This is a genomic window from Methylacidiphilum infernorum V4 (assembly GCF_000019665.1).
GTDB lineage: Bacteria > Verrucomicrobiota > Verrucomicrobiia > Methylacidiphilales > Methylacidiphilaceae > Methylacidiphilum > Methylacidiphilum infernorum.
In genome coordinates, this window is sequence record NC_010794.1 from 2,126,724 (window position 1) to 2,183,795 (window position 57,072).

The 57,072-nt window shown below is 49.1% G+C and carries 54 protein-coding genes (2 of these 54 running past the window's edge); 35 read left to right on the plus strand and 19 right to left on the minus strand.

All coding sequences use genetic code 11. The features are described from left to right. Positions 1-71, plus strand: partial view of a DNA-binding protein gene (locus MINF_RS10060; protein WP_012464619.1) — the 3' portion only. 1,480 nt of this gene lie to the left of the window's left edge; the window shows 71 of its 1,551 coding nt (coding positions 1,481-1,551); its start codon lies off the left edge, out of view; it ends in the stop codon at positions 69-71. A gap of 474 nt (positions 72-545) precedes the next feature. Here the strand turns inward: MINF_RS10060 and MINF_RS11240 are convergent, their stop codons facing one another. Beyond that, positions 546-851 (minus strand): hypothetical protein, encoded by a 306-nt coding sequence (locus MINF_RS11240; RefSeq protein WP_148205244.1) that lies wholly within the window; start codon positions 849-851, stop codon positions 546-548. Positions 852-1,805: 954 nt separating this feature from the next. Between MINF_RS11240 and MINF_RS10070 the strand changes: the two genes are divergently transcribed. Further along, complete coding sequence (locus MINF_RS10070; RefSeq protein ID WP_012464622.1) at positions 1,806-2,417, plus strand: hypothetical protein; 612 nt, start codon at positions 1,806-1,808, stop codon at positions 2,415-2,417. 711 nt (positions 2,418-3,128) lie between these two features. On the opposite strand, the gene MINF_RS10075 is transcribed toward MINF_RS10070, so the two are convergent. Further along, a complete protein-coding gene (locus tag MINF_RS10075) occupies positions 3,129-3,329 on the minus strand; it encodes a hypothetical protein (protein ID WP_012464623.1) in 201 nt (66 codons plus the stop codon). Positions 3,330-4,460: 1,131 nt separating this feature from the next. Next, complete coding sequence (locus tag MINF_RS10080) at positions 4,461-5,207, minus strand: AbiU2 domain-containing protein (RefSeq protein WP_012464626.1); 747 nt, start codon at positions 5,205-5,207, stop codon at positions 4,461-4,463. 330 nt (positions 5,208-5,537) lie between these two features. Here MINF_RS10080 and MINF_RS10085 point away from each other — a divergent pair, with 330 nt between their 5' ends. Together MINF_RS10085 and MINF_RS10090 are read left to right on the plus strand one after the other, a co-directional pair. Then, entirely contained in the window at positions 5,538-7,067 is a 1,530-nt protein-coding gene (locus MINF_RS10085) for a YifB family Mg chelatase-like AAA ATPase (protein WP_048810365.1), read from the plus strand. A gap of 183 nt (positions 7,068-7,250) precedes the next feature. Beyond that, entirely contained in the window at positions 7,251-8,126 is an 876-nt protein-coding gene (locus MINF_RS10090; protein ID WP_187146942.1) for an FkbM family methyltransferase, read from the plus strand. Here MINF_RS10090 and MINF_RS10095 read toward each other — a convergent pair. Continuing rightward, a complete protein-coding gene (locus MINF_RS10095) occupies positions 8,123-8,704 on the minus strand; it encodes a gamma-glutamylcyclotransferase family protein (protein ID WP_048810366.1) in 582 nt (193 codons plus the stop codon). The two genes, MINF_RS10090 and MINF_RS10095, sit on opposite strands and share 4 nt — an antisense overlap. Positions 8,705-8,848: 144 nt before the next feature. Here MINF_RS10095 and MINF_RS10100 point away from each other — a divergent pair, with 144 nt between their 5' ends. The 3 genes from MINF_RS10100 to MINF_RS10110 are packed head-to-tail and all read left to right on the plus strand — an operon-like array spanning position 8,849 to position 11,375. Then, positions 8,849-9,505, plus strand: a complete 657-nt coding sequence (locus MINF_RS10100) for an SOS response-associated peptidase (RefSeq protein ID WP_048810367.1) — start codon at positions 8,849-8,851, stop codon at positions 9,503-9,505. A 53-nt stretch (positions 9,506-9,558) separates the two neighbouring features. Continuing rightward, on the plus strand, positions 9,559-10,119 hold the full coding sequence (locus MINF_RS10105; protein ID WP_148205246.1) for a LexA family protein: 561 nt from the start codon (positions 9,559-9,561) through the stop codon (positions 10,117-10,119). Beyond that, positions 10,116-11,375, plus strand: coding sequence for a Y-family DNA polymerase (locus tag MINF_RS10110; RefSeq protein WP_238523490.1), 1,260 nt, complete (start codon positions 10,116-10,118; stop codon positions 11,373-11,375). The genes MINF_RS10105 and MINF_RS10110 overlap by 4 nt, the downstream gene beginning before the upstream one ends. Before the next feature lie 94 nt (positions 11,376-11,469). Here the strand turns inward: MINF_RS10110 and MINF_RS10115 are convergent, their stop codons facing one another. After that, positions 11,470-11,892: an NADH-quinone oxidoreductase subunit A gene (locus MINF_RS10115; RefSeq protein ID WP_012464634.1), complete on the minus strand. Its 423-nt coding sequence runs from the start codon at positions 11,890-11,892 to the stop codon at positions 11,470-11,472. An 83-nt stretch (positions 11,893-11,975) separates the two neighbouring features. Between MINF_RS10115 and thpR the strand changes: the two genes are divergently transcribed. From thpR to MINF_RS10155, 8 genes are all read left to right on the plus strand, one after another. Beyond that, the gene (thpR, locus tag MINF_RS10120) at positions 11,976-12,566 is read left to right on the plus strand and encodes an RNA 2',3'-cyclic phosphodiesterase (protein ID WP_012464635.1); all 591 of its coding nucleotides are present in this window, start codon (positions 11,976-11,978) and stop codon (positions 12,564-12,566) included. 52 nt (positions 12,567-12,618) lie between these two features. Continuing rightward, a complete protein-coding gene (gene purB, locus MINF_RS10125; RefSeq protein ID WP_012464636.1) occupies positions 12,619-13,944 on the plus strand; it encodes an adenylosuccinate lyase in 1,326 nt (441 codons plus the stop codon). Positions 13,945-13,955: 11 nt separating this feature from the next. Beyond that, positions 13,956-14,210 (plus strand): phosphoribosylformylglycinamidine synthase subunit PurS, encoded by a 255-nt coding sequence (purS, locus tag MINF_RS10130; RefSeq protein ID WP_012464637.1) that lies wholly within the window; start codon positions 13,956-13,958, stop codon positions 14,208-14,210. Next, on the plus strand, positions 14,207-14,911 hold the full coding sequence (gene purQ, locus MINF_RS10135) for a phosphoribosylformylglycinamidine synthase subunit PurQ (protein WP_048810368.1): 705 nt from the start codon (positions 14,207-14,209) through the stop codon (positions 14,909-14,911). The genes purS and purQ overlap by 4 nt, the downstream gene beginning before the upstream one ends. Then, positions 14,908-15,573, plus strand: coding sequence for a methyltransferase domain-containing protein (locus tag MINF_RS10140; RefSeq protein ID WP_012464639.1), 666 nt, complete (start codon positions 14,908-14,910; stop codon positions 15,571-15,573). The genes purQ and MINF_RS10140 overlap by 4 nt, the downstream gene beginning before the upstream one ends. 30 nt (positions 15,574-15,603) lie before the next feature. Further along, positions 15,604-17,100: an ArnT family glycosyltransferase gene (locus tag MINF_RS10145; protein ID WP_012464640.1), complete on the plus strand. Its 1,497-nt coding sequence runs from the start codon at positions 15,604-15,606 to the stop codon at positions 17,098-17,100. A 97-nt stretch (positions 17,101-17,197) separates the two neighbouring features. Beyond that, complete coding sequence (locus MINF_RS10150; RefSeq protein WP_012464642.1) at positions 17,198-17,956, plus strand: inositol monophosphatase family protein; 759 nt, start codon at positions 17,198-17,200, stop codon at positions 17,954-17,956. A gap of 8 nt (positions 17,957-17,964) precedes the next feature. After that, on the plus strand, positions 17,965-18,600 hold the full coding sequence (locus MINF_RS10155; protein WP_148205247.1) for a DUF4412 domain-containing protein: 636 nt from the start codon (positions 17,965-17,967) through the stop codon (positions 18,598-18,600). 141 nt (positions 18,601-18,741) lie between these two features. Here the strand turns inward: MINF_RS10155 and MINF_RS11545 are convergent, their stop codons facing one another. Beyond that, a complete protein-coding gene (locus MINF_RS11545; RefSeq protein ID WP_012464646.1) occupies positions 18,742-18,894 on the minus strand; it encodes a hypothetical protein in 153 nt (50 codons plus the stop codon). Positions 18,895-19,680: 786 nt separating this feature from the next. Between MINF_RS11545 and MINF_RS10160 the strand changes: the two genes are divergently transcribed. The 11 genes from MINF_RS10160 (at position 19,681) to MINF_RS10210 (ending at position 34,456) form a co-directional block, all read left to right on the plus strand. Continuing rightward, the gene (locus MINF_RS10160) at positions 19,681-22,269 is read left to right on the plus strand and encodes a TonB-dependent receptor (RefSeq protein WP_012464649.1); all 2,589 of its coding nucleotides are present in this window, start codon (positions 19,681-19,683) and stop codon (positions 22,267-22,269) included. Positions 22,270-22,895: 626 nt separating this feature from the next. Further along, complete coding sequence (xdhB, locus tag MINF_RS10165) at positions 22,896-25,283, plus strand: xanthine dehydrogenase molybdopterin binding subunit (protein WP_012464651.1); 2,388 nt, start codon at positions 22,896-22,898, stop codon at positions 25,281-25,283. A gap of 17 nt (positions 25,284-25,300) precedes the next feature. After that, positions 25,301-26,197 (plus strand): xanthine dehydrogenase accessory protein XdhC, encoded by an 897-nt coding sequence (xdhC, locus tag MINF_RS10170; RefSeq protein ID WP_012464652.1) that lies wholly within the window; start codon positions 25,301-25,303, stop codon positions 26,195-26,197. Further along, positions 26,166-26,645 (plus strand): nucleoside deaminase, encoded by a 480-nt coding sequence (locus MINF_RS10175; RefSeq protein WP_012464653.1) that lies wholly within the window; start codon positions 26,166-26,168, stop codon positions 26,643-26,645. Before xdhC ends, MINF_RS10175 begins: the two co-directional genes overlap by 32 nt. Positions 26,646-26,654: 9 nt before the next feature. Next, positions 26,655-27,995: a urate hydroxylase PuuD gene (locus MINF_RS10180; protein ID WP_048810370.1), complete on the plus strand. Its 1,341-nt coding sequence runs from the start codon at positions 26,655-26,657 to the stop codon at positions 27,993-27,995. Further along, positions 27,992-29,236: a M20 family metallo-hydrolase gene (locus tag MINF_RS10185; protein ID WP_012464655.1), complete on the plus strand. Its 1,245-nt coding sequence runs from the start codon at positions 27,992-27,994 to the stop codon at positions 29,234-29,236. The genes MINF_RS10180 and MINF_RS10185 overlap by 4 nt, the downstream gene beginning before the upstream one ends. 9 nt (positions 29,237-29,245) lie before the next feature. Continuing rightward, entirely contained in the window at positions 29,246-30,613 is a 1,368-nt protein-coding gene (gene allB / locus MINF_RS10190; protein WP_012464656.1) for an allantoinase AllB, read from the plus strand. A 62-nt stretch (positions 30,614-30,675) separates the two neighbouring features. Then, positions 30,676-31,158, plus strand: coding sequence for an ExbD/TolR family protein (locus MINF_RS11070; protein WP_048810371.1), 483 nt, complete (start codon positions 30,676-30,678; stop codon positions 31,156-31,158). A gap of 77 nt (positions 31,159-31,235) precedes the next feature. Further along, positions 31,236-31,925, plus strand: coding sequence for an energy transducer TonB (locus MINF_RS10200; protein WP_148205248.1), 690 nt, complete (start codon positions 31,236-31,238; stop codon positions 31,923-31,925). A 46-nt stretch (positions 31,926-31,971) separates the two neighbouring features. After that, positions 31,972-32,856 (plus strand): MotA/TolQ/ExbB proton channel family protein, encoded by an 885-nt coding sequence (locus MINF_RS10205; RefSeq protein ID WP_079200452.1) that lies wholly within the window; start codon positions 31,972-31,974, stop codon positions 32,854-32,856. A 49-nt stretch (positions 32,857-32,905) separates the two neighbouring features. Further along, complete coding sequence (locus MINF_RS10210) at positions 32,906-34,456, plus strand: MFS transporter (RefSeq protein WP_012464660.1); 1,551 nt, start codon at positions 32,906-32,908, stop codon at positions 34,454-34,456. An 803-nt stretch (positions 34,457-35,259) separates the two neighbouring features. On the opposite strand, the gene MINF_RS10215 is transcribed toward MINF_RS10210, so the two are convergent. Continuing rightward, positions 35,260-35,568 carry a hypothetical protein gene (locus MINF_RS10215; RefSeq protein WP_048810372.1) on the minus strand — a complete coding sequence of 103 codons (309 nt, stop codon included), beginning with the start codon at positions 35,566-35,568 and terminating at the stop codon, positions 35,260-35,262. Positions 35,569-36,957: 1,389 nt separating this feature from the next. Further along, positions 36,958-37,203: a hypothetical protein gene (locus MINF_RS11245; protein WP_148205249.1), complete on the minus strand. Its 246-nt coding sequence runs from the start codon at positions 37,201-37,203 to the stop codon at positions 36,958-36,960. Here MINF_RS11245 and MINF_RS10225 point away from each other — a divergent pair. Then, positions 37,188-38,156 carry an aromatic ring-hydroxylating oxygenase subunit alpha gene (locus tag MINF_RS10225; RefSeq protein WP_048810374.1) on the plus strand — a complete coding sequence of 323 codons (969 nt, stop codon included), beginning with the start codon at positions 37,188-37,190 and terminating at the stop codon, positions 38,154-38,156. The two genes, MINF_RS11245 and MINF_RS10225, sit on opposite strands and share 16 nt — an antisense overlap. Here the strand turns inward: MINF_RS10225 and MINF_RS10230 are convergent. Further along, complete coding sequence (locus MINF_RS10230; protein ID WP_148205250.1) at positions 38,108-39,985, minus strand: adenine deaminase; 1,878 nt, start codon at positions 39,983-39,985, stop codon at positions 38,108-38,110. The two genes, MINF_RS10225 and MINF_RS10230, sit on opposite strands and share 49 nt — an antisense overlap. Before the next feature lie 5 nt (positions 39,986-39,990). On the opposite strand from MINF_RS10230, the gene MINF_RS10235 reads away from it, so the two are divergent. From MINF_RS10235 to MINF_RS10245, 3 genes are read left to right on the plus strand one after another with little or no spacing between them, the layout of a single operon-like run. Then, a complete protein-coding gene (locus MINF_RS10235) occupies positions 39,991-42,684 on the plus strand; it encodes a TonB-dependent receptor (RefSeq protein ID WP_238523491.1) in 2,694 nt (897 codons plus the stop codon). Positions 42,685-42,689: 5 nt separating this feature from the next. Further along, positions 42,690-43,037 carry a hydroxyisourate hydrolase gene (gene uraH, locus MINF_RS10240; protein ID WP_012464670.1) on the plus strand — a complete coding sequence of 116 codons (348 nt, stop codon included), beginning with the start codon at positions 42,690-42,692 and terminating at the stop codon, positions 43,035-43,037. Beyond that, the gene (locus tag MINF_RS10245) at positions 43,034-44,515 is read left to right on the plus strand and encodes a purine-cytosine permease family protein (protein WP_012464671.1); all 1,482 of its coding nucleotides are present in this window, start codon (positions 43,034-43,036) and stop codon (positions 44,513-44,515) included. The genes uraH and MINF_RS10245 overlap by 4 nt, the downstream gene beginning before the upstream one ends. Here the strand turns inward: MINF_RS10245 and MINF_RS10250 are convergent. Beyond that, positions 44,403-45,659: a M20 family metallo-hydrolase gene (locus tag MINF_RS10250; protein WP_012464672.1), complete on the minus strand. Its 1,257-nt coding sequence runs from the start codon at positions 45,657-45,659 to the stop codon at positions 44,403-44,405. The genes MINF_RS10245 and MINF_RS10250 overlap by 113 nt on opposite strands. A gap of 6 nt (positions 45,660-45,665) precedes the next feature. After that, complete coding sequence (gene allE / locus MINF_RS10255; RefSeq protein WP_048810375.1) at positions 45,666-46,454, minus strand: (S)-ureidoglycine aminohydrolase; 789 nt, start codon at positions 46,452-46,454, stop codon at positions 45,666-45,668. A gap of 127 nt (positions 46,455-46,581) precedes the next feature. Between allE and MINF_RS10260 the strand changes: the two genes are divergently transcribed. After that, positions 46,582-48,018 (plus strand): xanthine dehydrogenase small subunit, encoded by a 1,437-nt coding sequence (locus tag MINF_RS10260; protein ID WP_012464674.1) that lies wholly within the window; start codon positions 46,582-46,584, stop codon positions 48,016-48,018. Between the two features lie 915 nt (positions 48,019-48,933). Here MINF_RS10260 and MINF_RS10265 read toward each other — a convergent pair. Beyond that, entirely contained in the window at positions 48,934-49,116 is a 183-nt protein-coding gene (locus MINF_RS10265; protein ID WP_012464678.1) for a hypothetical protein, read from the minus strand. Between the two features lie 62 nt (positions 49,117-49,178). Here MINF_RS10265 and MINF_RS11550 point away from each other — a divergent pair, with 62 nt between their 5' ends. Beyond that, positions 49,179-49,490, plus strand: a complete 312-nt coding sequence (locus MINF_RS11550; protein ID WP_187146943.1) for a hypothetical protein — start codon at positions 49,179-49,181, stop codon at positions 49,488-49,490. A gap of 921 nt (positions 49,491-50,411) precedes the next feature. On the opposite strand, the gene MINF_RS10280 is transcribed toward MINF_RS11550, so the two are convergent. Next, the gene (locus MINF_RS10280) at positions 50,412-50,954 is read right to left on the minus strand and encodes an NUDIX domain-containing protein (RefSeq protein ID WP_012464680.1); all 543 of its coding nucleotides are present in this window, start codon (positions 50,952-50,954) and stop codon (positions 50,412-50,414) included. Between the two features lie 24 nt (positions 50,955-50,978). Then, entirely contained in the window at positions 50,979-51,380 is a 402-nt protein-coding gene (locus MINF_RS10285; RefSeq protein ID WP_012464681.1) for a DNA polymerase ligase N-terminal domain-containing protein, read from the minus strand. 58 nt (positions 51,381-51,438) lie between these two features. Here MINF_RS10285 and MINF_RS11255 point away from each other — a divergent pair, with 58 nt between their 5' ends. Beyond that, a complete protein-coding gene (locus tag MINF_RS11255; RefSeq protein ID WP_148205252.1) occupies positions 51,439-51,621 on the plus strand; it encodes a hypothetical protein in 183 nt (60 codons plus the stop codon). A 202-nt stretch (positions 51,622-51,823) separates the two neighbouring features. Here the strand turns inward: MINF_RS11255 and MINF_RS10290 are convergent, their stop codons facing one another. From MINF_RS10290 to MINF_RS10310, 4 genes are all read right to left on the minus strand, one after another. Then, on the minus strand, positions 51,824-52,243 hold the full coding sequence (locus MINF_RS10290) for an ExbD/TolR family protein (RefSeq protein WP_012464683.1): 420 nt from the start codon (positions 52,241-52,243) through the stop codon (positions 51,824-51,826). A gap of 23 nt (positions 52,244-52,266) precedes the next feature. After that, positions 52,267-52,962: a MotA/TolQ/ExbB proton channel family protein gene (locus tag MINF_RS10295; protein WP_012464684.1), complete on the minus strand. Its 696-nt coding sequence runs from the start codon at positions 52,960-52,962 to the stop codon at positions 52,267-52,269. Positions 52,963-53,172: 210 nt separating this feature from the next. Then, the gene (locus tag MINF_RS10300; RefSeq protein WP_148205253.1) at positions 53,173-53,478 is read right to left on the minus strand and encodes a DUF883 family protein; all 306 of its coding nucleotides are present in this window, start codon (positions 53,476-53,478) and stop codon (positions 53,173-53,175) included. Between the two features lie 327 nt (positions 53,479-53,805). Then, the gene (locus MINF_RS10310) at positions 53,806-54,459 is read right to left on the minus strand and encodes a hypothetical protein (protein ID WP_048810379.1); all 654 of its coding nucleotides are present in this window, start codon (positions 54,457-54,459) and stop codon (positions 53,806-53,808) included. A 171-nt stretch (positions 54,460-54,630) separates the two neighbouring features. On the opposite strand from MINF_RS10310, the gene MINF_RS10315 reads away from it, so the two are divergent. Then, positions 54,631-56,247 carry a glycogen synthase gene (locus MINF_RS10315; RefSeq protein WP_048810560.1) on the plus strand — a complete coding sequence of 539 codons (1,617 nt, stop codon included), beginning with the start codon at positions 54,631-54,633 and terminating at the stop codon, positions 56,245-56,247. 1 nt (position 56,248) lies between these two features. Here MINF_RS10315 and MINF_RS10320 read toward each other — a convergent pair whose 3' ends face one another. Continuing rightward, entirely contained in the window at positions 56,249-56,746 is a 498-nt protein-coding gene (locus MINF_RS10320) for a c-type cytochrome (RefSeq protein ID WP_012464690.1), read from the minus strand. A 111-nt stretch (positions 56,747-56,857) separates the two neighbouring features. Between MINF_RS10320 and MINF_RS10325 the strand changes: the two genes are divergently transcribed. Further along, positions 56,858-57,072: the 5' end (the start) of a cyclase family protein gene (locus MINF_RS10325; protein ID WP_079200455.1), read on the plus strand. It continues 502 nt past the right edge of the window; 215 of the gene's 717 nt are visible here — the first part of the coding sequence; its start codon is at positions 56,858-56,860; the stop codon falls past the right edge of the window.

Genomic DNA, 57,072 nt, shown 5'->3' on the forward strand with positions numbered 1-57,072 from the left:
TCTATTCATGGAGCCGAGGCGAGGGGTGGAAGGAACTGCGGGTACAGGTATGGAACGATTTTTTCTCTTAAACTGTGCTGGCCTTGGAAAGAAAGAGGCATAAGGTTGGTTTGCCATCCCTCTTGACCTAGAATCACCACCGGGAACCAACCATTCCACGCTGGCACACTCTGCTCCATCTTTCTAGAATTACGCACGCGAAAGCGAATGAAATTAATTAAAGCAAGTGAATGCTGAAAAGTATCAAATTACGTAAGTAAGTATTCAAGTATGTACAACCGTAGAGTGGCCTGCCCGGAAAAGCATAAAAAGTCAAAATCTGAAAACTATGCTGCTGTCCATCAATCTTCGTTTTCAACTGGAACCTTCCCTTTAATTATCTCCCGGCTCTTGTCTTGGGATATCGCTTCTTTCGTTCCATCAACGATGTCCATGCCTTTCAACGATGAGAAAACGTCAATTTTCCACCAGCTCCTCCTTTTGAAGTTCGGCCATAAGTTGCTTGCTCTGTGTTAAGGCAAAAGTGTTTAACTTTCTTACTTCTGTTACCTAATCGGTAAGTAACAGTATTGAGCAAGGATCAAGCAACGATTCCAAAAAGTGTTTGTGAAGAACTTGAGATTAGCCCGGAGGATGATCTGGAATTCGTGGTAGAGGGCGATTTGTTGAAGAGGAGTCCGTGTCGGAGTTTCGGATTGGCCGAATTTCTGTGCTCCCTCCGGGGAAGCCGTGTACCCTTTTGGGTGAAGGAGGAGGGAGCCAAAAGCTTGGTTGAAAGAAAATCTAGAATTTTCTTTTGAAGACCACCGTAATACTCCGGGTGGGCACAAGCATATTGGTAAATCTTGCATAAGGGCACTAGAGAAGTTATGTAAGCATGTTGAATCCCAAGTCGAGTCGGCCAAGGCCAGTTGGCAATAGCTGGCCGTTCCTCCTTGCACTCAGCTGAGGCAACCCCTGTCTTACAAGGGGTGATGGTCAGACATGGAAAGTGGGGAGGATTACCTTGTCGTCGTGCTCAGCCTATGGGAGTGGGACATCTGGGACGAGACTTGGGCCTTTCGAGTCCTCTAGTAGCTGGCCTTCTTGAATGCCGACTTAGACGATGCTCACCTGCCCCCCCCAGGGCACAAATCAAAATGAGAAGGGTAGAGGGCTTTGGCAGGAATTTCGCCACCCTGTCAGTTCACTGGAAGGAGCCATAGGCTAGGACTTGCCCTCGATGGATGAATACTTCGCATAATGGCTGCCTCTGTTCTACCATGGGGATCCCTTAGAACTTAGAAACAGGGAAGGTAACATCGATCCATGCCTTAGAACGCATCTTGAAAATAGTCTCTGGATCGCTCATTACACCCAATCTTTTCATTTTGAAAGGAGAGATGTAGGAGCATGATGTTTTTCCGCAAAAGCATAAGTACAAGGGCAAGGTTTCAACCTCCTCGATGGAGGTAGGGGCGGACCCTTTTTGAGCTTGTGCCCGCTGGTGAGATATAGTTCCCTAATGAGGCAGGAATCCCTTCCCTTTGGCAAGATAGGAGACCACTCGAAGAAGTAGAAACATTGAAAAATACAACGCTTCCAATTCTTCTAGGGAGTGATTACTCAGCAAGGATAATGCCTTTTTTTTGTGTTGCTGGCTTGCTGCACGATCCACTTCTCTCTTGGCGTTCTTTTTTTGAGAACATTACAGTGAATATAAGTACCCATATAACAGGTCAAGATCGGGATATATAAATGGTTATACCGAAAAAAATAATGTATTCCTTGCTAGTTAACTAGATTAATGATAGGTTCAAGCAGTCATGAAAAAGGGAGAAGAAGCGATTTCATTCCTCAAGAGAAAGATAGCAGAAGCGAACAAGGGGATCCAGTTGTGGATTTTTGACCGTCGGGATCAAGGTAGGGAAATAGTAATTCCAAAACCCATTGCCGAAGAACTGGTGACGGCAGGAAGGCAACAAAAATTTGAATTTTTACAGGTCTTGATTCGTATGTGCAACGACGACAGTAATGTTATTAGGAACTCGAACGTGTTCATTCTCTTGGATGGAGGCATTAGCGATGTGAAAAAATACCCAGAACCCCAAATTGGTCAACTTGTTCTACTGGATTTCCAGCTGCCAATATTCTCGGAAAAAGCTCCTATGCGGATTCTAAGATATGTAACACGCAGCGACATTATAAATTTTATAAAAGATTGGGATATTATGCTCGTACACTTCGTAAACACCGTTGAACTTGTACCATTAAAACTGGGTACGCAGATCCCCATCGTGGGAGAACAAAGCGATTGGAATATTACATTACCACTGGGCTATCCTGCCTTAGTAAGGGAATTTACTGGTCTTTTTAGTGGCTATCATTCCCATCGTGATGCACAAGTTGTTCTCAAAGAAGCTTACCTGCCATTGTAGTCATGAAATGATCCTGGAATATATAGATTTCTTTATCCCTCTTATTCCAAGCAATTGGCATCAGCAGTGATTGGTCATATCTTGTAATGATGAGGTTATGACCTTGGCTCTTTTTTTTCGGAAAACTGCGATATCATTATTTCTTCTTATAGTGAGGATGAATGGTTCTATTATAGTCCTTAAATAGAAGACTTATGGCGATAGTTTTAAAAGTATCAGTTAATTTCCATTCTTTGCAACGCATTTGACACTTTCAACAAAATAGTCAAGAAGATTTTTTTCTGGAGATATTTCTTACTCTTAGTCACATAAGCATTGAAACCCAAAGCTCATGGACTTCTTAAATCTATTTTGTAGCTAAGAGCAGCTTTATCAAAACTTCTTTTTCTTGCTTACTTCAACTCTATTTCGTTGAACTTTCTTTTCTTTTCTCAGTTTGCTTAATTCTGCATTCCAATGGATAAAATGTATATGAAATAATCAAGCTCAATCAAGTTCGAGCTTAGTAATCCTGGATTTAAAAGAAAGATGGTTTTGAATAAAGAAAAATTCTATACTGTTTTCTAGAACCAGATCCCCAATAGATAAACTTATCTGAAGAAAACTTTAAAAGCTTAATGAAAGGGACTCAACCTAATCCTTAGCAGGTGAGATAAATAAGCAACATTGGTAAAAAATATGGCTCAATTATCCTTTTCAAGATATTCAAAGCTATAACTGCCTCATGTTGCCCGATCGGTATTCTGCAATAGCTTTTCGGATAGTAGTGGCCACATCATGGGGATGATTCCAGATCCAAATGATCTCCTCGTCGGTTAAGTAGTTAATTCCCGCTTTTTGTAAGAGCTCTTTGATTTCTTCAAGGCTCAAATTTATTAAATTATTTTGTATGTTTTTAATAAAGGGTTTCATGTTTCTAAAAATACGATATATTTTCTGTTGTGCAAAAAAAAATGGTTTTTAAACCTATTCTGCTGATCCTCCGAAAAAGTCCTTTCCCACATTTATAATTCCCCCTTTTTTCCTTTATCATAATCATAGATGCTTCATGATCCTTGTTAAACCCGGTTATAAAATTAGACGAATGTCACTCATCTACAAAGTGATTCTGGTGCCACACTTACCGCGGAACCATAATATAGTACAAAATGATTAGAGTTTGCAAAAACTCACTCGGCAGAAGTTAATACATGAAAAAGAAATTATGTAGAACAGGTTTAGGCAAGAAAAGAAATGACGCTCCCAATCCGCTGAAGGGATTCGGAGTGTTACTTATACTTCCCCTGTTTTACTCTCCCAAAGGCTCCACCTTCCAATCCACTGATCACCCATCGTCCTTTAAGGTTTCGCCTTCAGCTATTTTATCCTCTTCGAACTTTTCAGACTGCTTTCGCTCCTCAAAGCCCTTCGCTCTATTCACCTACCCATCTTTTTCAGTTATAATTAGGCGGCTCCAGCTACTTTGCGGTTATACGCCTCCCCTCTTTAATGTTTACGCATTCGTCCACCCCTCAAGAATGTCCCTATCAAGAACATAATCGAAAAAGAAACGGAGAAAGTATCCCCATAAAAAGAATGCCCTGAGGCCTGTTCTATAAAGCGATCTTCACATGCGGCCTCAGTACCCTGCATATTTTACACATGATTGACCGCCAAGGAGACATTTTCTTAGTTATACAAACAAAATCAGCCAAGGTAAAGGAGGATCGGCTTAGCTGTTAACATATTTTTGAAAAAATTTGTGCAAGCTCAATTATTTTGTCCATTGTTTCAAGACAACAGATCTTGCAAATACGATTATAAGGTATTATAATATGTAGTCGTTTTGCGATCTATTTTTCATTTCTTCAAGTTTACTGTTTCGTCGTTTCTCATCATCCCTCAGACTATTTTGGTGGGTGTCTTGACATCTCTGTTTCCGATGTAAAATTCTTAAAATGCCTAAAATAAAACTATTATTGATTGGAATTACCATTATATATATGTCGCCTTTTGCCGCCTAATATGGATAAAAAATCTGGCTTTATACAGTTTCAAAAAAAATTACACAAATAGTTCTTCTATAACGCCAGCCGGCCACTGATCTCGTTCATCTGTCATCTGCTTCCAGAGTTTCCATGCTTTTTCCTTTGCTTGCTTTCCCGCATCGGTATTGGGGAAAAACATATCGAAGCGGTGGAAGAGATCATACTGCGGTACCGGAACTAAAACACTGCGCATCGGTTCATTCATGCGCAACATTTCATTCACAATGTACGTAATTCCTTGTGCAACCCTGACAATTTGGCGCTGTGCCTGTTTAACAGTCTCTTGATCTAATTTAAATTCGTCATAATTCTTAGGTTTTTTAGTTGGATCATTAGTTGGATCTGCCAAATGAGCGATGAACTTATTGGTCCATTCCCTTGTTTTTTTAATTTCCTCGGTGTCTAACCATTCATCCAACCTCTTGATAACCCGTTCAGGCTCACAGCCACTAGGAGAAATTTTCGTCAGCAGGTTCTTCTTTTTACGTAGTTCATCAATCAGCCTGGGCAAGGAAATCACGTCTTTGCTCCTGTCAGTTAGTCGGCGAACGATCAAAGGCAGAAAGCTGCAATAACCAATCTCAATTAAATTGGAGATAACAGGACAGTAGAGTGCGCTTTCTCGATCTGCCTTGGCCACGGCTAGGATTACTTGGAACTCCATGTCATATTCCAACATCCGATCGATTTGAGACCACAAATTCTTCATCCATTCACGCCATTCTTTTATATCTTCTATATAATTTGCATGTTCGGTATTCATAATGGCATATTACCTAGTTATAGTAAAAAATTCACGATTTATATTATGAATTTATAAACAAAATTTCTAACGGTGATATTACCGGTGAAGAAGGTTGTAACTTTACACAGTCATTTTTAAATATTAAAAACCCAACGTAGAACTCCCATCTCTCTTTTCACCAAGCCTTCTTTATAGCAAAAAGGGCTAGTCAAAGCATTGCCTGTTTCATTCAAAAAAATAAACCCTGGATTTCTTAATTTCTTCATTTAAAAAATTTTCTTTTCCCAGTTTTCCTCCCCTTCCATTGAGATCGCCCTACATGAAGTAGAAAAAACTTTTTTGCCTGCCATGTTCACAAGGATCTTTTCAGCCGCCTTATGGGGCATCGAGTCGATCCCCGTGGAGGTCGAAACCGATGTTTCCCCGGGGCTTCCTTCCACCCGGGTGGTGGGCCTGCCCGATGCCGCGGTAAAAGAAAGCCTTCACAGGGTGTCCAGTTCCCTGAAAAACTGCGGCTTTAGCCTTCCCCTGGGCAAGCTGACCATCAACCTGGCCCCGGCCGACTTAAAAAAAGAAGGACCCATTTTCGACCTTCCCATCGCCCTTGGCATTCTCCAAGCCTCCGGGCAGGTGGGCAGCAGCGAAGAATCAGCCGATTGCTGGGCTATCGGGGAGTTGGCCTTGAGTGGAAAAATACGGGGCATAAAGGGGATTTTACCCTTCGTTGCCAAGGCCAAGGAAAAGAAAGCAAGGAAAGTCATCCTTCCCAAGGAAAATGCCTTGGAAGCCCAGATTATCCCCGGGGTGGCTATCTGTCCCGTCGAGGATCTCAAGGAAGCGGTCCAAGCCTGGACTTCAGCTCCACAAAAGCCATTAGCCGCAAGCCCCAGCTTCGAACCCGCAAAAAACGCCTTGGAAAAAGATTTTTCTGAGGTCAAGGGCCAAGAAAGCGTTAAACGTGCCATAGAAATCGCCGTCAGCGGCTTTCACAATCTCCTTCTCATCGGGCCTCCCGGTGGAGGCAAATCGATGCTCGCTCAACGGATACCGACCATTTTTCCTCCCCTTTCCCTAGAAGAAGCGATCGAAGTAACCAACATCCACAGTGCTGCAGGAAAAATCAAGCCCGGCGAAGGATTGATCACCGCAAGGCCTTTCCGCTGCCCCCACCACAGTTCAACTGAAGCGGGAATCATCGGTGGAGGCAACCCTCCCCGGCCGGGAGAAGCAAGCCTAGCCCACCACGGAGTGCTTTTCCTCGATGAACTGCCCGAATTCAGAAGGAATGCCCTAGAAGCCCTCCGACAACCCCTCGAAGAGGGTAAAATCACCCTTTGCCGGGCCAAGTTTTCCGTGCAATTTCCCGCCCGGTTCATGCTCGTCGCCGCCATGAATCCTTCCCCTTCGGGCCGCGCCCAAGATTACCAAGCCGGCCGGTGTTCCTTTGCCCAAACCCAAAAATACCTTAACAAGGTCTCCGGTCCTTTGCTCGACCGGATCGACCTGCACATCGAAGTTCCCAAGCCCGATCCCAAGCTCCTCATGGAAAAGAAACAAGCCGAAAGTTCTGCCTCCATCGCCCAGAGAATCACGGAAGCCCGGGCCATCCAACACCGTAGGTTTAAAGACATCTCCTTGCTTTTAACCAACGGCAAGATGGGACCCAAGGAAATTGAACGGTTCTGCGAACTTTCTTCCTCAGCTTCCCTCCTTCTTTCCCAAGCCCTCGAGGAGCTGGGGTTCTCGGCCCGGGCTTACGGGAAAATTCTCAAGGTGGCCAGGACGATCAGCGACTTGGCCGGAAAAGAAAAAATAGAAGAGGAGGCTATCCTTGAAGCGATCAGCTATAGAACCCTAGACCGCCAGTACTGGACTTGAAAAAACCTTTCCTTTCTTAAGCAGGATAAGGACTCTTTTGCTGGGTGAATACCCAAAAATGCTATTCCTCTATTTTATATTTTGGGTCATTTTTTGATGGAGTGCGGCGCAATACCGGTTAAAATCAAGAAAGCTTTTAAAAAGAAAACAAGCCTGGGTGGGGAGCTTAAAGTTAAAACCGCTATGAGTTCTTGGGAAAAGGTTCTCTTCTCTACCCAAGAATGGAGAAGTTTTTGGCGTTCCAAGCTTTGCCAGGTTATTCTTTGGTTTTATTACAAGAAGGTTTTAAGGGGAGAGTGGGTTCTTTACCTGGATAACGGGACAAGATTCATTTACCATGCCGATAGCGGCTTTTTGCCCCTTAGCTTTTCTTTTTCGGGGATCACCGATTTCAGGGAGATGCGGTTTTTAAGCCGTTACCTCAGAAAAGGGGATGTTGTGTTTGACTGTGGAGCCCACCAGGGACTTTACAGCGTTTACCTAGCCAAGCTGGTGGGGGAAGAAGGCCGGGTGATCGCGATCGAACCTTCTCAAAAATTCCTTTTTTATCTCCAAAAAAATGCGCTTGCCAACGGCCTTCGCTGCATCGAAATCTATCCCTTTGCCGCTGGAAACAAAAAAGAAACCAAGCTTTTTTATGAAAACGGCCCTTTCAGTCGCCTTGCCCCCCCATCCCTTGAAGGGGGTTCAACAGAAGTCGAAGTAAGACCGCTGGAAGAGATCCTCCAGCCCACTTCCCGTTATGCTTTCGGAAAAATCGACGTGGAAGGAGCCGAGCTCTTCGTCCTCCAGGGACTGGACCGGATGCTCAAGGAAGGGAACCCTCCCGTTCTCCAGCTGGAAATAACCAGGCTGGTCAAAGATTACGGTTACTCTCCTCACAAGCTCCAGGAATTTCTCGAAGACCGGGGCTATTTCATCTACCTCTACTCTCCTTGGTCAAATAGGCTCCTAGCCTGTAGCCACCACGGCTCAAGCTGCATCAACTTCTTGGCGATCCACAAGGAGGGAAAAAAATTCGTCCTCGAGCGGCTCAACTCCCAAGGGAAAAACACTTAGCCTTTTTGCTTTTCAACGGGCCACCTGCCTTCCTTTATCCAAAGAAGGTTTTCCAAGGCTTCCCCAGTCCCGACGTAAACCCAAGCCAATTCCCTTTTCCCTTGGGCAAAGACCGGAACGATGACCCGCCTATAAAGGGCACCTTTAGCGGGCCAAATCCCCTCGTAATCGTCCATGAGCCGAAGACGATGTCGGAGACCGTCAAAACTCATCAACTCCCCGTAGACGCAAGACCAAGAACCGGGAGGAGAATCTTCCCCAAGAAAACCCTTCGAGGAAGATTGTTCCCCGAACTTTTGGGAAAGCCCCAGGAAAAGGGCTTCGTCTTCAAGAGGATCAGCCCTACTTTCGGCCAAGATCGACCGGGGAGGAACATGAAGGAGGGGATAGCCCGAAGCATGGAGGTAAAGCCGGCCCCAAACAAAAGCTTCCCTGACGTCCAGGACCCCTTGGCAAAACCGGTCGTGAGCCGGAAAACCCCGTTTCAAGCTCCCGTAGGCAAAAAGCTTAAAGAAAGTCTTCGTAGCGGCTTTTCCCATCCCGGTCTCTCCCGCTCGAGCAGTGGTTTGCCTTTCCATCGGCTTGGAAAAAGAGTTTTTTCTTTAAACCACCAAAAAGTTGGCCCGGAGAAGGCAAAAGCTCAAGCCTTTTAACGGGGAAAAGTCCAAAAAAAACTTTTTTTGTTTTTTTCCCCTTGGCTTGCTAAACTAAAACGACCAAGGATGTGCGGCCGGTTTTCCCTTCATACTTCCCCCCGGGTCATCCAGCAGGTTTTCAAGCTTGATTCCCTGCCCGATATCACCCCTCGGTACAACATCGCACCCTCAACCCCCATCCTGGCCATAAGGAAAAAAGAGGGGAAAAACGATGCAGCCCTGCTGCGCTGGGGACTCGTTCCCCACTGGGCCAAGGAACAAAAAAGCGGCTACAGCCTCATCAACGCCCGTGCCGAAACCCTTTGTTCGAAACCGGCTTTCAGAGAGAGTTTTAAAAAAAGAAGATGCCTGATCCCCGCAGACGGCTTTTATGAATGGGAATCTGTCGATGGCAAAAAAACACCCTGGTACATCACCCTGCCCGACTTGCCCCTGTTCGCCTTTGCCGGCCTGTGGGATAGCTGGCGGTCCCCGGAACAAAGCGTGGAATCCTGCACGATCATCGTGACCGAAGCCTGCGAAACACTGCGCCCGATTCATCCAAGGATGCCGGCCATCCTCGCTCCTGCCGACTACGAGCGGTGGTTGCAACCGACCGCCGGGGAAGAAGAAAAAGATCTTTGCCTGCTCACGCCCTGGCCGGGCGAGATCCGCCTGCGCCGGGTAAGTCCCGCGGTCAACAAACCTACCGTGGAAGGAGAAGGGTTAATCCGGGAAGTCTAAAAAACACTTTATCCTTCTTAAGATCCAAAATCCGTTTTATATTTTCGGTGGGTATGAAAGAAAAACCGCAAGGAGAGTTGGCCAACGGCTCTCCCCCAACCCCATTACTGGAAGGTTCCGAGGCAAAAAAGGAGGAAAGCATTCCCGGTAGCTTTCCTTGCCCGGGGGAAGGCAGCCCGGGGAGGGTCTACCGGTTCAATCCCGGAGCCGAAGCCCTTTCCTATCCTTTGTTTGGTTGTCGTGTCGCCGCCGGTTTTCCCAATCCTGCAGATGACCATCTCGAAAAGAGCTTAAGCCTTGATGAGCTTTTGATCAAAAGACCTGCGGCAACGTTCTTCGTCAAGGCCAGCGGGAATTCCATGGAAGGAGAGGGAATAAGGGATGGGGACATCCTGGTCGTCGATAGGGCCGAAAAGCCTAAAAACGGCTCGATCGTCGTGGCGGCGATCAACGGGGAGTTGGTGGTCAAAAAGCTCTGGATGGAAGCCGGCCACAGCTGGTTAAAATCGGTCCCCGCCGAGGGTGCCAAGGCTTTTTCCATGGAAATCCATGAGGAGGTCGAGCTGGTTATCTGGGGAGTGGTGACCGCCGTTATCCATAAATTTTGGCCATGAAAAAAACGTTTTGCCTTGTCGACTGCGACAACTTTTATGTTTCATGCGAACGGCTGTTCAACCCCGGCCTTGAAGGCAAACCGGTGGTCGTCCTCTCGAACAACGACGGTTGCATCGTTTCCCGGTCCAACGAAGCCAAGCTCCTGGGCATCCCCATGGGTGCCCCTTTTTTCCGCTGGAAAGAGTTTTTCAAACAACAGGGGGTCGTCGCTCTCTCCAGCAACTATGCCCTTTATGGAGACATCAGCGGCAGGCTGATGCAGCTCCTCGAAGAGTCCGCTCCTTGCGTAGAGATCTACAGCATCGACGAGGCCTGGATCGACTTAAGTGCCCACCCCTCCCCGGAAAGTTTTGCCAGGGAGTTAAGGGAAAAGATCCGGAGATGGACGGGCATCCCGGTCACCCTGGGTATCGCACCCACAAAAACGCTGGCCAAGGTCGCTTCCAAGATAGCCAAGAAAACAACCGCCCTGAAAGGGATGAACCTCCTTTTTGGGGAAGAAGAAATAGACCAGGCTTTAAGAACGCTTGAAGTAGACGAGCTTTGGGGAATAGGAGCCAGGCTTGCGGCAAAACTCAAGGAACGGGGAATATCCAAGGCAGTCGATCTTAAAAATGCCGATCCTTTCAAGATACGCAGGCTTTTTTCTGTCATGCTCGAACGAACGGTCTGGGAGCTGCGGGCAATAAGCTGTTTTGGTCTTGAAGAAAACGTTAGTCCTCCCAAGCAGATCCTCTCCTCCCAGACCTTTGGGCAAACCCTTTTTAGCCTGGATGAACTCAGGGCGGCCACGGCCCACTTCGTCAAGGAATCCGCAAGAAAACTCAGGCAATTTGGGCTTGCGGCACACCAGCTGAGCGTTTTTCTGCGCCATGGACCGTTTCCCGGCTACATCGAATCGGCAAGCTTTCGGTTCATGGAACCGATCGGGGATGTGATCGGCTTGCTGGAAAAAGCGGATAGCCTTCTGCAAGCCCTCTACAAGCCCCAAAGGGCATACACAAAGTCAGGGGTAATCCTTTTCGATCTCCTTCCCCAAAGCTGTCACCAGGCTTCGTTCTGGCCGCCGGAGGAAGAAAAAGAAAGAAAATACGCTACCCTTTCCCATCTCCTCGAGGAGTTACCCAAGCAAAAGGGCAAGCCCACCCTCCGGGTAGGCACCGAACTGCTGGGCGAAAACTGGAGGCTGCGTTTCCAAAGGAAAACCCCAAGCTATACAAGCCGGTGGGAGGAGATCCCCGCGGTCAAGGCATAAAGACAGGCTTGAGGCTTGTTTAAGCTTCAAAGAACGCCGACCCATGAAAAAGCACTTGAAAGGGACAAAGGGAAACCGGCTTGAGCGGCAACGCTCATCCCTTTTGGGTCCAATCCAGGGCTTTTTTGCGGATTTCGTAGATAAAACCCACGGCCAGCACGAGAAGGAAAAAGAGGATGACCAGCAAAACTTCCCATCCCCGGGAAAGAAGATCCTTGTAGGAAATGGCCCAAACGAAGAAAAAAATCGTTTCAATGTCAAAAAGGATAAAGAGCATCGCCACCATGTAAAACTTGACGGAAAACCGGGGAGCTTGGGGACCGATGGGATCCTTGCCGCATTCATAAGGAATGTCTTTTTCTTTGGTTCGTCTTCCCTTTTGACCGATCAGGTTAGAAACGCCAAGCATGCCCCCGGCGACGAGCAGGGCGGTCAAAAACTGCAACACGAAGGCAAAGGCGCTAAAATCTTCAGAATAAGGTTGGGATTGTTCTGCCCAAAACAAAACGCTGTTCATGAGAGTCTTTCCTTCTTCTCTTGCTTTTTCCTAATTCCCTGTAAAAAACTTTTTTAGTCTAACTTAAAGAAAGGGATTTTTCAATGGATTTAAAAGAAGAAAAAAAAGAAAGGTTTTTCTTTGCTTTTTGGCCCGATTCTCAGCGGCAATCCCTCCTTGGCCGACTGCGAGAAGAGCTCTTTGCCGGGATTCAAGCCAGGGCTATCCCCCCGGAGTTTCTCCACCTGACCGTTCTTTTCCTGGGATGGACGTCCCCAAGGAGCATTGAAGAAATCGTAAAGGAGCTTCCCGGCCGGTTAAAAACCGAAGGATTTCCCCTTTTTTTCCAATTCAGCAAAGCGGTCTTCAAGAGGAGGGGCAAAGAAGGCATTATTTGGCTTGAAGCTGTCCGCGTCCCTCCGCCCGCCGAAAGGCTGCTTCAAGACTTGATCCAGTTGATGACCCAAAAAAAGCTTTCTTTCCAGGCCCATAGTCCTTTCGTTCCCCACATCACGATCTTTCGCCATGTCCTTCCCCAAAGTCTTCCTGAAAACCTGGCGAAAAGAAAAGAGATCGAACTGCCCGCCCCCTTTGAACTCGGCGTGGATACCTTGTACCTGGTCCGCTCGGAACTGAAAGCCGAAGGAAGCGATTATAAAAAAGTCTTTTCTTTTCCCCTCGCCCAACAAAATTGAGCTTTTTTTTATTTTCCCTTTCCTTGATTAGCATTAAGTTAAGTTTTTCCCTATGATCGATCGATACTCGCGTGAAGCTATGCTCCAGGTCTGGAGCGAAGAAAAAAGGATAGAACACTGGATCAAGATCGAACGGCTCGTTCTCGAGGCCTTAGCCTCTTGCGGGGTTGTACCCAAAGAAGAGATCCAGGGCATCCCAGAAACGGTGTCGGTTTCCATCGAGGAAATCAAGAAAAGAGAAGAAAACCTCCAACATGAAATCTTGGCCTTTTTAGAACCCCTGGCCGATCGGCTGGGAGCCGCGGGAAGATACCTCCACTTCGGATTGACTTCTTCAGATATCCTGGACACTACCTTTGCCTTGCAGCTCAAGGAAGCCTCCGAGCTGCTTCTTGCCGACATCGAAAAGCTCATCCAACGGGTCGAGCAAAAGGCGGTCCAGTATGCCTTTTGTCCCATGATGGGAAGAACACACGGGGTCTTTGCCGAGCCCACCACCTATGGGCTTAAACTGCTCCAAATGCGCGAAGAGTTTAAAAGGGCTTATGGGCGGCTCTTGGCCGCCCAAGAAGAGATTATCCATGGGATGATTTCCGGGGCGGTGGGCACCTATGCCCACCTGGATCCCCGGGTAGAAAAAATCGTCTTAGACAAACTGGGATTAAAAGCCGAAGCCGTTTCTTCCCAAGTCATTCCCCGGGATCGGCATGCCTTTTTCCTTAATTGTATCGCTCTTGTAGGTTGTTCGATCGAGAGGTGGGCCACCGAGTTTCGCCATCTCCAAAGATCGGAAGTCCTTGAAGTCGAGGAACCCTTTAAGGCCGGTCAAAAGGGCAGCAGTGCGATGCCCCACAAAAAAAATCCCATCTTGTGTGAAAGGTTGTGCGGACTGGCCCGGCTGTTGCGCGGATATGCCCTGTCGGCCATGGAAAACGTGGCGTTGTGGCACGAAAGGGATATCAGCCATTCTTCCGTCGAAAGGGTAGCTTTCCCCGATGCCACCCTCCTGCTGGATTACATGCTTTTTCTGCTGACCGGGATCGTCGAAAATCAAAAGGTTTATCCAAATCGGATGATGGACAATATCCTTGCCAGCCGACAGCTCTATGCTTCCGAGGGAATCATGTTGGCCCTGGTCAAAAAGGGAATGAGCCGGAAGGAAGCTTACGAAGCGGTGCAACAGGCCGCCATGAATTGCTGGGAAAAAGGCAAGCCCTTAAGCGTCTATGCCCAATCCCATCCGCTCATCTCCCGCCTGCTCAGCCCCAAGGAAATAGAGGCCCTCTGCTCCTTGGAATCGTATTTAAGCAATGTCGCTTTCATTTTCGAGCGATGCGGTCTTAAGTTGCCTTCTTCTCCCCTTCCTTCCCTTGCTTAGGATTTTTAAAAATGATTAGAGCCAAACTGCTTATCCTTCCTAAAACCGGCGTGTTCGATCCCCAGGGGGAAACCTTGCGCAGGGCCCTGATCCAGCAGGGGCTGGTTGAAACTCAATCCGTCAGGGTAGGCAAAGAGATCGTCATCGAACTTCAGGATGCCGACGAAGAGAGGTTAAAGAAAAAGGTAGAAGAGGTGGCTAAGAATTTCTTAGCCAATCCGGTTATCGAGCAGTATGAAATCCAATGGGAAAGAAAAGAACAATGAATTGGGCGATCGTTGAATTTCCCGGTTCTAATTGTGGACCGGACTGTCTTTATGTCGTTGAAAAGGTACTCAAGCATAAGGCCACCTTGCTTTGGCACACCGACAAGAGGATCCCCCCCGTCGATGCCCTTATCCTGCCGGGGGGGTTTTCTTACGGGGACTACTTGAGATCGGGAGCCATCGCCTCGCTATCGCCCATCATGGAAGCGGTCAAAGAGGCTGCCCAGGCCGGCGTGCCCATTCTAGGAATATGCAACGGCTTTCAAATCCTTTGTGAATCTAGGCTCCTTCCCGGGGCCTTGATCACTAACCGCTCCTTGCGGTTTGTTTGCAAGCGGGTTTATCTCCGGGTGGAAAGAACGGATTCCCTCTTCAGCCACCTTTTTCATCCCGGGGAGGTTATCCGCATCCCCATCGCTCATGGACAAGGCTGTTTTTATGCCGATCCCCAGACCCTTGAGCAGATGGAAGCCCAGGGGATGATCCTCTTGCGCTACTGCGATTGCCAAGGCCAAGTTGGCCCCCAGTCCAATCCCAACGGTTCGGTGGGAAACATCGCCGCGGTACAGAACCAGCGGGGGAATGTCCTAGGGTTGATGCCCCATCCCGAAAGAGCTGCGGAGACCGAAATGGGATCGGTCGACGGGAAAAAAATCTTTGAATCCCTTTTTCGAGCCGTTGAAGCTTACAAAGGAAAATGAAGGTTGAAGGCATTGACAAGGAGCTTGATATTCCGGTAATTAGGGCAATGGACAACAAAGGGAACTCTCTTTCTTTGGACCACTATCTTTACTGGGAATTGAAGTATCAATCCGGTCAAACGGGCTGGGACAGGGGAGCGCCATCTCCTGCGCTGGTCGAAGCCCTAGAGATATTGCCGGCTCCCCAAAGAGTATGCGTTCCCGGATGCGGCAATGGTCATGACGTTCGCTACCTGGGCAGTTTAAAAATCCATGCCGTGGGCATCGATTTTGCCCCTTCTGCGATTGAAAAGGCCAAGTCCTTGGCCCAATCTCCTTTTGAAAACTACTTCCTTGCCGACATTTTTTCCCTGCCCAAAGAGTTTTACTCTTCTTTTGATTGGGTCTGGGAACATACCTGTTTTTGCGCCATCCCCCCTGAAAAAAGGCCCGATTATGTCCTTTCGATGTACAACCTCCTTAAAAAGGGAGGGATTTTTCTTGGGATTTTCTTTTTGGATACGGGCAATCCTGGAGAGCCTCCTCCTTACTGCTTCAAGCTAGAGGAGATTGACCTTTATTTCGATCGTTACTTTCAACTGGAAGCTGAATGGCTTCCTGCAAGCAATTACGCGGGAAGAGAAGGAGAGGAAATCGTCCGGTTGTATAAAAAGAAAGATTAAAAAAAAACAGCCAAAAGAAAAGGGCTTTCCATGCTTAAAAGCCTACCCCTTTGCGTCCAGCGGCGTCCTTTTTACAGGGCGATCGCCCTGGGACTTATCCTGGCCGTCTTTTTTTTCCACCTCGGCTTTGCCCCGAGCTTCGACCTTGTACCCGATGAAGCCTACTACTGGCTCTGGTCCAAGCATCCCGCTTTTTCTTATGCCACCAAGGGACCGTTGGTCGCCTGGGCGATTGCTATAGGATCGTTCTTTTTCGGAGACAGTGTCCTGGGGGTAAGGATCATGTCTGTTGTTTTCGGCCTTGGCAGCGGGCTTTTTTTATACCTGCTGGCCGAGGAACTCTTTGGAGCTTTCCCCGCCCTGCTCGCGGTTATTTTTGCCGCCGGCTGTCCCTTGTTTTCCATCGGCTCCGTCCTGATGACCATTGATTCTCCTTCCCTGTTTTTCTGGCTTCTTAGTGCTTTTCTCTTTTTAAAAGCCCTTTCAGAAGACAAACTACGCTACTGGATTTGGGCCGGGATAAGCGTGGGGCTGGGGTTTTTGGCCAAGTACGTCAACGGGCTGGAAATTCTCAGCTTTAGCCTTTACCTGGCCTTGCAGCCCCAGCGAAGAAGTCTTTTATGCTCAAATCGTTTTTTTTCTTTCCTTTCCTCCGCCCTGCTTGTTTCTCTTCCCGTGTGGATCTGGAATCTTAACCACGGCTGGGTCACGGTCTTTCATCTCCTTCACCGGGGAGGACTCACTTCTTCCCTGGGGTTCCACCCCTCCGAGCTGCTGAAATTCTTTCAAGAACAGCTCCTCAGCTATTCTCCCTTTCTTTTCGTGGGTATTCTTTGGGCGGTTCTCTTAGTCCTCTTTATCCCTTCCTTGCGTTCCCCTCAAGCCCTTTACTGCCTGACGCTATTTTCGCCCGTCTTTCTCTTTTATTTTTTCTTGAGCTTTCAGCAGGCGGCAAAGGGAAACTGGACGGTCACGGCGATCTCCAGCGGGATTATTCTTCTTGCTTATGCCTGTTCAAAATTCTGGGCTTTGCCTTCCCTCAAGGTTTTTGTCCTGGGAGGACTCCTTTTGAGTCTTTTGCAAACCGCTCTCTTGCACGGAGAAAGCCTTTCTTTTCTAGGAATCAAACCGGGCAAGGATCCCCTTTTAAGACCCCGGGGATGGCAATCCGTGGCCATCCAGCTCAAGGAGATCCAGGACCATTTCCATCCCGACTTTTTCATCGCTAGCGACTACGGGTTGGCCGCTGCGTTGAACTTTTTACTGCAAAACTGCCGGTTTTATCTCCCCACCGATCTTCGTTCCCAAACCCAGTTCGCTTACTGGGAAAGTTACCCGGTCCAACCCCGTTGCCGGGCCATCTATATTTCCAACGATGAAAACGCCTTTCTGCCTCAATGCCTGAAAAAAGAATTTGGCCAGATTGAACCCATTGGTGGGTTCTGGAGAGAATACAAGGGAAAAAAGGTAGAATATTACAGGCTTTGGCTCCTTTTGGGTTCTCCAGCCCCTGCTTCCGAAAAATGAGGTTGGGTTCGAATCCAAAACAAGCTAGCCCTTTTCTTTTGCACGGCCATAAGCTATAAAGGAATAACCTAGAAAAGAGCAGAACTTTTTTATCCTTATGCCCAACGAGTTTCTTTCTACCGCCATCGAATCGGCATTAGAAGCCGGACATTTTTTGCGCCGTCATTTCGGAACCGAGATCAAGATAGAGGAAAAATTTTCTTACGATCTTAAAATCGAACTCGATAAGCTTGCCCAACAAAAGATCATAGAATCCATCCTCAGGGATTATCCCGGGCACAAGGTCCTTGGGGAAGAGGGGACGAGCGGCCCTCCGGATGCAGAGGTCTGTTGGATTGTCGATCCTCTCGATGGAACGGTCAACTTCACTTACGGAATTCCCCATTTTTGTATTTCCATCGCTGTTCAAAAGCAGGGCAAAACCGTTGCTGGGGTCATTTACGATCCGATAAGGGAAGAACTCTTTACGGTGAGTGAACCGGGCCTACCCAAGCTCAACGGCAAGGTGATCCAATCCAGCCCGAGAGCTTACCTTTCCGAAGCGGTGGGAGTAATCGGTTTTTCAAGAACCAAGGAAACAATAGCCAAAGCTACGGAGCTGTTTTTCAACCTTGTCCCCAAGGTAAGGAAAATCCGTTTCACCGGTTCGGCTGCACTCGATCTTGCTTACGTGGCTTGTGGCCGGCTGGATTTCTACATCGAACAGCAGATCCAGCTATGGGATATAGCGGCCGGGGTTTTACTCGTCGAAAAATCGGGGGGAAAGATAACCACCAAGCCTATCGTCGAAGGAAGAACGTTTTGCCTCAAAGCGACCAACGGGGTATTGAACCTCGATTTTATAACCTTTGATTGATTTTTTATATGAAGTTCTTTTTTTTAGAGAGCCTATCCCCGGCAAGACCTTGTTGTTTTTTCTTGGTCCTGTTTTTTTCCTTTTCTTGGAGCAAACTCCAGGGGGGCATTCCCTTCAAGCAAGACACCCAGTTTAGCGTGCTCCAGGTCATCCACACCGCCCATTCCCCTCCCATAAAACAAAAGGTATTCGTGGACAACCAGAAAATGAGAATGGAGTTAATCGAGGCCGAAGAGCCTAACGTGATCATTTACCGCTCCGATCTTGGCCTCTTTTATACGCTTTTACCCCAAAAAAAGCTTTGTTTTGTTACCCCTTATTCCCATGCTTTCAAGAACAAAGATCCCATCGCCTCCAACCGTCTGCATAACCTTACCCTGCTAGGGACAGAGCTTCTTGATGGAGTTCCCTGCGATAAATACGAGGTCACAGGACCCTTTGGCAAAGCTTACCTTTGGGTTGACAAGGAAAAAGATGTTCCCCTTCGGCTCAGCAGCATGGAGGGACAAAACGTGGTGGATTGGATCGACTATCAAAAAGGGCCCCAACCTCCCCAACTTTTCGATCCTCCTCAAGGCTACCAGGTCATCGACTTGAGTAAAAATGTACCCCGGAAATCCCCTCCTCCTTCCCCTTCCCCTTAGGCCCAGCGGGAAGCTATCAGCTTGGGTGTTTTTGAACGAAGGATGTGAACCGGTCCTTTTTTTTAGAGATCATTTTTACGTATGCCCAAGGGATCCAGAAACAGGAAAAATAAATCCTAGATTTTAAAGAAGGAGCCGGGTTTAGACGGCAAAACAAAACTCCTCTTTCCTGGCGTTGTGCAGGAACTTGAGGGGAGTGCCAAAACTTTTCAAGCCTAGAAGGGCAAAATCCAGAAGAGGATCCAACTTTATTATCTCTAAAGCTTCATGTCGTCTACAAGTGGTGGATTCCATATCACATTGTCTACGATAAGAACATCCGGTATGAAGTGCGGACTGAAAAAAAGAGTTATTCTAAAGTGCATTTTTTTCAGGAAAACGAGCCTAGAGTAAAGTTTTTCTTAAACCATCCCTGCCCAAGCCCACACTATACACCGCTCCACACCTATCCGAAGTCCTAATCGGGTAAGGATAATATCCTGCCAGTCACCTGCGCAAGGCAGACTAAAGGCTTTTTCCTCAACCTTGATGAAGGGATTGGAAGAAAAGACCCTGAGATATGGAGTAAAAATTTATCTATGTAATCTTTAAAGTCGATTTTCCCCACAAGCTAAGAAAATAAGACACATCCATTGTTTTACCGGCCAAAGCCAGATTGGGACCTCTACCTTATTACCTTTCCAGCTATATGCCTTATTCGATGCCAAAACCTCCAGGAGGTAGCAAATTCAGTAGCCTTTGAGACCGTGGTTTGCGATCCAAAAATGGAGTATTTCAAATTCAGTGATCAAGCATGTCATGGCCAGGGGCTGCCTTAAGAGGATCTTGCCATAAGTTCGAAAAACCTACTTCAATAAAGGTCCAAGTTCTTTCATGGAGCATTTTCAGAATGATAGCAGTCTAGTCTTAGCTTTTAGCTGGATATGATCCCAATGGCGACTCATCCGGATACAAGATTTTCCCATAAATGGGGGAATAAACGAATCATCTTCGAATAAAAATTTCAGGAACACAGATGGACTGCACCGCTTGAAGTTGGTACAGGTTCTGCTTTTTCACTTCTCCGGAGCCAAGTTCGAAATGAAGGTAAAGACCGGGCAAAGGCAGTTACCTCTACCCACTGCCCAGTCTTCGACTCTTTTCCCGCCAGGGACTCAACTCTTCCCCTTCCTTTTCTGGTGGCTTGTAGCAGCTTCAGCCTTAAGTTCTTCCGAAACAGCCTCGTCTTTCCCGCAGGCTTCTTCAACTTCCGACTCTTCAACGCCTTTATCCGATCCGCCAAGTACTCCAACCGACATATCCACTCCAGGACCTACTGCGGCCGGTTCGTCAACTCCGGGAGGTCAACAGGGCAGCCTCCCCGGCATGGTGGTCAGTACAACAGCTCCCGGCGAGTCGATGCTCCCGACGGCCACCCCCACCGAGTCAGGAGCCTATGGACAGCCGCTGAACGTGCTCGATATCCCCAGGCAACTCTTTCCCGTCAACCAGAAAATCTTGCAAACGGAGGGAGCCGGTACCCAGGGGTTTTTCGATCCGGTCAGTACCGCTTTCCTTTCCCCGGGTTCAACGGCTTCTGCAGGGAACAACCTCGTTATTGCCCCCATGATCCGTGGGATGCCTCCACTGGGGTTCATCAACGGCATGCAGATGGCGATGCACGACGGTGGGTGGTGGAACCTCCCGTGGAACTACAACATGGTTGAATCGTTTGATGTGATCGAGGGACCGCCCAATGCCGTCCTTGGCGAGTTCCAGCCCAACGGCGGGGCCGTCAACTACATCACCAAGCAGCCTTACTTTGACCGGTTCCGCGGTTACGTATGGGATACGACCGGGATGTACGAAAATTACCTCTGGGGAGCTGACATCGGTGGACCGATCGACAAGGAAAAGAAGATCGCTTACCGATTCAGCTACATGGGGATGGAGAACGGTAGTTACTATCAATACCAGTATAACGACCAGCAGAACTTCTACCTGGCCTTGAGCGCTCGGCCCTCCGACAATTACTCGGTTGATTTCTACTCCGATCTTGGCACCTATAACTTCGATATAATGGACTTCATGAATCGGCCGACCAACGAGCTGATCAACAACGATCTATACCAGACCGGGGCTTTAGCTCCCTCGCAAGTAGCATTCGGATTTCCCCCATTCAACACCTATGCGGGGCCGCTTGTTCCCATTAGCCTGCGCTCGACCGATATGAACCCGGCCAGTGGTGCCCAGGGTATAACCGGAATGCTTCAACTTGTTCAAAACATCGTCATTGATGATGACCTGCACATCCGAAACAACACTTTTGTATTCTATATTCACAACTCTTTTATCGACTACTCTGAAATGCAAGATATCGATGTGCCGGGAGACTACGAGGTATATAATCGGACCGAGGTTTTAGCGGCCCTCCACCCCGAAGAGGCTCTCTTTGAGCAGAACATCGATGCGGGGCTTGAGTTCGGATTCCAACGCAACCTCGATTATGAGGCTTCATTTCTAGGAATTCAGAATGCTTGGAGTATCGCAAACCCAAACAATCCCTCACTGGCTAACCCCAATCTTTGGAATGCCGAGCTTTCAAACGCCTTTGTAGCTGAGATCAAAAATCCACATGCCTTTGGCGGTGGGATGTGGCCTATTCCTTCGGCTCCTCCCGGATGGTATTTTCAACCCTTAAACGGTTATTCGCTCACCGAGGATTCGCAGTTTTGGGAAGTTGCCCCCTTCTACCAGCACAACATCCACTTCACCGACAAACTCATGCTCCTGGTGGGCGGTCGGGCGACAAACCTCTTCATCAGTGCCCAAACTCCTCCAGGCACGCCGGCTTTCCTTTCCACCGGTTACGACGCGGCCGTGCTCATGCCGATGGTCAACGTGAGCCCTGTCTATAAACCCTTTCCGTGGATGACCGCCTATTTCGACTTCAACTGGGGGTATACGAGTGCGGTGGGGGATTTAGGAGGTTACACACCGATCTATGCTGGGGCCGAGTTCCGACTCGTCAACCAGCTCATCGAGGGAGGAATGAAATTTAGCCTGCTCAAAGACAAGCTCTACATCACCACTGCAGGTTTCGAGCAGAACTTGTACATCCCCAACGTCGGATTACCTCCAGCGCTAGCCTACATCAAGGGCTTTGAACTTGCCCTCACCTACCAGCCAACCAAGAACTTCTGGGCTCGCATCCAGTACCTTCTTGCCAATGGTACCGAGGACTGGTCAGGGCTTCCCATAGGCCCATTCCAGTTCCAGACCTATTCAACATCAACCGCATTGGCCCAAGGCCTTCCCCTCAACAACGCGACCAGTTATCCCCCAGGCAAGTATGCCTTTATCGGTTGGCCCGATCAATCCTTGACCGCTATGGTTACCTACCAGACCAACATGGGCCTAGGGGTAACCCTTTCGGCACTCGTTTTGAGCAACCAGTATCTCGATTATTCTTACAACCTAGAAATCCCCACCGAGTATGTCATCAATGGGCGCCTATACTATTCGACACCCCGGTGGGATATTGCGGTGAATATTTACAACTTGACCGATAACCGTCATCTCTGGTTTCCTTTTGGACCAGGAGCGACCTTCGGGAGGACATTGAACACCGAACAGATTATCGCCGGCTTACCCTTCTGGGTGCAAGGCACAGTCGGCTACAAGTTTTAGTTCCTATGAGCCGAAATGAGTCGAAAATTATTCTCTACCACAGAAAGGAAAATTACGAGTAACATGCCGTTCTTCCTCTACATTAATGAAAAGCAAGAAATCTGGCTCAATGATAAACCAACAAGGTAAGAATAAAAAGGTGCACGGCTATTGCCTGCCTTCTCTTCCCCAATCCTTACTCAACCCATTTGGTTTTTACCATCACTGCCAAAATATGAACCCGATAGTTTCCTAAACAACCGGCCCACGCCTATATCCTAGCTTCCGCTTGCCTGGTGGATATGCACCCTTCCGGAAGTGTCTGCCTCCTACCCAAGGAGATGAATATCATCTCTGGAGGAAAATGGCCACAAAAAAAAAGAGTCATGAAACCCCTTTCCTAGCGTTGCTCTAAAGTCAATCCGAGGAACTCCTGAATCGGTTCTCCTTTCTTTTCATGCGAGCACGATAAAGAGATCGGCCTTTTCTTCTCCTACCATACGGTGGATCTACCTCTGGCTACTTTTTTCAAGAACCTACCATAGAGGACAACTCATTTTCCCTTCGAAAGAGCCCACGGGCAACGAGCAATGGCTTGCTAGAGCGGCCCGATTGGCACATTAACTGCTTTTTGCTCAATAAATCTTATGAAAGTTCAAGAAGAAACGCTCGCCCACTCCTCTTGTTTTCCATTGAGCCTACTAGGGCAACCCTTGACAGACGAAAGTGCGTTAGCCCACGTGAGCGGACGTGCCCGTTATACTGATGACTATGCCCGATCCTTTAACCAGCTGCTTCATGCTTGGCCGGTCTTAAGTCCTCATGCCCATGCCCGCATTAATGGGATCAGCGTAGAAAACGCTCTCCGGATTCCCGGCGTTTCTTATGTTCTTACTGCAAAGGAAATCCCCGGAAAAAACGACACAAGCATGGGTAATTTTGATGAACCGCTTTTGCCCACCGATGAAGTTTTCTACCACAATCAACCGGTAGCTTGGGTCCTCGGGGAAACCTTGGAAGCTGCTCGATTGGGAGCGGCTGCTGTTTCTGTGGAATACGAGCCCCTTCCAGCCATTATAGAACTTGAGGAATCGATCGCATCGAAGAGTTGGCTTGCCGGACCTTTCCGGTTAAATCGAGGGAATTTTCTCGCCGCTTGGCTAGAGAGTCCCCTGCGGATCGAGGGCTCTCTCCGCATAGGTGGACAGGAACACTTTTACTTGGAAACGCAAGCCGCCTTGGCCTGGGAAGATGCTAACGGGGGAATCCTTGTCCAAAGCTCTACCCAGAACCCGAGCCAAGTCCAGGAGGTCATCGCTCGGGTCCTCGGGCTTCCAAGGAATAGGATCGCCGTGGAATGTGCACGGATGGGGGGAGCATTTGGCGGCAAGGAGGTCCAGGCGGCTCCTTACGCAGCAATTGCCGCACTGGGCTCCATTAAGACAAAAAGACCCGTCCGCGTCCGCCTTCCCCGCTCCTTAGACATGGTCTTAACCGGGAAAAGGCATCCTTTTCTAGGATATTTCCAAGTAGGCTTCACCCCAGAAGGGAAACTTCTTGCCCTAAAGATCACGCTCTATGCCGACGGCGGTTGGAGCCAAGACCTCTCCTGCGGGGTTCTTTGGCGAGCCCTCCTGCATTTGGACAACGCTTACTGGATTCCTGCAATCGAGGCGATCGGTTATATCTGCCGGACCAATAAGACTTCCCAAACGGCATTTCGCGGTTTTGGTGGTCCCCAGGGAGTGGCCATGATCGAAGAGGTACTCACCCGAATTGCTCACTGCCTAAATATTTCCCCTTCGTTAGTTCGCAAGCGTAACCTTTACCGAGCCGGGCAGAAGACCCCATACGGCCAGGAAGTGCGTGAAGCGGATTCCTTAAGAACCCTCTGGGATTTACTTAAAAAATCCTCACACTATGAGGAGCGCCAAAAAAAAATCGAAGAGTTCAATCAACTTCATCCCTACCGCAAGCGCGGTATCGCTATCACCCCAGTAAAGTTTGGCATCTCTTTTACCTCGAGCAACCTCAACCAGGCTGGAGCTAGCGTGATGCTCTATAGGGATGGCAGCGTACAGATTCATCACGGAGGCACCGAGATGGGCCAAGGTCTCCATACCAAGATTCGCCAGATTGCTGCCTCTCTGCTTGGATTGCCGCTTGAATCGATCCGGGTGATGACCACCCGAACCGATACGATCCCCAACAGTTCACCCACAGCGGCTTCATGTAGCTTTGATCTTAATGGAGCGGCCGTAGCCGAGGCCTGTTACCAACTCCGCGATCGCCTCTGGCCTCTTGCAGCTAAGCTTCTCGACTGTTCTCAATCTTCTGTCTTATCCCAAAATGGACGTGTTTTTTCCAAGGACAATCCCTCCCACTCGCTCTCCTTTACCGAATTAGTGGAGGAAGCTTACCGCCGCTGTATCCCTCTTTTTTCCCAAGGGTTCTATCGAACTCCAGGACTTTTTTTCGACCCCTCTACGGCTCAAGGAACGCCATTCGCTTACTTCGCAATCGGAGCAGCTGTTTCCGAGGTTGAAATCGACGGTTTTACGGGAGAATATAAGCTCCTTTCCGTGGAAATTCTCCACGACGTGGGACGTTCCATCAACCCGCTCATCGATCGGGGACAAATCGAAGGAGGTTTTTTCCAGGGTCTTGGCTGGGTAAGCTGCGAAGAGCTTATTTGGGATCAGGAAGGCAAGCTCAAAACAACCGGCGCTTCTACCTACAAGATTCCCTCCTGGAGCGAGCTTCCCGATCATTTCGAAGTCCGTTTTTTCACAAAAGCTGTGGAAAGTCCCGCCATTGGCGGATCGAAAGCGGTGGGTGAACCTCCCCTTCTTTTAGCCCTTTCGGTTCGAGAAGCTCTCAAAGCGGCCATTACCGGTTTTGGGCCCGGTCCAGTAGAATTAGGGTTTCCGGCCACCCCGGAACGTGTCTATTGGGCAATCGAAACGGTTCGAAAAAGGGCTAAGAGCTGGGAAAAACTTCCGGTGACCAACCGTTATATCCCTCGGTTCTCTTAGGCAGAAACACTTCAACGATGAACACTTCTTGGATCGACAAACTCCGCGAACTTTTTGGCATCCACCGAAAGGTCGTGATCGTCACCATTACAAATGTCCGTGGTCATGCACCGCAAGAGGTGGGAGCAAAAATGCTCGTCACCAAGGATGAAAGCTTTGGAACCATTGGTGGAGGCAATCTAGAGAAGAGTGCTATTGTCGAAGCACAGAAGATGTTGGATAATGGTGAGAAAATTCCTCGTTCAATCACCCTTAGGCTGGGAGCGGAAAAGGGAGAGTGGGGCGCTCAGTGTTGCGGAGGGGAAGTTTCGCTTTTTCTCGAACCCTTGAGCCTGGAAGTTCCCCAAGTTGCCATTTTTGGAATCGGACACGTGGGAAAAGCATTGGCCAAGGTCCTCTCCCTTTTACCCTTAGAGCTCTTTCTTGTCGATTCCCGGCCCGAAATGCTTCATCCGAGCAGACTGCCACCGCTTGATTGTCCGGCAATTATCCATTGTTGCCCGGGATTGGTTCCCGAGAAATGGATTTCGGTTCTCTCCCCTGGAGCCTGCGTGGTCATCCTTACCCATGATCATGCCGAAGACTTAGTGATCTTAGAAGCAGCCCTAGCTCGACCCGATCTTCGCTATGTTGGAGTTATTGGAAGTGAGACCAAGCGGGCCCACTTCCGAAAACGGCTTAAGGAAGCAGGTTATGGGGATGAGGTTTGGAGCCGAGTAACCATGCCGATCGGGATTCCCGGGATAGGAGATAAAACTCCAGCAGCCATTGCTATTTCCACCGCAGCTCAGCTTCTTTCCTTGCTCTTTGCTCCGAGCTCAAAAAACGAAGAGGCGTTACCCCCGTGCCTTTTTCCATCTCCACCCAAAGAGAAAATCCCCCATGAAGAGATCCATGGACCTTCGATTTCTTGAACGCACCGCTTGTCTGGCCAGGGACAATGTTCTTAGCAACAGGGGAGACCCATTTGGACCCGTCGTGGTACTGGAGGACCAGATCGTTGGACAAGGAGCCAACCGCGTTACCGTTCTTTGCGATCCCACTGCCCATGCAGAAATCGAAGCCATGCGACAGGCGGCCATAAAACTCGGGCGATTCGATCTTAGAGGATGCCTCCTCTATATGAACATCAATCCCTATCCGATGTGTTTGACCGCTGCCTACTGGGCTAGGATTAAAAGGATCGTTTGCGGAGGGCCCAATACTTTGACCGAAAAGGCTGGTTTTAAGGGTACTTACCTTTGGAATGAAATTCGGCATCCTCTGGAAGTGCGTTCCCTGAAAGTCGAACAGATCGACCTGGCTGTCTGTCGTGAACCCCTTCTTTTTTGGAAACGCTTACAGAGAAAGATCCCTTACTAAGGAATGCGGATGAAACCCCATGGTCCTCTACTGAAGCAAAGGCGGTCTTTCCCTCCCAAGGTCCTGCTACTAGGGATCGGCATTTTTGTAGCTTTGCTCATCCTTTTATCGGCTTTCTTGACCATGCCAGGAATCTTTTCCTCTTTTGTATCTCTTTGGCTTCCTTTAATCCTCCGCTGGGCTCATCTTATTTACGGGTTTGCCTGGATTGGAACCTCGTTTTTCTTTATTTTTGTTGAAAATAGCCTAGAGCCCAACCCCAAGGAGAGTAACCTTGCCGGCCAGCTCTGGACCGTTCATGGGGGAGGGATCTATCGATTTGAAAAATACCGGACGGCTCCGATCCCCTTGCCTTCACTTCTTCACTGGTTCCGCTGGGATGCCTATCTCACTTGGACGACCGGTTTTGCCCTTCTTGTATTGCTTTTTTACGCTCATCCGGAAGCAACGCTGATCGATCCACAAATTGCCCCCCTTTCTCCCCAAGTCGCCGTTCTTTGCAGTCTTGGAATCTTAATAGCAAGTTGGTTGGTCTACATGGGATTAGCTGCCAGTACCCTTCTTAACCGCCCACCCCTTTTTACGGTTGTCTGTTGCCTTCTTCTTTCCCTCCTAGCTTACGGGCTCACCCACCTTTTTAGCGGACGGGGTGCCTTTTTACAACTTGGAGCAGTCCTCGGGACGATCATGGCGGGGAACGTCCTCTTTGTCATCATTCCTTCCCAAAAAAGGTTTCTTGAGGCAGCCAGCCGGGGAGAACGTCTCGATCCAGAACTGGTCAAGCGGACTCATCTGCGCTCGATTCACAACAACTACTTGGCTTTTCCCGTGCTATTTGCGATGATGAGCAACCACTTTCCCTTTACCTTTCAGAGCAAAGCCAACTGGCTTGTCCTCCTTTGTCTTCTGCTTGCCGGAGGAACCGTGCGTCATGCGGTTAACCTACGCCAGAAAAGAAAACCTTGGCTTAGTTGGCTTTTTGGAGGAATGGCTCTCTTGCTCGTATCGGTAATTGTCGCTCAGCCTACGCAATCTTCCTTTCCTCCCCTCGTTTCCCCTCGAAAGATAAGTGATGCAGATGTGGAGATGATTCTCCGTAGTCGCTGTTCTGGTTGCCATGCCCACAATCCCACGCTAGCCCGGCTTACCGCTCCACCCGCTGGGATTGTATTGGAAAACTTGGAGGATTTATGCAAAGTTCTGCCGCTTGCACGCACACAGCTTATCGACTTACGTACCATGCCCCCTGGAAATTTTACCGGGATGACTGAAGGGGAGCGGATGGCCTTAGGCCTTTGGATTGAGAAGAAGCAACAAGACGGTCGTCAACAAAAGAACAGAGGTCAGTGAAAAAGAGACAGCTCGATTGGCTTAAAGAGGCCGATAAAATCGGCCATCGTCTTGAGATTCTAGGCCATATTTCCGAACGAAACGGAGTCTTGGACCGTCCTCCTTTCTCTGCTTCTATTCGCAAAGCTCTAGAGGTGGTCGGCTCTTGGATGGAGGAGGCTGGGTTGATACCCACCATGGACGCTTTTGGAAACCTGCGCGGAGCGGGAATCCGGGAGAAACAAAAACCGGCCCTCTTGATCGGTTCCCATCTCGACACGGTTCCTGGAGGAGGACGGTTTGACGGGGCACTGGGCATCGTTTTGGGCATTACGGCAGCTTCAATCCTGCGGGATCGGATGGCCGATTTCCCATTTGCTATCGATGTCATCGCCTTTCAAGAAGAAGAAGGGGTACGGTTTCGTTCCGGTTGCCTTGGTAGCCGAGCCTTTCTTGGACTTTTAGAAGAAAAGGACTGGGAACTTAAGGATGCCTCCGGAATATCCGTTCGTCAAGCTCGCGACCGCTTTTCGATTGCAGGATGGCCCCTCAAGGATCCAAGACCAGAAGAGATCTTCGGCTACTTTGAAGCCCATATCGAGCAGGGACCTTTACTCGAAACCATGGGATTACCTCTTGGAGTCGTTTCCGGTATTGTTGCCCAGCAACGGCTCCTTTTCCGTTTCAGGGGAGAGGGCGGCCATGCGGGCTGTCGTCCCATGAAGATTCGTCATGATGCTCTCTGCGCTGCAGCTGCTTTCGTTAGTTTTGTCGAGGACTCCGCCCTGGCGGAACCTGAAGCGGTCGCTACCGTCGGAGAAATTCACTGCCGACCCGGAGCCGTTAACATGATTCCCCACCTCGTCGAGCTCGCGGTCGATATACGGCACCCTCAGGAAACCGTGTTAGACAGGTTTTCTCAAAAGCTCCAAGAGAAAGCTATAGAGATAAGCAGGCAACGGTTGGTCGAGGTCGAGTGGCAAAAAACCGAGCGGTTCGGAGCCGTGGGCTCGGATCCAAATTGGCAAGATAGGCTCAGTGCCGTCCTCGCCACGATACAGGGGGAAGCTCCCCGGCTCTGGAGTGGAGCCGGTCACGACGCAGCCGTTTTCGGTCAACATGTTCCCATGGTGATGCTCTTTGTCCGTTGTCGAGGAGGGATCAGCCATGACCCCGCCGAGTGGGTATCGCGGGATGATATCGCCCTTGCCCTCAAAGCCATGGTTGGATTCATAGAGGGATTTCTTCCCAGTTCAGCTTAGAATCGATCGATGAATAATTTTGATTGGGTATTTCGACAGGTCGGTGTCGTAACGGCCGAAGGACTGTCCATGATGGATATCGGGATAAAGGATGGAATAATTGCAGCAACTGGGGCTATGTTGGACGGTAGGACTCACAATGAGATCGACGGGAAGGGGCGTTACCTTTTTCCCGGAACCATTGATCCCCATGTCCATTTCGATGAGCCGGGAAGAGAAGATTGGGAAGGGATCGCCACCGGTTCACGTGCCCTTGCTGCCGGAGGAGGCACCTTGTTTTTCGACATGCCCCTTAACTCCCTCCCGCCCACGATCGACATGGTAAGTTTCCTTTTGAAGAAAAGGGCAGCTCTTGCCACCTCCCTGACGGATTTTGCCCTTTGGGGAGGGATCGTTCCCGGTAATAGCAAGGAACTCGAAAGGTTGGCAGAAGCCGGAGCGATCGGCTTTAAAGCCTTCCTTTGCCCAACTGGAACTCCCGAGTTCGGTTGGGTCGATCGTCATACTCTTCTTAAAGGGATGAGGCAGGCGGCAGCACTCGGTCTTCCCGTCGCGGTCCATGCTGAATCAGGACGGATCGTCACCAAGCTTACCCAGCGATTACGGTCTCAAACGGTCGGGAATTGGCGAGACTATATTGCCTCTCGACCCTTAGCAGCGGAAATCGAAGGGGTCAAAGAAGCTCTCGAGTGTGCAGGAGAAACGGGTTGCAAACTCCATCTTGTGCATGTGAGTGCACCCGAAGCCATTACCGTTGTCGAAGCCTACCGTGGCCAGGGAGTGGACGTAACAATTGAAACTTGTCCTCACTACCTCCTCTTTTCCGAGGAAGACTTAGAACGGCTCGGGGTACTCGCTAAGTGTGCTCCCCCACTTCGTAGTCGGCAGCAGTCCAAAGAGCTACTTCAAGCTCTTCTCCAAGGTAAAATCGATCTGCTTGCCTCGGATCATTCCCCCTGCCCTCCCTCCGCTAAATCCACTTCAGACTTTTTCGCTGCTTGGGGAGGGATCTCCGGTTGCCAACACCTCCTTTGCCTATTCCTCGAGCTAGTTGTTACCCAAAGGGATATCTCGGGATTCCCTCTCGCCGCCCGGCTATGTTCCCTGGGTAGTGCCCGTCGCTTCGGTATTCTTAACAAGGGAGAGATTAAGATCGGCAACGATGCCGATCTGACACTTATAGAACTCAGAGAACCTAAGCCTATTGCACCCAAAGACCTCTTCTATCGGCATCCCATAAGCCCTTATGTGGGACTCACAACCCGTATCTGCATTCTCCTCACACTTGTCCGGGGAAAGGTCGCCTTTTCTCGCCTCGGTCATCCGGTCGATTCGCACGGCCGTTTCGTTCCCGGACCTTGTGCACAAGATGCCTAGGCCTTCATTCGAAACAGGCTACAGGCTATGCACGGCCGATCGCTCTTGTAAGCTTCCCGCTTGTGCTTGGCACGCTAGCTGCTTTTTACTCCATGGGTCTTATGAAAATCATTAGCCCAATACCCGAAAAGAAGGCACGAATTGAAATCATTCCTCTCATCGACATCATGGTATTCCTGATGGCCTGCATGATGATGGTAAACCTCGAGATGATCCGAATGCGTGGGCTTAAGCTCAACTTGCCTACCGCACAGACGGCAACCCCTGAAAACAAGTCTGATTTCCTAACGCTTTCGATCAAGGAGAGCGGAGCGGTCTTTCTCGAGAAGGAGGAAATCGACCGCAATGCCCTCGTCGATGAGCTTAAACGACGGAAAGAAAAGAATCCCAACCTGCGCATTTATGTCCAGGCCGACATGAACGCGATGCACGGAGATGTCGTGAAGGTCCTCGACAAGGTGCGCGCGGCGGGGATCCAAAAGATCGGTTTCCAGGTAAAGGAGGAAGCTCCTCCATCCGAGAAGTCCCTTTCTCCTAAACCTTAAAAGGAGAAAAAAGTGAAGAACAATGGAAGGATAGCTTAATGACCTCAAGAATCCAAGTTAGACATTTAGGAGAACTCATGCCACGCTTGGGCCGACCATGGCTCGTTCCTTTGGGACTTCGTAACTATCCAATCGATAGCTATTTATGGCATAGGCGATGGGCCATGTTTTGCGTTGTCCTTTTCTTTGGATTTCTCCTATTTCTTGGCGCGGGTAACAAAGAACAGTCTATTGTGGATCTCCTTCTTCGGGGTGCTGTAATCCCGGTGTCCTCCCCTCCCCAGGAAGAAGAAGTCAATAGCCCTCCGATAGAAGTGGAATTTACTCCCCCACCCCCTCCTGAACCGCATCCGGAGTTTATTCAACCGAAAGAACAGCCTCCCCCACAACCCGTTCCTCTTCCAGAAAAGAAACCCGAGCCAAGGCCAGAAATGCCAAGAACGACATCTATTCAACCGATAAAGAAGACAGCCCTGAGTACTCCGCCACGACAGGTTACTCGCTATGCAGCCGCTGCTCCTCGAGTTGGTGATGCCAACACGCCTAAACCCCCCTACCCTTATGAGTGTGCTATCCGCAGATACCAAGGAACTGTCGAATTGTCTCTTACCGTTGTCCAAGGGCGTATTGTTAGCGTTGATATTGTTCGATCATCGGGCTTTGCCATGCTCGATTCCAATGCCCGCCAATGGATCTTGCATCGTTGGAGGCTCCCTTCCACCCTGACGGGAACCTACACCATCCCTATTATTTACAGGCTTGAATAGAGATCTATCGGGTTAATGCAAAAACAAAATCAAAGAAGGAGTGAATATGAGCTTTGCTAATATTATTCTAAATACCTTCTTCCGAGGAGGCCCGATCATGTGGCCCCTGCTTCTTACCGCTATCATCGCCTTTGCTACGGTGTTTGAACGGATCTTCTGGTGGTCAATGGTCCAACTCCGACGAAAGGGAAGTAGACTTTCTGAAGTCTATAACTTTCTTAAAAGCGGCCAGATCGAGGAAGCGGTAAAACTTGCCCAAGCATCTAAGGATCCTGTCATGAAAATGATCTGGTGGGGACTTACCCACCATGAAACATCCCTGCAGAATGCCTTGCAAGTAGCGGCAGGCTTTGAGCTAAAGGAAGCAGGACGCGGACTTGCCATTCTCGATACAACCGTCACTTTAGGACCTCTATTGGGACTCTTGGGAACCGTTACGGGCATCATGAATGCCTTTCACTTCGTCGGTAACGAGGAGCTTGCAGCAGTCAAGGTAAGCGGGGGTATCGCCGAAGCCCTTATCGCCACCGCAACGGGACTAGCCCTTGCCATCTTTGCTCTGATCCCCTTTAACTACTTCAGCCGAAAGGTGGCTAATCTCCAGTTTGATCTCGAGACGGCAGCAAGCAACGTGGAGCTTCTCCTGCAAAGCCGAAACCGCGGTACGGCTGAAACGAAGAGTGACATTCTTACCTTGTCGATAAAAGACAACGGGAAAGTCTTGCTCGAGAAGACGGAGATCGATAGGAACGAGCTTGTCGATGTGCTAAAACGAAGAAAAGAGCAGGAACCTAATTTGCATCTTTATGTTCAGGCCGACGCGAACGCCAATCAAGGGGATGTCGCAAACATCCTCGATAAGGTATGGGCGGCAGGGATACAAAAAATCGGTTTCCAATTCAAAGAGGAAGCTTCACCGCTCGGTCGTTAAATTTTTCCTGCCCAAAGCTCCCTTCCTACAAGCTGAAAGGAAAAAGGAAATGGAAGAAAAGGGGAAGAATAACCTTCTGATTATTAGAACCCTAGTTGGACATCTAAGCAAGCTTGTCCATCCCTCAAGCCGACCATCGCTTCTTCCATTAGATATTGCCGATCATTCAATTAATCGAGGGCTGGACTACCGGTACCGGCGATGGGCTTTTCTTTATGTCTTAAAGGGGATAAGATCCGACCGGCTCCCTCAAGCTTCGAACCCAAAGGAAAGGTTAAGTTCAAGAAGTTATCAAGACCGGGTTTCAATTGATTCCTCAACCCCTTTTCGATTACATCAACTTTATCCCTTTGTGGTCGCCTTCTTCGCTTGGACATTCGCAGTTTATGATTTTTTGCTCTTTGGTCTTCTCCTCCCCGTGCTGGCCAAGGAATTCAACTGGACGGCAACGCAAAGCGTTTCCATTGCGTTTTGGGTTACAATTGCAAGCTTTTTCTGCTCTCTTCTTGTCGGACCTATCGCTGATGGTTTTGGACGACGCAATGCCCTTGTTCTTACGGTGGGTGGAGCAGCCCTAAGCTCGGGGTTAACCGCTTTTACGACTGGCCCTCTTTCCCTTATACTCGCCCGATCCCTCTCCGGCCTTGGCTACTCGGAACAGGCGGTCCAAGCGGCATATCTTGCCGAGCTCGAAGCCGTCGAAAAACGTGGGCGTTTCTATGGCTTTATCCAGGGAGGATGGCCATTCGGACAACTCCTGGCCACCGGTGCAGCAGGTTTGCTTCTTCCCTGGGTGGGTTGGCGCGGCGTTTTTCTCATCGCCAGCTTCCCCGCCGTAATCATATTGTTAGCTCGGCTCTGGCTCCCGGAGAGCCCTTACTTTCTTCGACTAAGGCGTTTTCGTCAACTTTACCGCCGTAACCCTGAAGTGGCCGTTCGATATGCCTTAAAGAACCGCATGGATGTGGAAAGCTCACGGCAGTTCCTGCTTACCCAACTCCTAGCTCCAGAGCTCCGTGGGCAGTTTCTCTTTCTACTCCTCGCCTTCTTTTTTAACTGGTTTGCCGGAGAAATCTTCACGGTCTTGATTACCACCCTTCTTACACAGTTCAAGGGATTGAGCTACGGGGAGTCGCTCTGGGTTTTTGGCTTGGGAAGCGCCGTTGCCTACGTTGGATATGTTACCCACGGACTGTTAGGTCATATCTTGGGTCGACGAGAGACTGTGGCGATGGCTTGGACGGCCTCGGCGGTCGCCTACGCAGCCCTACTCTTTCTTGCTAAAGGATTTTGGACCGTGACCCTGCTCTATGCCCTTGCCGATTTCTGGCGAGCGGGAGCCTACGGTGCACTCTTCCCTTACATCGCCGAGTCTTTTCCCACTCGTGTCCGGGCCAGTGCTACAACTTTCATTAACGCAATTGGACCGCTGGGTGCAATTGTAAGTTCTTTGCTCTTCAGTATCGCTCTTGCTCACGGGATCAGTGGCATCTATGCTAGTTTTTGGATCGGGGTTCTTCCCACGCTTTTCTCCGGACTCCTTCTCTTATGTTGTCGTCGTGTGCCTCCCGGTATGGAGCTTGATAGGATCGGTCAGTAAGGGGAAAGCCTTTTAAAATAACCGTAGTTTTTTTCTCAAAATAAAAAGGCATGATCCCTTTATTCCACTTTTAAGCTAAAGACCGAAAATCCTCCCTTTACCCTCGTTATATCCTTTCGTTCGAGAGAAAGGGAAGTCGAAATGAAAACGGGGAAAGCACCAGCCGATAGTTTTATTGGGTAATTCTTGATAGTGTCTCATTCGTATTCAATTGATTAGCAGCAAAAAAAGCCGCTCTAGGGTTGGCTCAACGCGACAACTACGGTTTTCTTCCCGGATGGAGGATGTTCACATTTCAAAAGGACTTATGGACCAAATGAAAAAGGACGAACTCCAAAGGCAACGGCAAACACAACCCTGCTCCCAACGATAAAATGTAATACCAAAGAATCGGCAAGGATGGGGGGATTGCTCTTTGACTGAGCCATTGTGCACAGGAAGGGAAAAAGGCGATTCTATCAGTTTTCTTATTGATAAGCTTCCCCTTCTAGATAAAAGTTCTCTGCCCAAGGGTCAGCTCCAGCTCCCATTGGAAGGACCCTACCAAGATCAAGGAAGTTAGTGTTGTAAGGCACGGTAAACCATGGGCTTATGGTTGGGATAGCTTCCGGAAGCCTCGTCAGTCCAAAACCAACTCCGCCTCTGGGCCAAACGGTTTTACAGTGATCTTAGTCAGAATGAATTTATCATTACACTAGGGATAACGATCCTTGGCGTCCTTTTTCGGTGCTTTGTTCAACCCCTTTGAATGAAAGTAAGGGATGGGAACAGTCCCGAACTTTTCTCTAGTCCTTAAGTACAACTCATTGTTCATTTCGATTATGGAAAAATTTCGAAAAAGAGATGTCTACAGGTGTTTTAACCAAGCAGACATCGGGGTAAACGATACCGAGTTGATGGGAGAATAAAAGACCCCAATACCCGTGGATTGCAGGAGCCATCTTGGTCGGCTCACCAAGTGGCGATTTTTTCTTATTGCAAAACAAGCTAATTACTTGTTCCCCAAGCTCCTGGCCAACCCTATGAATATTGCTCGACAAATAATTGAGGATATCGACTTCCATACGAACATTCGGCCCTATCAACCGAAGAATCCCCTGGAAAGCATCCATGTCCTAGCAAACCCGATATGACGACCAGGTATAGCTCTCAGACTGGAGAAGCACACCTGGAAATAGCACGTTGTGTTTTTTGTCTCTTTTATTATTTATAGGAGTATGGGAAGCATAAAAGAGCAGGCTAAAAGTCTCCAATCGGGTACCAAGCTTCTTTTGCGGTATGCCACCAATCCCATATGAGGCAGTTGGAATCAAAAACAAAATCGCCTTCTATTGAAGAAAATTCCACTTAAGCCGATCCGCCTACCACGCATGAGAAAAGGAGGAAGTTAAGGATGAATTCTAAAAAGCATTTCTCCTAATCAATCCATAAGCTTAGCCATTGCAAACAGGGAAAGGAAGCCCAACGGGAGAATGGAATTGTAAAGCCCATCCTACTGAATCCAAATCGATACTTGAACCACTGGCTAAGGATTACCATATTGACTCCCTTAAAGGTTAAGGGATCGATCCTATTCCAATTTAGTCAAACTGCTTGAAATTAGGTTTTTTCTACTTCAGTTTGGAGTACTCGACGACACTCCCGCGATCCCTTATTGTTTTATCCAAAGGTATTGGGGACCCCTTAAGACGACCTCCTGGATAATCGACAAAGATGAGTCTTCGCTCAATCAATTACAAAGAGATGTAATCAATTTCGCGAGTCTACATTCGATCTGGATCCAATCAAGTCAAAATCATCAAAAACCAAAAGAAGTTATGCATCTCATTACCGGTTAACCGGGTTTGCCTTTCACCGTGCCGAATATCAAGGGCTCCTTACTCCCTTTAACTTCAAAACTGAATGCCCAAGCAAGGTTCTTCCCTTTCAAAATATTCCACATTCTTATTTATTTAACGATAGCTTCCGATTGTCCAAGATCATTTCTTAATTCTCAAGCAAAGCTACACCCTTGGCTCAGCTGCTTCCTTTGCTGCTTCTCATAAAAAAAATCCTAGCTAGTTAATGTAATGACTACAGCCTCAACTAACCTCGTGAAGGAGTGAATTTTTGAGGCAACTTGCCAATCGTAAGAAAGGGTTCTTCCTAGTAAACATCAAGAGTACAATTATGGTCAATAAAGGCTTTTATAAGGCAATCCTTTCCCCAAGCGGGAATTATTACCAAACCTCCATCCTCAGAGTAAATCTTTCCCCCTTTTCCCTTTTTTACGTCCATACCAATATTCTTTCTTCTTGTATCAACCATTTGCTTATTCCGGTTGCAGGTGTACGGTAAAGAGGCTTGCAAGATGACATTATTGCAAACAGGAAGGGATCTTCTTCCTCGAGTTTAAGTTCCTGGCGAACATGGACTTCCGATAACCCACTCAAGCCCGGGTTTCTCAAGCGGAACCAAAAGCGGCTTTTCGTAGCCAGGCAGATTCATTTCTGGAAAGGGATTCAAAGGAAAACCAAATCTCCGTTTAAAGAAGCACTCCTAACGACCGAAGAATCGTGATAGGGATGAGCCCCTGACGTGGAGAGCAAATATTCAGGAGTATTCACCATTTTTACCCGTATCGTTTCTCTCCAGTTGAGATTGCGAACAATTCCTTGTAATTCAAAGGATACCGCATAAAGTCTCAGGAGTAGGTCAGTTCTCTTGGCATACAAGCTGCTTAAAGGATGCCATGAATAAAGATCCACTTTTTGACGAGTGGCATCCAATCTTGGATTCAGAAGATATTCCCGAAGGACAGCTTCGATCCGCTTCCCTCCTCGGACATGATCTAGTCCTTTGGCGCGGTGAAAAAGGAGTCCATGCTTGGCCCGATCTCTGTTTGCACCGAGGAGCACGCCTTTCAATCGGCAAAGTCCAAGGGAACTGCCTTTGCTGTCCTTACCACGGTTGGGTTTATTCTGAAGAAGGCCGGTGTGTGAAGATCCCTGCTCATCCAAGAGTCATTCCTCCAAGCCGGGCCCATATTACGCCCTTTTTGTCAATCGAAAGCTACGGCGTAGTTTGGGTCTCATTGGGAGCTCCTCAAGGGGATCCCTTTTATTTCCCGGAGTGGAAAGATCTTTCTGTTGGTAAGACTCGAACCGGTCCTTACCGGCTTAACGCCTCAGCCCCGCGTGTGCTGGAAAACTTCCTTGACCTTGCGCACCTTCCCATTGTTCATGAAGGCATCCTGGGTGATTTGCGACAGCCGGATATCCCCGATTATCACGTTCAGCAAAGGCCAGGAGGCGGATGGTTAGCCACCGATATCCGTCTTTGGCAACCTGATCCAGACGGTAGTGGCCAACCACAAATCGTCTCTTACACCTACGAGATCATCCGTCCTCTAGTTGCCCGTTTCCAAAAAACAGGGAACGGCAAGAAGTACGGAATTTATGCTGCGGTTCAGCCGATCAATCCCAGAGAAAGTGTCCTATGGATGTGGAATTTTTGGTACCCACAAGATAACGTCACTCCCGAAGGAATCCGTATCCACCAGGAACGCATCGTTGCCCAGGACCGGTTGGTGGTTGAATCCCAGCGGCCGGAGCTCCTTCCCCTTGATCTTGCGGCAGAGCTTCACCTCCCATCCGATCGGCTCTCCATAGTCTACCGCCGCTGGCTCCGTGAACTTGGCGTTAGCTTCGGCACGAGTTGAGAGGTGGAGTTTTCTATCCCCCTTTCCTTTACCGATTCATAGAGCGGGACAAAGCGCATTTCCGGTACGAGCACAAGACCCTTGTTAGTTAACCGAATCTCGGGGATCACAGAAAGGGAAAGGAGGTTAAAGCCCATGAAGGGGAGACGACAACCGACATCATGCCAAGCTTTCTTTAATCGGTGCATCTCTTTAGCTACTTCACCAATTCTTTTCTCTGAGAGAAGACCGGCAATAGGGAGTTCAACCAAAGCTAGAACTCGTCCACTGGAAACAACGCATATTCCTCCTTGGACCTTTTCCAAAATGCGCACAGCAACTTCCATATCCTCAACATTGCTCCCTGCGACTAGCAGATTGTGCGCATCGTGACTTACGGTAGAGGCGACGGCTCCTTGAACCCGACCGATCCCTTCTGCAATACCCCAAGAAATTTCTCTACTCTTTCCATGACGTTCGAGAACGACAAGCCAACTCAACTTCCCCTCTTCAATCAACCTAAGAATCTCACCTCCAGAGGTCACCATTGTTAGATGGCGGGACAGAATTCCCTGAGGCTCTATTCCAAGGACGTGGAAAAGCTTTGGGATCTTGGGAAGTGAGGGAGGGCTAAGCGTTTGCCGCGGTAACCGCACCGTTCGATAAGCAGATCGTGGATAATGATACCGGATATTCAAGGCTTGCTCAAGACTCTGGGTGATCTTTCCTTTCTCGACTACCAACTCTCCGCCAAGCCAGGTGTTTTGAACTTGTCCTTGATCATCAAGCAACACCAAATCGGCACGGCGACCGGGTGCCAAGCCCCCTATCTCCCCATCCATTCCAAAACGGAGTGCGGGATGAAGAGAACCGAGGCTCCAGCCAAGCGGTCGACTAAGACCATGACGCCAACACTCGCGGACGACCCAGTCGAGCCCAAAAAGCAGAAGGTCTTCGGGATCTCGATCGTCGGTACAAACGCAAAGCCGCTTAGGGGAAGCACCTAAGCGTGTCACAGCTTCGATTGCCTTGGGAAGGCTATGCCACGGCGTCGAGGGTGGACCTCCACGCAGGAAAATCCAGATCCCCGCTTGGAGCATCGCTAAAGCGATATCACCCTCTGTCGCCTCATGGGTATCGGTGATCCCGCTTGCGGCATAGGCCGCCACAAATTCCTCCCCATAGATGTGACCACAAACAGGACGACCCCGCCTGAGAGCTTCCCGGAGAATAGCATGGGCATGGGGATGACCCGAAGCGACTGCAACGAAATCCATCTTTTCTCCAAGAGCGATCGCCTCGGGAAATCGATCAAAAATATAGGCAACATCCCACCAATCGATCCTACCCCCAGAGGTTTCAATCCGTTCATTGGTTGCGGGTACGGTACTTGGCACCGTGAGAAAAATGTTAAGAGGGGATCTCCGGCAATCCTCGATCATCCACTTGATTCCTCTTAAACCCAAAACGTTAGCGATCTCGTGGCAATCGCAGAAGACCGTAGTCGTACCGTTAAGTAAAGCTGCTTCGGCATAGGCACATGCACCAACCATGCTACTTTCAATGTGCACATGGGGATCAATGAGCCCAGGGGCCACAATTCCCCCTTCAACGTCATATTCCCTCCCAGCCCAACGAGTTGGTGCAGTTCCCTTGGGCTTCACCGCAGCAATGCGACCTCCCATAATCCAAATTTCCCGGTCAGGTAGGATCGCCTCGGTATAGGGGCAAAGCAACTGGGAATTACGCAATATCAACTCTGGCGGCCATTGACCCGAGGCGACCAGGGATAGTGAACGGGTCATTTTTGTAAGAGGGGCAATAGCAAAGGGCTTCTTTCGGCTAACCATAGTTGATGTATTGGGTATATAAGCAAACTTCATGCCACAAGGATGGACTGCATCGCTTGAACTTGGCACAGGTTCTGCTTTTTCACTTCTCCGGAGCCAAGTTCGAAATGAAGGTAAAGACCGGGCAAAGACAGTTACCTCTACCCACTGCCCAGTCCCTGTCTCTTTTCCCGTCAAGGACTCAACTCTTCTCCTTTCTTTTCTGGTGGCTTGTAGCAGCTTCAGCCTTAAATTCTTCCGAAACAGCCTCGTCTTTCCCGCAGGCTTCTTCAACTTCCGAGCCCTCAACGCCTTTATCCGATCCGCCAAGTACTCCAAACGACATATCCACTCCAGAACCTACTGCGGCCGGTTCGTCAGCTCCAGGAGGTCAACAGGGCAGCCTTCCCGGCATGGTGGTCAGTACAACCGCTCCCGGCGAGTCGATGCTTCCGACGGCCACCCCCACCGAGTCTGGAGCCTACGGGCAGCCGATGAACGTGCTCGATATCCCCAGGCAACTCTTTCCCGTCAACCAGAAAATCTTGCAAACCGAGGGAGCCGGTACCCAGGGTTGGTTTGATCCCGTCAGTACCGCTTTTCTTTCCCCCGGTTCGACTGCTGCCGCAGGTAACAACCTTGTCTTTGCGCCCATGATTCGAGGCATGCCTCCTCTGGGCTATATTAACGGGATGCAAATGACAATGCAGGACGCAGGTTGGTGGAACCTCCCGTGGAACTACAACATGGTTGAATCGATGGACGTGATCGAGGGACCGCCCAATGCCGTCCTTGGCGAGTTCCAGCCCAACGGCGGGGCCGTCAACTACATCACCAAGCAGCCTTACTTTGACCGGTTCCGCGGTTACGTATGGGATACAACCGGGATGTACGAAAATTACCTCTGGGGAGCTGACATCGGCGGACCGATCGACAAGGAAAAGAAGATCGCTTACCGATTCAGCTACATGGGAATGGAGAACGGTAGTTACTATCAATACCAGTATAACGACCAGCAGAACTTCTACCTGGCCTTGAGCGCTCGGCCCTCCGACAATTACTCGGTTGATTTCTACTCCGATTTTGGTACCTACAACTTTAACATCCTCGATTTCATGAATCGGCCGACCAACGAGCTGATCAACAACGATCTATACCAGACCGGGGCTTTAGCTCCCTCGCAAGTAACATTCGGATTTCCCCCATTCAACACCTATGCGGGGCCGCTTGTTCCCATTAGCCTGCGCTCGACTGCCATGAACCCGGCCAGCGGTGCCCAGGGGATGAGCGGCATGCTCCAGTTGGTTCAAAACTTAATCGTCAATGACGATTTGCGGGTTCGAAACAACACTTTTGTTTTTTACATCCGTAGCTCGCTCATCGACTATGCACAATGGGAGGACATAGACATCACTGGAGACTACGAGGTATTCAATCGGACCGAGGTTTTAGCGGCCCTCCACCCCGAAGAGGCTCTCTTTGAGCAGAACATCGATGCGGGGCTTGAGTTCGGATTCCAACGCAACCTCGATTACGAAGCGGTTTCCTTCTTTGGGATTCAAAACGCCTGGAGCATCGTCAATCCGAACAATCCTACCCTAGCCAATCCTTACCTTTGGAATGCCGAGCTATCGACTTCCTTTATGGCGGGCGTAGGCAATCCTCTCGCTTTCGGTGGGGGAGATTGGCCTATTCCTTCGGCTCCTCCCGGGTGGTATTTTGAACCCTTAAACGGTTATTCGCTTACCGAGGATTCGCAGTTTTGGGAAGTTGCCCCCTTCTACCAGCACAACATCCACTTCACCGACAAACTCATGCTCCTGGTGGGCGGTCGGGCGACAAACCTCTTCATCAGTGCCCAAACTCCTCCAGGCACGCCGGCTTTCCTTTCCACCAGTTACGACGCGGCCGTGCTCATGCCGATGGTCAACGTGAGCCCGGTCTATAAACCCTTCCCGTGGATGACCGCCTATTTCGACTTCAACTGGGGGTATACGAGTGCGGTGGGAGTCATGGGGGGTTATACACCGATCTATGCTGGGGCCGAGTTCCGACTCGTCAACCAGCTCATCGAGGGAGGAATGAAGTTTAGCCTGCTCAAAGACAAGCTCTACATCACCACGGCAGGTTTCCAACAGAACTTGTACATCCCCAACGTCGGGTTGCCCCCAGCTCCGGCTTACATCAAGGGCTTTGAACTTGCCCTCACCTACCAGCCAACCAAGAACTTCTGGGCTCGCATCCAGTATCTTCTTGCCAATGGTACCGAGGACTGGTCAGGGCTTCCCATAGGCCCCTTCCAGTTCCAGACCTATTCAACATCAACCGCATTGGCCCAAGGCCTTCCCCTCAACAACGCGACCAGTTATCCCCCAGGCAAGTATGCCTTTGTGGGTTGGCCCGATCAATCCTTGACCGCTATGGTTACCTACCAGACCAACATGGGCCTAGGGGTAACCCTTTCGGCACTCGTTTTGAGCAACCAGTATCTCGATTATTCTTACAACCTAGAAATCCCCACCGAGTATGTCATCAATGGGCGCCTTTTTTACACGACATCCCAGTGGGATTTTGCTGTAAACATTTATAACCTGACAGATAACCGGCATTTGTGGTTTCCCTACGGCCCAGGAGTAACATTCGGCAGGGAAATGAATACCGAGCAGATCGTTGCTGGATTACCTTTTTGGATACAAGGCACGGTCGCCTACAGGTTTTAATTCCCATGAACCAAATCACGACTCATGTCCTTGATCTCTACCATGGAAGACCGGCCGAAGGAGTGCCTCTTCGCCTCTACCGATCAGACTCAAAGGAGCTCTTGGTCGATTGCCGGACCGACTTAATGGGAAGGGCAGCATGCGTCCCACTTGAAAAAAAAATTTTCGAGTCCGGGTGGTACGAAATCGTCTTTGCGATAGCGAGCTATTTTACCAGAAAGGGGGTTATCCTTCCGGATCCTCCCTTTCTCGACGAGATCGTGATCCGTTTCGGAATTAGCCAACTAACCAATTCCCTTCACATTCCCCTTCTCGTTACCCCATGGAGCTACACAGTTTACCGCGGTCAATGAAGAAAGAAACTCCCTTCCAAGCCAAAAAGAAAGCCCCTCCTCTCAAAGCAGGGGGAGTCGAGTGGGTCGATTGCCAGGAAGTTCATGCTCAGCCAAAAAGCCTTTTTCGGCTCTGGATGGCAGCTAATGTCAACATCGCTACCTTAGGGACCGGTGCGATTGCTACGACTCTTCTGGTCCTTCCTTTCTGGAAAGCAATCCTGGCCATTATCGCTTCTAGCTTACTTGGCTCTCTTACCCTAGGTTTTTTCTCTACTTACGGGGTTCGCTATGATGTTCCCATGATCGCCATTTCTGAACGATGGTTCGGGTCAACGGGAAACAGGGTCTTTTCCTTGTTTTCCTTTCTGAGCGGAACAGGATGGTTTGCCGTCAATACCGCCGTTTGTGCCTACGCCCTAGAAAGATCTCTCCCGATCCATCCCGTCCTGGCTATCTTTCTTCTTTCCCTAGCTCAAACCCTTTTCGCATCGGTTGGTAACAAGCTCATCTTAAAGGCAGAAAACGCCTGCTACCTTATCCTCCTATCCCTCTTCACCGTTATCACCGCCTTCTGCCTGCTTTCTCTACCGACGGGGTCCTATTTAGCTCCAAATCCAGGGAGCAGAGGAGAAATCCCCGGGGCATGGATTCTCATGATCAACATCGGTCTTTCCAACTTCAGTGGTTGGTTACCTTTCGCAGCCGACTATTCCCGCGGTATGGGTCAGACCCAAAAAAACCGTTCGATCGAAAAAGAAGTCTTTTGGTACGCTTTCTTGGGGTCGTTCTTTTCGACGAGCTGGGTCGAAATTCTAGGTGCTTTTCTTGGGAAAAGCATCCGTTCCGAAAACCCGACAGATCTGCTTTTTACTTTGCTCCCAAGCTCCCTTCACCTTCTCCTAGCAGCCGCAATTGTGATCGGAACAATCAGTGCCAACATGATCAATCTTTATTCGGCCGGCCTTTGTCTTCTAGGTACTGGAATCCGCATTCCCTTCTGCCAAGCTTCGATCTTTGTCGGCATAACGGGTTTGGGAGCGGCCCTTTTTGGTTATCGCCACTTCTACCAGCGGTTCGAAGAGTTTCTCTTCCTCCTCGACTTCCTCGTCTTACCTCGGATGGCGATTTTAGCCATAACCCATCTCAGAACACGAACCTCGCGCATTCCACTGCTCAAGAGTGGAACGATCGGCTTTCTTTGCTGGCTTTTGGGAGTGATTGTTTCTATTCCTTGGATTAGGCAAGAACCCTTGTTCATAGGAAGGATGGCCGCAACGTATCCCCAATTGGGGGATCTCTCCTTCTTACTCGGCTGCACGGTCTCTTCCCTGTCTTACTGGATCTTCACCAAGCCTGTCCAGGAATTTGCCCCACCAACAGAAGTCAACCCGCTAGCCTCATTAAACAATCGGCCAACACCCGGACCCCAGCTTCGATTTGTTGAGGAGAGCTGTACTCTTCGGGACAATGGCTCTTCCCTTCCCGGCACGGAATGAAAATCATTACAACCGGGCAGAGTTGAGCCATAAAAAGAGAGTCGTGATAGGCCCGACTTTTCATCGGTCGTGCCGCAAACCCTAACCGGTGGGCACTTTCCAAAACTAACGCCACCAGACCCGGGTCGCTGAGGGCAGGAGGGTCTTCGTAGATCACCTGCCAACTTAGCTTGAGTCCCCGCCGCTTTGCAATTTCCTCGAACGCTCCACGGATAGTCTGAGAGAGGAGGTGTCGTCTCTCCAGGTCGATGTCCCGCAGATCAATCCCCATCGTAACGCTCCCGGCAATAGAGTTGAGAGTTCCAGGGCTCACGGTAATCTCGCCTACCGTGGCAACCGTGTCGATTGATCCTAGCTCCTTAGCAACACGCTCCACGACAAGGATGCCCTCGGCGGCTCCGGCCAGAGCATCACGCCTTTGAAACATCAACACCGTACCCGCATGTCCGCTCACTCCATCCCAACGAACCCTATAGGCGGCCGGGGCGGCAATAGCCTCTACAGCTCCAATTACTTTTCCTTCCCTCTCAAGGATCGGACCCTGCTCAATGTGAAGTTCAAGAAAAGCCGCATAACGAGGTGGAAAAATCGAGGAAAAGGGAATATCCACTAATCCTGCCTTCTGACGCAGTTGGGCAAAACTTTGATCCTCCTTGTCCCTCAACGTTTCCAACTCCTCCTGGCGCAGCCTTCCTGCAAGCACCCGGCTGCCCAAGCAACTAATACCAAATCGCGTGGGTTCCTCGGCAGTGAAAACCACCAGTTCCAGGGATCTCCTAGGTCGAAATCCTCCTTCACGAAGGGCTCGAAATGCCTCAAGTGCTCCAATGACTCCAACCGTTCCATCAAAACGGCCTGACAGGGGAACAGCGTCAATGTGAGAACCGGTGGCAATCGCCGGTAGTTCGGGTTCTTCACCCTCCCAACGGGCAAACAGGTTCCCCACCGCGTCTTCTCGGAAAGCAAGACCCGCTTCCTGTAAACGATCCTTTAGCCACTTCCGCGCCGCTATATCAGCTGAAGAAAAGAGCACTCGAGTTATCCCCGAGGAGGTCGAGTCGGAAAAAGCCGACAACTCTTCAAGAAGAGAGATGATCCTTTCGGTGCGGATTGGAAGCAGGGTCGCGTCCGGTCGATCCTTCATTTTTTCCTAGCCGCTAAGGGGATGGCGACCAACGTCCTTGTAATAAATATAACAAGCAGGTGTGGGTCCCAGTGCAGCAAACCACTGCGGACAATAGGGAGCCATCCAGATAGCATCACCGGCAACAACGGGATACCAGCGTTCATCCAACCGGTAAATTCCCCTTCCTTCCAGCATCAACAGTCCATGTTCCATCACGTGAGACTCCACAAAAGGAAGAGAAGCTCCCGGCTGGAAATGGAAGAGATTCACCGCCATGTCAAAAGATGCATCCTCGGGAAGAAAGGTCTTGAGAAGTGCATGCGAATCACCTAGAAAAGGATGACCAATTATGTCCTCGTTTCTCCCTATCAATAAAGGTGGAGGAACCAATCCAGGCAGAAATGCATAAGATTTTTGAAAAACGACGGCATGGGCCCCAGAGCTTCTTGCACGGATCTTCCATTCAATACCCGGGGGAGAAAAAAAGAAACTCCCCTCGGAAAGTTCTGCCGATCGCTCCCCAAGTTCGGCCACCGCTTCTCCGGAAAGAAGGTAGAAAAAAGTCTCCACCCCAGGAGGGCTTGAGCCGCCGGACTCTCCCGGTTCCAAATGAACAAGGAATTGAACGAAACCTGCACCGATTCGAGGTGAAATGAGAATCACTGTCGCATGGGAAGGAAATCCGGGTATCCCACCACGAACATGCCCTGCAGGATCGAATAAGGCATGCCTTTCAGCTATTACAGTCCGAGTCAGACCCAGAAGCGATTGACGAACAGAAAACTTTTCTTTTAAATGACCTGGAACCGTCATTGAACTGAATCTCCTAAAGCAGCTTTCGTGCCGTAACATCCGGCAGGGGCTTTGCCTCAAGGAAGTTGTCAGTCGGCGTTTCCCTGGTACAGCTTCTGCTTTACTTTTTCTTTACAAAGGAGCTCCCTTGAAAAGAAATGAAAAGAGGACAGGCTTTCCTTTAACGATCAACGGGATCACCCATTTCGTGGAAAAGGTCGAACCCGGCCAGACACTGCTTGATTATGTTCGATCCATTGGTCTTACCGGAGCAAAGGAAGGATGCAAGGAAGGTGAATGCGGAGCCTGTGCCCTTCTTTGGGTGGAAGAGAAAGAAGGGAAATCTTGTCTCCGAGCCATTAACAGCTGTCTTATCCCTATTGTTGCCGCGGCCCATCGAGAAATTTATACGGTTGAAGTTCTAGCCGAAGGAGATCGGCTTTGCGACGCACAGCGGGTGATGGTGGAAGAGGGAGGATCTCAATGTGGCTACTGCACACCCGGGTTTGTGGTTACACTCTTTGCGGAGCAAAGCGATCGCAAAGAGGGGAAAGTGGATCTTGGAAGCCTATCGGGCAATCTTTGCCGCTGCACCGGTTATCGACCTATTAAGGATGCTGCTTTACGGCTACATTCTCTAAAGTCTGATCATCCGCTATTCAAACGGCTATCTAACCCTCCTCCAAGGCTTGAAAAGGTATTATTCGAGTCAGGACCTGAGCGTTTCTTGAGACCAACAACTCTAGACGAGCTCTGGGAACTTTTTCATCTCTATCCGGAAGCTCGTTGGGCGGCAGGAATGACCGACCTCTCTGTAGAACGCAATATTCTCTTTCGCCGATTCCCCTGCCTGATCAGCCTTGAGGGGATAACCAAGCTGCGCATTTTCTCGGAAAGCTCCCGGGGGATTGAAATCGGCGCTGGCCTTTCTCTTCGTGAGATTGAGGAACGGCTAAGAACTATCCCCAATCCACCACCAGGTTTTGCGGAATGGTTTCCCCTATTTGCTTCACCTCTCATTCGAAACCGAGCAACACTGGGGGGTAACCTGGCAACGGCTTCCCCGGTGGGAGATTCCGCTCCTTTACTCCTCGTTCTCCAAGCTCGGCTTTTGATTCTTTCCCCAAAAGGGAGTCGCGAGATCCCCTTGGAAAAATTTTTTCTCGGTTACCGGAAAACAATCCTTCAGCCTGGAGAAGTCATAGTCTCTGTTTGGATTCCCAAGCCCTATCCCTCAATCGTCCGTTTCTACAAGGTAGCCAAGCGACAAAGCGATGATATCGCAACTGTCTCCATGGCAGCCGCTGTCGACCTCGATCCAGATGGCTTCATCCAATCAATCCGTTTAGCCTTTGGAGGAGTTGCCGAAAAACCCATCCGGGTAGAGCCTGTAGAGCAAGAACTTATTGGAAAGCCTTGGGAACTTCCCGTCATTAGGCAAGCTAAACTCAAACTTAACGATTCGCTTTCTCCAATAGATGACCACCGGGGAAGCAGATCTTATCGAGTCGCATTAACGCAAAACCTTTTAGAAAAGTTTTATTGGCAAACCCCTATTCTTCCCCATAAAACCTCTTTCGGTTAATGCCTACCCACCTCTGCAAATGGACTCTCCCGCTATATTGAGGACTACATCGCATTTTTTCAAAACTTGCTTCATAATTAAAATAAGCTCCATCTAGCTCCATTCTGTAGATCTGCTTAGAAATGTTCTCCGGATTTCCTGCATCCCTTATGTCCTTACAACTAAAGAAATTTCTGGGAGAATGGCATAGGCTTTGGCAACATTGAGCAATCGCCATCACCCACCGTGGAAGCCTTCTTCACCTCCTTCGATCTAACGGTCGGTTTGTCCTTTTGGGAAGAGTTTAGAGGCTACACTATTGAGAGAAACGGTCCTGAGTTTTTAAACAGATTTTAAAGCTGAAAGGGGATCTTTTTTCTACAAGGACATTAGAAAAAATATTTTAAACAATTTTCTAGAACTACACCATCTTAAAGAGCGGATGCTTTGGCAACTACCGTTTCTCTGAATATCTAATCCAGTTTGCACTTGATGGCCCTACCGAATCTTGCATTTTGTTTTAACCCGGTGGAAAGCAAGGCTTTTTAACCTTCAGCACAACTTGCAAGATGGGCATTGTCCCCTGGAGAGGTGTATCTGAAAAATGTTTCATAAGTTAAATTTGAAAGTTGAAATAGGATTGTGCGAAACCTAGATGTATTCGGACACCGAGACCTAATTGAGCGTTCCAATCCTATCCACAGATGAGTTCTGAGCTGCACCCGCCAACACCCGGAGTGGAAGGAAGCGGTTCGCAGGGGGCTTTTGAGCGACGATCTCCTCCCGCTCCCATCCATCGTTATATCCCTGGCCAATACGATGAACAGGTTATAAGACACAATGGATAGGTTAGAGGTGGTCAACATCGAGGCTAAGAAAGAAGGGAAAAGGGATACTAAGGAACTGGGAGAGCCGATCGCATCGCTTGGGAAAGAACTATAGGCCGCAGGAAAAGAAAGGAACCAGGATTCCAAGGTCTAATGGGACAACATCGATGGTTTGAAGGAAGCCTCCATGGGGGGTCTCGTTGCGTCCCACCCCGACAAGTTCGTGGACGAATTTATCGAGGATGCCCAAATTGTGCGTAAGTCCGAATTGAACAAAAATACTATTCGGCATGCAAGCGTTTCCACGGAAGAGGCGGAGAGAAGGCCAGGAACCTCGACTTTTATTTCCGAGGAATGGGTGGGGGCAAAAGTGTCCACAGCGCGTCCGAGGTTTGCTGGAATGTCGAAGAACGTGACGTCAGGCCTGCCTCCGAAAGGTCCGAGATCCAGGAAAGGGCAACCCGGGAAATCCCAGGTATGCACATGACCCAGCCCTTCTGCTCGTCATCGGCATGGAAGCAACGCCGGAGGCAGTCGAACTGGCAGCCTGGAATGGCCTCTGGGCAGTCGTGGACGGGAAGGTCATGGTCGAGCACGAAACCCTCGCAGACACAGAGCGGTAAGCTCACCGCTTCCATTTCCCTTTCCCAGAACATGCACCAGTAGTTCTCCTTGGTCATGTTTTTATGTCCTGACCTTGCTGTTTTTCTGGCTTGTCACCATTTTACTCCATTCTATTGGTAAATTTTTGCTTCTTGACTTTCTTCCAATTCATTTTGCCATCACAACCTTTTCATCCTTCACTAGCTGTCGCGTTTTCAAGTAAAGATAGGACTATAGGATCGTAAAAAGCGCTCCATAAGACTTACCCCTTACTAATTGGCCCCGGGACAAAGCCAAGTTCGGGCTTTACCTAGCCCGGTGGCACCCCGGGCCTTGCGGTCAAGAGGAGAGCCTTCCCCTCCAGGGGCCAATGATACCTCAAGACTCACGGCCAATACCTGCAAATAGGCATGAAGGAGCATAAACGCTGAGGGTTTAATCCTGAAGTTTCATTCAACTCCACTCCCTCTTATTTGAGCAGGATAATCATTTATATCTTCGTTTTAAACTAGGTCGATTATTTCCTTATTTCCTTTTAATAGGCTTTAAGTAATGGAGAGTCCACTTTAAGGTTGAATTCAAAATGGCTACGAAAATGAACCAACAAGGAGTTCCTATTCGTCCAAGGACCTTTTAGTTGCAGCGTCCGGCCTCAAAGAAGCACGGGTAAAAGGGAACCAGCCAGGTTAACCGGCTTTGCCCCCTTCTCAGGGGATCGTTCCACAGGACGATCTGAAGGATGGAGTTCTTGATGGGATTGAGTGGCTGAAACAAGCAGAGGCTAGCCGCTGCCTTCCAAAGAATAAAAATGGGGGAAGGGAAAGGTGGAAGAAAATGCAACCAAGGCTTTTCAGGTAAGCGGTTGCGACTTGGACCCAAAAAAAGCGATTAAGATCAAGGCAATCCCCCAAGCAAAAGTTTTACGGCTTTTAAAAAAGCTTGCCCGGCACCCTTCAGCGGTCCCATCCAAAAAGAACTTTTGGTTTAAGATAGTTGTTCTAGGAATTCCCCGAGCCTTTCTTTCAAAACTTTAACAATCTTTTCCTCTAAAAAGGGAAAAGGGGATGCTTTTCTTTGATCCCAAAGCCACAACAGTTTTTTACATCCTTCGGCGATCACCGCCTGGTGATCAAAAGCTAGCGGGGGCAGGCGATTCAAAGAAAACAAACCCGCTTCCTTGGCATCATCCCCTGCATCCACCTTAAGCTCTTCAAGAGGTCTCAAAGCCAGGTAAGCGATGCTGATCACCCTTCCCCGGGGATCTCTTCCGGGCTTACCAAAAGCCCCCACCTGGACCATCCTGTCAAGCTCCAGCCTTGTTTCTTCTTTAAGCTCCCGCAGGGCCGCCTCTTCCAAGTCCTCGTTTTCTTCCACAAATCCCCCGGGCAATGCCCACATTCCTTCAAAGGGCGGATTTTTCCTCCGTATCAACACGACAAAGAGTTCTTCTTGGTTAAAACCGATCACCACGCTGTCCGTCGTGACGGCATACCGAGGAATCTCTGGACGCAGTCCCACGTTTTTCATGATCCTTGTTTTTTATCTTCGGCTTTAATCGATTTTCCTAATCAGCCAATGATCCGGAGCCGAACGCTTTAAGCGGATCAACACGTATCTTCCCTTTAGCCTTTCTCCATGGAGAACAAAAAGGATTTTATCCCCGGTCCATTCCACGGGATCATATCTTCCCTTGTCCCAAATGGCTACCTTGCCCGCCCCGTATTCTCCAGGAGGAATTTCCCCTTCAAACTGCCCGTAATCAAGATCGTGGTCTTCAACCTGGATTGCCAATCTTTTTTCATCGTCCACGGGCATCCCCTTGGGCAAGGCCCAGCTTTTTAATACCCCCTCCTTTTCCAACCTTAAATCAAAATGATGGGTCCGGGCCCAATGCTCCTGGATGACAAACTGGGGCATGCGGTTCAGTCCTTTCCAAGCAATATGATCACTCAAAGATCATTTTTATTCCAAATAATTTTGACTTTTTTTCGAAATATCTTAAACTGCGCGCATGAAAAACTTATTCAAGTGGAGTTCAGTTATTGTTCTTTCTGTTGCTTTTAGTGTCATCGCTCCTTTACACGCCGCGCAGACTTCTGAAATTGCTAAGAAGAAAGCCAGTTGCGCTTGTCCCGACAAGTGTCCCCGAGCGGAATGCGCCGTGCATAAAGGCAAAGATTGCGATTGTTCTTAATGATCCATGCCTTTTATAAGAAAAAAGGCGGTTGACAGAAGCGCCGAGTATTCTTTTGGCTGGGTTTTTTCCAAGACCATGGGTCGATGGGTGCTGCCTGACCCATGGTTTTTTTTCAACTACCCTAAAAAAACCGTAAAAGTAGGATTTCCTTAGGGCTGTTTAAGGATGGAGCAGGAAGAATAAGAAAGGAAGACTACCTTTACTTTGTCTTAGGTTCCTTGGTCGTTTGAATCGCTATCTTGGTTACCCCATTTTTACGGATGACATCCAAAACAGCGGTTACCTTCTCAAAAGAAGCTTTACAGTCACCATTGAGAAAAACCCTGGGGTCGGGATCCCCGTTTTTTAATTCCGCGATTTTCGAAGGTAACGCATCCAAAGATACTTGATCCTTGTTAAAATAAATATCCCCTTTATCGGTAATGGTCACCGTCGTTTCTTTTTCCTTTCTTTCTACAGCCGAGGAACTTTTTGCATAGGGCAGTTCCACGCTCTGGCCTTCATTCTTAATCATGGCCAGGGAAACCATCATAAAGGTGGCCAGGAGGAAAAACATCACGTCGATAAAAGGAATAATTTCCAGCCTCGGTCTTTTTTTTCTAGGAGAAGCAACTTGCATAAATCAACACCCCTTTAAAGAGTTTAAGGCAACACCGGGGAGTTCGAGGAGCCCTTGGAATTGCCCTCGATCAATGAGGCATTGCTCATAACGGTCCGGGAAGGCAGCTGCTGGTCTTCCTTTTCTTTTTTCAAAAGCAAAACAAGCCTGGTAGAAGCTTCCTCTATCCTTCTTCGGGCCCTTTCCATGCGGGCATTAAAAAAATTCAAAGGAATAATGGCCACAATAGCCACGGCCAAACCAAAACTCACCGCAATTAACGATTCAGCAACCCCTCCCGTGATGGCCGCCTGCTTCCCGGCAATTTCTCCACCTCCCACGATACTAAAGGCATGCATCATACCGGTGACCGTTCCAAGGAGCCCCAACAAGGGACCAAGAGTCACCGCCGTATCCAGGACCACCAACCCCTTGTTGAACCTTTCCAATTGGCTGCTTGCAGCTTCCAGCAAGGCGTCTTCAAGCGATCCTTCCCTGTGCTTTAACCCCTCTTCGAGAACTTTAAGGACGTAATCCTTGCTCTTTCCAGCAATTGCCAGGGCTTCTTCGTACCTTTCCTGCCCGACCAGTTCAAGAAACTGCGTAACCCACTTTCTTTTTCTATTGCGGGTGATTTCTACAAGGAAAAGAAGCCTTTCAAAAATCACCGCAAGCGTTATTACCGAAAGGGCCAAGATCGGCCACATGATCGGCCCACCTTTCAAAAAGAACTGAATCATAAGTAGATTAAGTAGATAACAATATTTCTAAAATTATAGAAGAAAAAAATTCTTAAAAAAAATTTTCCCCCTTTAACCAAGTTGTCAACTGCACTCCCTCTTCCCGATGAGAAACAATTTTACCCCGTCCCCTTTAAAATTATTCCCTTCCCCGGTTTTGCAAAAATAAAACCACGCTTTTTTTTCTCCAAGTTCAGGCCCAAGGCGATCTTATTTACGGCCAAGGATGATGCCGATGGCTATACCGACGAGCAGGGAAATACCTATCGACTGGTAAGGATTTTTGCGGATGATTTCATCGGTGCTCTTGACCCTTTCTTTCGCCTTGTCCACAAACCAATCTTCTGAGTTGCTCAAATAGTCTCTCAATGAATTTAGCTTTGAATTCAACCGATCGATGGCATCCTTGGTTTTTTCTCCTATATCCCCTGCAGTCGATTTTACGAGGACATCCGCATCATGGAGAACCGCCTTAATGTCATTGATCAATTTTTCTCGGGTAACAAACTCATTCATCATTCCTACTCCTGTTTTTAGTTCACGTGAATTAATAATAGCATATTAAAGGAAAAATTGGCAAGCTAGCATATAAAAGCATGATGTCCGGTTTTTTTTCATTTAATCATAACCTTTTCTTTTAGCCGACGCTACCTCGGTGTTCTTTTTCATTCATCAAGATTTAAGGGCGGTCGTTCTCAAGGGCTTTGTCCTTTGCTCTTTTATCCTTGGGTTTACGGCTGAAAAGACCACGGGATTTTTTTTTGATCTCCCCAGGCTCCGCCTTGGGATCAGAACCGATCCTTCCTTTTTTGGTGAGCTACTCTTAATCCGTTAAACCCCTTTTTATCGATGGGTCGATCTTCCTTCTTTTCCCTGGATTCTCCACCCCCAGAAATGCAACAACCCTACCTTAGAACTTTCACATCCAAGGCTTTCAGAAAGCGACCGCCGCAGGCTTAAAAGGGGGGATGATTGAGAGGGGCTATTTTGCTGTGCAGGCTTTGCCCTTTCAAAGACGGCCTTTCCTTTTTTGATCAAGGATTGTTCAAGTTTTTGAGGATCGATAGCCTCCTTTATAACTTCAAGCTTGGCCACCGGCGGAAGTGCATAGGCTATTTTTTTATCTGCCCAAGGCAGATAGATATCGAGAGCGTACCTGGCTGCCCGGCCATGTTTTTTCATCAGTTTCATCGCAGAAGCTGCAGGCATGCGGTCGTCAAATTGGGCTACCATTTCCCGGCCGTTGCCGAAGGTTAACACCAGGAGTTGGCCGGGCCTGAGTTTCAGTTTTTTTTCTAGAGCAGGACTGGCAGCAACACTAAAAGGACCAAGCCGGTTGTTAAAAGCCCCAATGCCTAGGGCGGTGTGGGGATCCACGCGATCCCCCTTATACCCATAGGCCACGATCCACGCGGCCAGCTTGGGCTTTTCCCCATTTTCTATGGAAAACATCCCTCTTTTTTTAAACTTTTTTCTCCGCCTGGTGTTTTCCTTCATCGCTAAAAAAAAGGATTATCCTCCCCTTTTTAGTGGGTCGAGGAACCGGCTTCTTCCCCTCCCTTTTTACCGGGTGCCAAGAGAAAAGAAAAATACTCTACAGCTACAAAAAAAGCGTCGGTTCTTTTTTATGACTTGGCTAACCTTTCTCTTTTCATTAGCTATAGGGATATGGCTTCATCCCAACCTAAACGCAAAGGCACAACGACCTCGAAAAAGACAAAAAAAGAGACTTCCCGGACTTCTCCCCGCAAAAAGGCAAGCCCAGCCATTCCCCAACCCGAACCTCCCGACTCCCCAGCTATGGAAAAAGAATCAAGACCCAAATTGAAAATTCTTTTTGCTGCCTCCGAGTGCGCCCCTTTTGCCAAGGTGGGAGGACTGGCCGACATGATTTCCTCTTTAAGCCGTTCCCTCTCCAAGCTGGGGCACCAGCTCCGGGTCGTCATTCCCTTTTATTCTACAATCGATAAGTCCCTGCATGACTTCCAGTTCCTGGGTTCGGCTTGCGTTCACATGGGCTGCAAGACCGAGCATTGGATCGGCCTTTATGAAAGCAGCTTGGATAACCATCTTAGACTTTGGCTTATCGATTATGCCGATTACTTCCATAGGCGGGGCATTTACGATGAGCCTTCCGGCGAATACAAGGATAATGCCTATAGGTTCGGGTTCTTTTCGAAAGCGGTCTTAGAAATCTGCAAGGAAACGGGGTGGATCCCCGACGTGTTTCACGTCCATGATTGGCCGACTTCTGTTCTTTGCGCTTTTCTTAAACTCTGGCCCCAGCTTCTTTCTCCCTTTAAGAACTCCCGCTCGGTTCTCACCATTCACAACATCTGCTACCAGGGAAAGTATGACGCCATGGTTCTTCCCTACCTGGGCATCGATTGGTCGCTATTCAGCCCCGATCGGTTTGAAGATCATGGACAGGTTAACCTACTGAAAGCGGGGATAGCCTACAGCGATTTCATCACGACGGTTTCTCCTACCTATGCAAAAGAAATTCTTGAGCCTCCCGGGGGAGCTGGGCTTTCGGAGTTCCTCAAAAAAAGGGCAAGCGAGCTTGTCGGTATCCTAAACGGGGTGGATACGGACAGCTGGAATCCCAAGACCGATCCCTGGATCGCCTGCCCGTTCGACGCCACGGACCTCCAAGGGAAGAAAGCTTGCAAAACAGCCTTGCAGGAAAAACTAGGCCTGAAGAAATCCCTAGATATCCCGATTGTCAGCATGGTTTCCAGGCTTCATGATCAAAAAGGGATTTCCCTTCTCATTCCCGTTCTCCCCGAGGCATTAATCCAAGAAAACTTCCAGTTTGTATTGCTGGGTGAAGGGAAAAAAGAATACGAGGATTTCTTCAAAAGCCTTTCCAGGGAATTTCCCGGCCAAGTGAGTTCCAATATCGGTTTTTCAGAAGAATTAGCCCACCAGATCTTTGCCGGGAGCGATTTCTTTCTCATGCCCTCTTTTTATGAACCCTGCGGGCTGGGACAACTTTATGCCCAACTCTACGGGACGATTCCTATAGCCAGGACTACCGGGGGCATCATCGATAGCGTTGAAGATATCCGTAAAGATCCAAAAGGGAGCGGATTCCTTTTCGACGAACCTTCGGCTTCGGCCCTTGGGGAGCTACTCAAAACGGCCCTGGATTGGTGGAAAAACCGCCCCGACCTCATCCAAGCAGCCCAAAAAAACGGGATGGGGAAAAATTTCAGTTGGGAGCTCGCCGCTAAAAAATACGAGGAAGTCTACTTTAAAATCCTCCCCAAAAAATCTTCCTAGCTTACATTCCACAACCTCCACAACCCCTTCCCATGCCCATGGAATGGCCTCGGCTATGCCCATGACCCCTATGGCCTCCTCCACATCCCGGTGCTGCGCCTATGGCAGGTTGATTTCTTGATTTTTCCCGCACAGAAGCCACTTCGGCAGCCGTGATAGCTGCAGCCCCACTCTGTAAACGCAGGTAAGTCAAAATAGAAGCAACCTGGCTGTCGGTTAACTTTGATCTCCAAGCGGGCATCCGACCCCGGTACTCCTCTTGGTTTACGATCATTCTGCCCGCATACCCGTTGAGGACAACGGGGATTAATTTTTGAGGATCAGCTCTTATCCAGGAAGAGTTGACCAGGGGAGGGTTCGAACCAAGCCCCTCCCCACCCTGACCATGACAGCTTGCACAATTTTCTAAATAGAGAGCCCTGCCCGTTTCAGCATAAAGAGGGCCGGCTAAAAGCCAAACGAATAACCCGAGGATCAGAGGAAAAAGAGGAGATGTCATGTTATAAACATTTTCCGCTTTGGTAGAGGATCAAAGGAAAATTTTCTGCTCCTTTTTCCCTTTTGTTTTTCCCTCTATTGTCCTAGCATGGGATGGATAGAGGATTAGAAGATGAAACTCACCCTCCCTGCTCTCTTCTCTTTCCATGCTCTCATCGACCTGAGTTATCCCCTGGACTCCACTTTTCCCATTTTTCCCGGCCAAGGTCCCCCAGCCCAAATCTCCCGCCATGTGAGCAACGAAGATGGGTATTCCTCTAACCGGTGGGAACTGCCCGAACACTGGGGAACGCACCTGGACGCTCCCTTGCACTATTCCAAGGGGGG

Bases quoted from the DNA above. Each gene is read 5' to 3' on its own strand.
- MINF_RS11240 (WP_148205244.1), bottom strand. From the start codon at position 851: ATGCAAGATTTACCAATATGCTTGTGCCCACCCGGAGTATTACGGTGG.
- MINF_RS10070 (WP_012464622.1), top strand. From the start codon at position 1,806: ATGAAAAAGGGAGAAGAAGCGATTTCATTCCTCAAGAGAAAGATAGCA.
- MINF_RS10075 (WP_012464623.1), bottom strand. From the start codon at position 3,329: ATGAAACCCTTTATTAAAAACATACAAAATAATTTAATAAATTTGAGC.
- MINF_RS10080 (WP_012464626.1), bottom strand. From the start codon at position 5,207: ATGAATACCGAACATGCAAATTATATAGAAGATATAAAAGAATGGCGT.
- MINF_RS10085 (WP_048810365.1), top strand. From the start codon at position 5,538: ATGTTCACAAGGATCTTTTCAGCCGCCTTATGGGGCATCGAGTCGATC.
- MINF_RS10090 (WP_187146942.1), top strand. From the start codon at position 7,251: ATGAGTTCTTGGGAAAAGGTTCTCTTCTCTACCCAAGAATGGAGAAGT.
- MINF_RS10095 (WP_048810366.1), bottom strand. From the start codon at position 8,704: ATGGAAAGGCAAACCACTGCTCGAGCGGGAGAGACCGGGATGGGAAAA.
- MINF_RS10100 (WP_048810367.1), top strand. From the start codon at position 8,849: ATGTGCGGCCGGTTTTCCCTTCATACTTCCCCCCGGGTCATCCAGCAG.
- MINF_RS10105 (WP_148205246.1), top strand. From the start codon at position 9,559: ATGAAAGAAAAACCGCAAGGAGAGTTGGCCAACGGCTCTCCCCCAACC.
- MINF_RS10110 (WP_238523490.1), top strand. From the start codon at position 10,116: ATGAAAAAAACGTTTTGCCTTGTCGACTGCGACAACTTTTATGTTTCA.
- MINF_RS10115 (WP_012464634.1), bottom strand. From the start codon at position 11,892: ATGAACAGCGTTTTGTTTTGGGCAGAACAATCCCAACCTTATTCTGAA.
- thpR (WP_012464635.1), top strand. From the start codon at position 11,976: ATGGATTTAAAAGAAGAAAAAAAAGAAAGGTTTTTCTTTGCTTTTTGG.
- purB (WP_012464636.1), top strand. From the start codon at position 12,619: ATGATCGATCGATACTCGCGTGAAGCTATGCTCCAGGTCTGGAGCGAA.
- purS (WP_012464637.1), top strand. From the start codon at position 13,956: ATGATTAGAGCCAAACTGCTTATCCTTCCTAAAACCGGCGTGTTCGAT.
- purQ (WP_048810368.1), top strand. From the start codon at position 14,207: ATGAATTGGGCGATCGTTGAATTTCCCGGTTCTAATTGTGGACCGGAC.
- MINF_RS10140 (WP_012464639.1), top strand. From the start codon at position 14,908: ATGAAGGTTGAAGGCATTGACAAGGAGCTTGATATTCCGGTAATTAGG.
- MINF_RS10145 (WP_012464640.1), top strand. From the start codon at position 15,604: ATGCTTAAAAGCCTACCCCTTTGCGTCCAGCGGCGTCCTTTTTACAGG.
- MINF_RS10150 (WP_012464642.1), top strand. From the start codon at position 17,198: ATGCCCAACGAGTTTCTTTCTACCGCCATCGAATCGGCATTAGAAGCC.
- MINF_RS10155 (WP_148205247.1), top strand. From the start codon at position 17,965: ATGAAGTTCTTTTTTTTAGAGAGCCTATCCCCGGCAAGACCTTGTTGT.
- MINF_RS11545 (WP_012464646.1), bottom strand. From the start codon at position 18,894: ATGGAATCCACCACTTGTAGACGACATGAAGCTTTAGAGATAATAAAG.
- MINF_RS10160 (WP_012464649.1), top strand. From the start codon at position 19,681: ATGAAGGTAAAGACCGGGCAAAGGCAGTTACCTCTACCCACTGCCCAG.
- xdhB (WP_012464651.1), top strand. From the start codon at position 22,896: ATGAAAGTTCAAGAAGAAACGCTCGCCCACTCCTCTTGTTTTCCATTG.
- xdhC (WP_012464652.1), top strand. From the start codon at position 25,301: ATGAACACTTCTTGGATCGACAAACTCCGCGAACTTTTTGGCATCCAC.
- MINF_RS10175 (WP_012464653.1), top strand. From the start codon at position 26,166: ATGAAGAGATCCATGGACCTTCGATTTCTTGAACGCACCGCTTGTCTG.
- MINF_RS10180 (WP_048810370.1), top strand. From the start codon at position 26,655: ATGAAACCCCATGGTCCTCTACTGAAGCAAAGGCGGTCTTTCCCTCCC.
- allB (WP_012464656.1), top strand. From the start codon at position 29,246: ATGAATAATTTTGATTGGGTATTTCGACAGGTCGGTGTCGTAACGGCC.
- MINF_RS10200 (WP_148205248.1), top strand. From the start codon at position 31,236: ATGCCACGCTTGGGCCGACCATGGCTCGTTCCTTTGGGACTTCGTAAC.
- MINF_RS10205 (WP_079200452.1), top strand. From the start codon at position 31,972: ATGAGCTTTGCTAATATTATTCTAAATACCTTCTTCCGAGGAGGCCCG.
- MINF_RS10210 (WP_012464660.1), top strand. From the start codon at position 32,906: ATGGAAGAAAAGGGGAAGAATAACCTTCTGATTATTAGAACCCTAGTT.
- MINF_RS10215 (WP_048810372.1), bottom strand. From the start codon at position 35,568: ATGGATGCTTTCCAGGGGATTCTTCGGTTGATAGGGCCGAATGTTCGT.
- MINF_RS10225 (WP_048810374.1), top strand. From the start codon at position 37,188: ATGAATAAAGATCCACTTTTTGACGAGTGGCATCCAATCTTGGATTCA.
- MINF_RS10230 (WP_148205250.1), bottom strand. From the start codon at position 39,985: ATGGTTAGCCGAAAGAAGCCCTTTGCTATTGCCCCTCTTACAAAAATG.
- MINF_RS10235 (WP_238523491.1), top strand. From the start codon at position 39,991: ATGTATTGGGTATATAAGCAAACTTCATGCCACAAGGATGGACTGCAT.
- uraH (WP_012464670.1), top strand. From the start codon at position 42,690: ATGAACCAAATCACGACTCATGTCCTTGATCTCTACCATGGAAGACCG.
- MINF_RS10245 (WP_012464671.1), top strand. From the start codon at position 43,034: ATGAAGAAAGAAACTCCCTTCCAAGCCAAAAAGAAAGCCCCTCCTCTC.
- MINF_RS10250 (WP_012464672.1), bottom strand. From the start codon at position 45,659: ATGAAGGATCGACCGGACGCGACCCTGCTTCCAATCCGCACCGAAAGG.
- allE (WP_048810375.1), bottom strand. From the start codon at position 46,454: ATGACGGTTCCAGGTCATTTAAAAGAAAAGTTTTCTGTTCGTCAATCG.
- MINF_RS10265 (WP_012464678.1), bottom strand. From the start codon at position 49,116: ATGCCGAATAGTATTTTTGTTCAATTCGGACTTACGCACAATTTGGGC.
- MINF_RS11550 (WP_187146943.1), top strand. From the start codon at position 49,179: ATGGGTGGGGGCAAAAGTGTCCACAGCGCGTCCGAGGTTTGCTGGAAT.
- MINF_RS10280 (WP_012464680.1), bottom strand. From the start codon at position 50,954: ATGAAAAACGTGGGACTGCGTCCAGAGATTCCTCGGTATGCCGTCACG.
- MINF_RS11255 (WP_148205252.1), top strand. From the start codon at position 51,439: ATGAAAAACTTATTCAAGTGGAGTTCAGTTATTGTTCTTTCTGTTGCT.
- MINF_RS10290 (WP_012464683.1), bottom strand. From the start codon at position 52,243: ATGCAAGTTGCTTCTCCTAGAAAAAAAAGACCGAGGCTGGAAATTATT.
- MINF_RS10295 (WP_012464684.1), bottom strand. From the start codon at position 52,962: ATGATTCAGTTCTTTTTGAAAGGTGGGCCGATCATGTGGCCGATCTTG.
- MINF_RS10300 (WP_148205253.1), bottom strand. From the start codon at position 53,478: ATGAATGAGTTTGTTACCCGAGAAAAATTGATCAATGACATTAAGGCG.
- MINF_RS10310 (WP_048810379.1), bottom strand. From the start codon at position 54,459: ATGAAGGAAAACACCAGGCGGAGAAAAAAGTTTAAAAAAAGAGGGATG.
- MINF_RS10315 (WP_048810560.1), top strand. From the start codon at position 54,631: ATGGCTTCATCCCAACCTAAACGCAAAGGCACAACGACCTCGAAAAAG.
- MINF_RS10320 (WP_012464690.1), bottom strand. From the start codon at position 56,746: ATGACATCTCCTCTTTTTCCTCTGATCCTCGGGTTATTCGTTTGGCTT.